This window comes from Streptomyces sp. NPDC046716, from assembly GCF_040645755.1.
Lineage (GTDB): Bacteria > Actinomycetota > Actinomycetes > Streptomycetales > Streptomycetaceae > Streptomyces.
Window position 1 is genome coordinate 1 of the sequence record NZ_JBEYYU010000004.1, and the last position, 57271, is coordinate 57271.

General features: G+C 72.1%; 51 protein-coding genes, 1 tRNA gene and 1 pseudogene (1 of these 53 cut by a window edge). 39 read left to right on the top strand and 14 right to left on the bottom strand.

Annotated elements, in window-relative coordinates; all coding sequences use genetic code 11:
- The 7 genes and pseudogenes from ABZ930_RS04035 to ABZ930_RS04065 form a co-directional block, all read left to right on the top strand.
- Nucleotides 1–245 (top strand): annotated as a pseudogene (locus ABZ930_RS04035) (alpha-glucosidase); the annotation flags it as partial.
- Nucleotides 246–308: 63 nt separating this feature from the next.
- Nucleotides 309–1121 (top strand): MerR family transcriptional regulator, encoded by an 813-nt coding sequence (locus tag ABZ930_RS04040; protein WP_361541031.1) that lies wholly within the window; start codon nt 309–311, stop codon nt 1119–1121.
- A gap of 77 nt (nt 1122–1198) precedes the next feature.
- Nucleotides 1199–1657 (top strand): MarR family transcriptional regulator, encoded by a 459-nt coding sequence (locus ABZ930_RS04045; RefSeq protein ID WP_361541034.1) that lies wholly within the window; start codon nt 1199–1201, stop codon nt 1655–1657.
- The gene (locus ABZ930_RS04050; protein ID WP_361541037.1) at nt 1654–3042 is read left to right on the top strand and encodes an MFS transporter; all 1389 of its coding nucleotides are present in this window, start codon (nt 1654–1656) and stop codon (nt 3040–3042) included. Before ABZ930_RS04045 ends, ABZ930_RS04050 begins: the two co-directional genes overlap by 4 nt.
- A 55-nt stretch (nt 3043–3097) precedes the next feature.
- A complete protein-coding gene (locus ABZ930_RS04055; RefSeq protein ID WP_361541040.1) occupies nt 3098–3676 on the top strand; it encodes an isochorismatase family protein in 579 nt (192 codons plus the stop codon).
- A gap of 227 nt (nt 3677–3903) precedes the next feature.
- Nucleotides 3904–5346 carry an NCS1 family nucleobase:cation symporter-1 gene (locus tag ABZ930_RS04060; RefSeq protein ID WP_361541043.1) on the top strand — a complete coding sequence of 481 codons (1443 nt, stop codon included), beginning with the start codon at nt 3904–3906 and terminating at the stop codon, nt 5344–5346.
- Nucleotides 5347–5380: 34 nt separating this feature from the next.
- Nucleotides 5381–6109: an aspartate/glutamate racemase family protein gene (locus ABZ930_RS04065; protein WP_361541046.1), complete on the top strand. Its 729-nt coding sequence runs from the start codon at nt 5381–5383 to the stop codon at nt 6107–6109.
- Between the two features lie 7 nt (nt 6110–6116).
- Here ABZ930_RS04065 and ABZ930_RS04070 read toward each other — a convergent pair whose 3' ends face one another.
- Nucleotides 6117–8042, bottom strand: coding sequence for an NAD-binding protein (locus tag ABZ930_RS04070; protein WP_361541049.1), 1926 nt, complete (start codon nt 8040–8042; stop codon nt 6117–6119).
- A 200-nt stretch (nt 8043–8242) separates the two neighbouring features.
- Here ABZ930_RS04070 and ABZ930_RS04075 point away from each other — a divergent pair, with 200 nt between their 5' ends.
- The gene (locus ABZ930_RS04075; RefSeq protein ID WP_361541052.1) at nt 8243–8836 is read left to right on the top strand and encodes a hypothetical protein; all 594 of its coding nucleotides are present in this window, start codon (nt 8243–8245) and stop codon (nt 8834–8836) included.
- Between the two features lie 31 nt (nt 8837–8867).
- Here the strand turns inward: ABZ930_RS04075 and ABZ930_RS04080 are convergent, their stop codons facing one another.
- Entirely contained in the window at nt 8868–10148 is a 1281-nt protein-coding gene (locus ABZ930_RS04080; RefSeq protein WP_361541055.1) for a YeeE/YedE family protein, read from the bottom strand.
- A 263-nt stretch (nt 10149–10411) separates the two neighbouring features.
- Nucleotides 10412–11719, bottom strand: a complete 1308-nt coding sequence (locus tag ABZ930_RS04085) for an amino acid permease (RefSeq protein WP_361541676.1) — start codon at nt 11717–11719, stop codon at nt 10412–10414.
- Between the two features lie 448 nt (nt 11720–12167).
- On the opposite strand from ABZ930_RS04085, the gene ABZ930_RS04090 reads away from it, so the two are divergent.
- The gene (locus ABZ930_RS04090; protein ID WP_361541058.1) at nt 12168–13865 is read left to right on the top strand and encodes a hypothetical protein; all 1698 of its coding nucleotides are present in this window, start codon (nt 12168–12170) and stop codon (nt 13863–13865) included.
- Here the strand turns inward: ABZ930_RS04090 and ABZ930_RS04095 are convergent, their stop codons facing one another.
- On the bottom strand, nt 13866–14360 hold the full coding sequence (locus ABZ930_RS04095) for an FBP domain-containing protein (protein WP_361541061.1): 495 nt from the start codon (nt 14358–14360) through the stop codon (nt 13866–13868). It lies immediately after the preceding gene.
- An 85-nt stretch (nt 14361–14445) separates the two neighbouring features.
- On the opposite strand from ABZ930_RS04095, the gene ABZ930_RS04100 reads away from it, so the two are divergent.
- The 7 genes from ABZ930_RS04100 (at nt 14446) to ABZ930_RS04130 (ending at nt 21149) form a co-directional block, all read left to right on the top strand.
- Nucleotides 14446–15021, top strand: coding sequence for a WHG domain-containing protein (locus ABZ930_RS04100; RefSeq protein ID WP_361541064.1), 576 nt, complete (start codon nt 14446–14448; stop codon nt 15019–15021).
- A complete protein-coding gene (locus ABZ930_RS04105) occupies nt 15018–16187 on the top strand; it encodes a GDSL-type esterase/lipase family protein (protein WP_361541067.1) in 1170 nt (389 codons plus the stop codon). The genes ABZ930_RS04100 and ABZ930_RS04105 overlap by 4 nt, the downstream gene beginning before the upstream one ends.
- A 27-nt stretch (nt 16188–16214) precedes the next feature.
- On the top strand, nt 16215–17660 hold the full coding sequence (locus tag ABZ930_RS04110) for a glyceraldehyde-3-phosphate dehydrogenase (protein WP_361541070.1): 1446 nt from the start codon (nt 16215–16217) through the stop codon (nt 17658–17660).
- Nucleotides 17661–17817: 157 nt separating this feature from the next.
- Nucleotides 17818–18795 (top strand): ABC transporter substrate-binding protein, encoded by a 978-nt coding sequence (locus ABZ930_RS04115; protein ID WP_361541073.1) that lies wholly within the window; start codon nt 17818–17820, stop codon nt 18793–18795.
- The gene (locus ABZ930_RS04120; protein WP_361541076.1) at nt 18792–19583 is read left to right on the top strand and encodes an ABC transporter permease; all 792 of its coding nucleotides are present in this window, start codon (nt 18792–18794) and stop codon (nt 19581–19583) included. The genes ABZ930_RS04115 and ABZ930_RS04120 overlap by 4 nt, the downstream gene beginning before the upstream one ends.
- On the top strand, nt 19580–20371 hold the full coding sequence (locus ABZ930_RS04125) for an ABC transporter permease subunit (RefSeq protein WP_361541079.1): 792 nt from the start codon (nt 19580–19582) through the stop codon (nt 20369–20371). Before ABZ930_RS04120 ends, ABZ930_RS04125 begins: the two co-directional genes overlap by 4 nt.
- Nucleotides 20355–21149, top strand: a complete 795-nt coding sequence (locus tag ABZ930_RS04130) for an ABC transporter ATP-binding protein (protein WP_361541082.1) — start codon at nt 20355–20357, stop codon at nt 21147–21149. Before ABZ930_RS04125 ends, ABZ930_RS04130 begins: the two co-directional genes overlap by 17 nt.
- On the opposite strand, the gene ABZ930_RS04135 is transcribed toward ABZ930_RS04130, so the two are convergent.
- Nucleotides 21122–24187 carry a hypothetical protein gene (locus tag ABZ930_RS04135; protein WP_361541085.1) on the bottom strand — a complete coding sequence of 1022 codons (3066 nt, stop codon included), beginning with the start codon at nt 24185–24187 and terminating at the stop codon, nt 21122–21124. The genes ABZ930_RS04130 and ABZ930_RS04135 overlap by 28 nt on opposite strands.
- Nucleotides 24188–24342: 155 nt before the next feature.
- On the opposite strand from ABZ930_RS04135, the gene ABZ930_RS04140 reads away from it, so the two are divergent.
- The 4 genes from ABZ930_RS04140 to ABZ930_RS04155 all read left to right on the top strand — a co-directional run bounded on the left by ABZ930_RS04140 (nt 24343) and on the right by ABZ930_RS04155 (nt 29812).
- Complete coding sequence (locus ABZ930_RS04140) at nt 24343–26097, top strand: histidine kinase (RefSeq protein ID WP_361541088.1); 1755 nt, start codon at nt 24343–24345, stop codon at nt 26095–26097.
- Nucleotides 26088–26732 (top strand): response regulator transcription factor, encoded by a 645-nt coding sequence (locus tag ABZ930_RS04145; RefSeq protein WP_361541091.1) that lies wholly within the window; start codon nt 26088–26090, stop codon nt 26730–26732. The genes ABZ930_RS04140 and ABZ930_RS04145 overlap by 10 nt, the downstream gene beginning before the upstream one ends.
- A gap of 300 nt (nt 26733–27032) precedes the next feature.
- The gene (locus tag ABZ930_RS04150; protein WP_361541094.1) at nt 27033–28220 is read left to right on the top strand and encodes an acetyl-CoA C-acyltransferase; all 1188 of its coding nucleotides are present in this window, start codon (nt 27033–27035) and stop codon (nt 28218–28220) included.
- Between the two features lie 77 nt (nt 28221–28297).
- Nucleotides 28298–29812, top strand: a complete 1515-nt coding sequence (locus ABZ930_RS04155) for a long-chain fatty acid--CoA ligase (RefSeq protein WP_361541097.1) — start codon at nt 28298–28300, stop codon at nt 29810–29812.
- A 152-nt stretch (nt 29813–29964) separates the two neighbouring features.
- Here ABZ930_RS04155 and argG read toward each other — a convergent pair whose 3' ends face one another.
- On the bottom strand, nt 29965–31392 hold the full coding sequence (gene argG / locus ABZ930_RS04160; protein ID WP_361541100.1) for an argininosuccinate synthase: 1428 nt from the start codon (nt 31390–31392) through the stop codon (nt 29965–29967).
- Between the two features lie 124 nt (nt 31393–31516).
- Here argG and ABZ930_RS04165 point away from each other — a divergent pair, with 124 nt between their 5' ends.
- Nucleotides 31517–32290 (top strand): sulfite exporter TauE/SafE family protein, encoded by a 774-nt coding sequence (locus ABZ930_RS04165; RefSeq protein ID WP_361541103.1) that lies wholly within the window; start codon nt 31517–31519, stop codon nt 32288–32290.
- Nucleotides 32291–32303: 13 nt separating this feature from the next.
- On the opposite strand, the gene ABZ930_RS04170 is transcribed toward ABZ930_RS04165, so the two are convergent.
- Nucleotides 32304–34379 (bottom strand): MDR family MFS transporter, encoded by a 2076-nt coding sequence (locus tag ABZ930_RS04170; RefSeq protein ID WP_361541106.1) that lies wholly within the window; start codon nt 34377–34379, stop codon nt 32304–32306.
- A 67-nt stretch (nt 34380–34446) separates the two neighbouring features.
- Complete coding sequence (locus ABZ930_RS04175) at nt 34447–34935, bottom strand: DUF309 domain-containing protein (protein WP_361541109.1); 489 nt, start codon at nt 34933–34935, stop codon at nt 34447–34449.
- Between the two features lie 129 nt (nt 34936–35064).
- Between ABZ930_RS04175 and ABZ930_RS04180 the strand changes: the two genes are divergently transcribed.
- The 3 genes from ABZ930_RS04180 to ABZ930_RS04190 all read left to right on the top strand — a co-directional run bounded on the left by ABZ930_RS04180 (nt 35065) and on the right by ABZ930_RS04190 (nt 36814).
- Nucleotides 35065–35138 (top strand) — tRNA-Pro (locus ABZ930_RS04180).
- 144 nt (nt 35139–35282) lie between these two features.
- The gene (locus ABZ930_RS04185; RefSeq protein WP_361541112.1) at nt 35283–35732 is read left to right on the top strand and encodes a universal stress protein; all 450 of its coding nucleotides are present in this window, start codon (nt 35283–35285) and stop codon (nt 35730–35732) included.
- Nucleotides 35729–36814 (top strand): adenylate/guanylate cyclase domain-containing protein, encoded by a 1086-nt coding sequence (locus ABZ930_RS04190; protein ID WP_361541115.1) that lies wholly within the window; start codon nt 35729–35731, stop codon nt 36812–36814. The genes ABZ930_RS04185 and ABZ930_RS04190 overlap by 4 nt, the downstream gene beginning before the upstream one ends.
- 15 nt (nt 36815–36829) lie before the next feature.
- On the opposite strand, the gene ABZ930_RS04195 is transcribed toward ABZ930_RS04190, so the two are convergent.
- Nucleotides 36830–37822, bottom strand: coding sequence for an alpha/beta hydrolase (locus ABZ930_RS04195; RefSeq protein WP_361541679.1), 993 nt, complete (start codon nt 37820–37822; stop codon nt 36830–36832).
- Between the two features lie 140 nt (nt 37823–37962).
- On the opposite strand from ABZ930_RS04195, the gene ABZ930_RS04200 reads away from it, so the two are divergent.
- Nucleotides 37963–38553 carry an XRE family transcriptional regulator gene (locus tag ABZ930_RS04200; RefSeq protein WP_361541118.1) on the top strand — a complete coding sequence of 197 codons (591 nt, stop codon included), beginning with the start codon at nt 37963–37965 and terminating at the stop codon, nt 38551–38553.
- 28 nt (nt 38554–38581) lie between these two features.
- Here the strand turns inward: ABZ930_RS04200 and ABZ930_RS04205 are convergent, their stop codons facing one another.
- On the bottom strand, nt 38582–39448 hold the full coding sequence (locus ABZ930_RS04205; RefSeq protein ID WP_361541121.1) for an NmrA/HSCARG family protein: 867 nt from the start codon (nt 39446–39448) through the stop codon (nt 38582–38584).
- Nucleotides 39449–39689: 241 nt separating this feature from the next.
- On the opposite strand from ABZ930_RS04205, the gene ABZ930_RS04210 reads away from it, so the two are divergent.
- On the top strand, nt 39690–40526 hold the full coding sequence (locus tag ABZ930_RS04210; protein ID WP_361541124.1) for an undecaprenyl-diphosphate phosphatase: 837 nt from the start codon (nt 39690–39692) through the stop codon (nt 40524–40526).
- A 4-nt stretch (nt 40527–40530) separates the two neighbouring features.
- Here the strand turns inward: ABZ930_RS04210 and ABZ930_RS04215 are convergent, their stop codons facing one another.
- From ABZ930_RS04215 to ABZ930_RS04225, 3 genes are all read right to left on the bottom strand, one after another.
- Nucleotides 40531–40908 carry a signal peptidase I gene (locus ABZ930_RS04215; protein WP_361541126.1) on the bottom strand — a complete coding sequence of 126 codons (378 nt, stop codon included), beginning with the start codon at nt 40906–40908 and terminating at the stop codon, nt 40531–40533.
- Between the two features lie 189 nt (nt 40909–41097).
- Nucleotides 41098–42264 carry an acyl-CoA dehydrogenase family protein gene (locus ABZ930_RS04220; RefSeq protein WP_361541129.1) on the bottom strand — a complete coding sequence of 389 codons (1167 nt, stop codon included), beginning with the start codon at nt 42262–42264 and terminating at the stop codon, nt 41098–41100.
- 39 nt (nt 42265–42303) lie between these two features.
- A complete protein-coding gene (locus ABZ930_RS04225; protein WP_361541132.1) occupies nt 42304–43509 on the bottom strand; it encodes a CaiB/BaiF CoA-transferase family protein in 1206 nt (401 codons plus the stop codon).
- Between the two features lie 194 nt (nt 43510–43703).
- On the opposite strand from ABZ930_RS04225, the gene ABZ930_RS04230 reads away from it, so the two are divergent.
- From ABZ930_RS04230 to ABZ930_RS04250, 5 genes are all read left to right on the top strand, one after another.
- Nucleotides 43704–44588: a hypothetical protein gene (locus ABZ930_RS04230; protein WP_361541135.1), complete on the top strand. Its 885-nt coding sequence runs from the start codon at nt 43704–43706 to the stop codon at nt 44586–44588.
- Entirely contained in the window at nt 44585–44863 is a 279-nt protein-coding gene (locus tag ABZ930_RS04235) for an aldolase/citrate lyase family protein (RefSeq protein WP_361541138.1), read from the top strand. Before ABZ930_RS04230 ends, ABZ930_RS04235 begins: the two co-directional genes overlap by 4 nt.
- 346 nt (nt 44864–45209) lie before the next feature.
- Nucleotides 45210–46622: a family 2B encapsulin nanocompartment shell protein gene (locus tag ABZ930_RS04240; RefSeq protein WP_361541142.1), complete on the top strand. Its 1413-nt coding sequence runs from the start codon at nt 45210–45212 to the stop codon at nt 46620–46622.
- A gap of 54 nt (nt 46623–46676) precedes the next feature.
- Nucleotides 46677–48047 (top strand): family 2 encapsulin nanocompartment cargo protein terpene cyclase, encoded by a 1371-nt coding sequence (locus tag ABZ930_RS04245; RefSeq protein ID WP_361541145.1) that lies wholly within the window; start codon nt 46677–46679, stop codon nt 48045–48047.
- 16 nt (nt 48048–48063) lie between these two features.
- On the top strand, nt 48064–48951 hold the full coding sequence (locus tag ABZ930_RS04250; protein WP_361541148.1) for a geranyl diphosphate 2-C-methyltransferase: 888 nt from the start codon (nt 48064–48066) through the stop codon (nt 48949–48951).
- A gap of 61 nt (nt 48952–49012) precedes the next feature.
- Here ABZ930_RS04250 and ABZ930_RS04255 read toward each other — a convergent pair whose 3' ends face one another.
- Complete coding sequence (locus tag ABZ930_RS04255) at nt 49013–49675, bottom strand: helix-turn-helix domain-containing protein (RefSeq protein ID WP_361541682.1); 663 nt, start codon at nt 49673–49675, stop codon at nt 49013–49015.
- A gap of 214 nt (nt 49676–49889) precedes the next feature.
- On the opposite strand from ABZ930_RS04255, the gene ABZ930_RS04260 reads away from it, so the two are divergent.
- From ABZ930_RS04260 to fahA, 8 genes are all read left to right on the top strand, one after another.
- On the top strand, nt 49890–50339 hold the full coding sequence (locus ABZ930_RS04260) for a nuclear transport factor 2 family protein (protein WP_361541151.1): 450 nt from the start codon (nt 49890–49892) through the stop codon (nt 50337–50339).
- Between the two features lie 46 nt (nt 50340–50385).
- Nucleotides 50386–51255 carry an SDR family NAD(P)-dependent oxidoreductase gene (locus tag ABZ930_RS04265; protein ID WP_361541154.1) on the top strand — a complete coding sequence of 290 codons (870 nt, stop codon included), beginning with the start codon at nt 50386–50388 and terminating at the stop codon, nt 51253–51255.
- Nucleotides 51248–52060 (top strand): SDR family NAD(P)-dependent oxidoreductase, encoded by an 813-nt coding sequence (locus ABZ930_RS04270; RefSeq protein ID WP_361541157.1) that lies wholly within the window; start codon nt 51248–51250, stop codon nt 52058–52060. Before ABZ930_RS04265 ends, ABZ930_RS04270 begins: the two co-directional genes overlap by 8 nt.
- Nucleotides 52060–53481 (top strand): FAD-dependent oxidoreductase, encoded by a 1422-nt coding sequence (locus ABZ930_RS04275; protein WP_361541160.1) that lies wholly within the window; start codon nt 52060–52062, stop codon nt 53479–53481. The genes ABZ930_RS04270 and ABZ930_RS04275 overlap by 1 nt, the downstream gene beginning before the upstream one ends.
- 40 nt (nt 53482–53521) lie before the next feature.
- Nucleotides 53522–54871, top strand: a complete 1350-nt coding sequence (locus ABZ930_RS04280; RefSeq protein ID WP_361541163.1) for an MFS transporter — start codon at nt 53522–53524, stop codon at nt 54869–54871.
- Nucleotides 54872–54935: 64 nt separating this feature from the next.
- A complete protein-coding gene (locus tag ABZ930_RS04285) occupies nt 54936–56147 on the top strand; it encodes a cupin domain-containing protein (RefSeq protein ID WP_361541166.1) in 1212 nt (403 codons plus the stop codon).
- On the top strand, nt 56144–57010 hold the full coding sequence (locus ABZ930_RS04290) for a hypothetical protein (RefSeq protein WP_361541169.1): 867 nt from the start codon (nt 56144–56146) through the stop codon (nt 57008–57010). Before ABZ930_RS04285 ends, ABZ930_RS04290 begins: the two co-directional genes overlap by 4 nt.
- Nucleotides 57007–57271 carry the 5' portion of a fumarylacetoacetase gene (gene fahA, locus ABZ930_RS04295; protein ID WP_361541172.1) on the top strand. The gene runs 941 nt beyond the window's last position, so 265 of the gene's 1206 nt are visible here — the first part of the coding sequence; its start codon is at nt 57007–57009; the stop codon falls past the right edge of the window. Before ABZ930_RS04290 ends, fahA begins: the two co-directional genes overlap by 4 nt.

Genomic DNA, 57271 nt, shown 5'->3' on the forward strand with positions numbered 1-57271 from the left:
CGCTGGCGGTGCGTCGTGAGCGGGCCGGGCTGGGTGCGGGGGACAGTGTCACCTGGCGCGACGACGTTCCGGCCGGGCTGCTGCACTTCGAGCGCACCGGGTTCGCGTGCACGGTGAACACCACCGGCACCGCGGTGCGCATCCCTGCCCCGGGCGCGGTGCTGCTGGCCTCCAGCCCGGTGACCGTCGTGGACGGCGAGATCGAACTCCCCGCCGACTGCACGGTCTGGTGGAAGACACACTGATCCCACCGGGTCGACCCGCGCCTTGACCCTGACACCGTGTGAGCCCGTGAAGTGGGAGTCATCATGTTCACCATCGGAGACTTCGCCCGCCACGGCCGCGTGTCGGTCCGCATGCTGCGCCACTACGACGCACTGGGACTGCTGCGCCCGGCCCGGGTCGACCCTGCCACCGGCTACCGCCACTACGCCGCCGCCCAACTCGCCCGGCTCAACCGCATCATCGCGCTCAAGGACCTCGGCCTCACCCTTCAGCAGGTCGGGGAGATCCTCGACGAGAAGGTCGACGCCGGGGAACTGCGCGCCATGCTGCGGCTGCGCCGCGCCGACCTGGAGGCGGAGATGGCGGCGGCCGCGGCCCGGCTGACCCAGGTGGAGGCGCGTCTCCGGTCCATCGAGAGCGAGGGACACATGCCCACCGAAGACGTCGTCGTCAAGAAGCTGCCGCGCCTGCGCGTGGCCGAACTCACCGCCGTGGCACCCGACTTCGAGCCGCCCAGCATCAGCGCGGTGATCCAGCCCCTGTACGACGAGCTGTTCCGCCGGCTCGACGCGGCCGGCATCAGGCCGACCGGCCCCGGCGTCGCCCGCTACGAGGACGCACCCGGCGGCGGCATCCTGGTGCACGCGGGCGTCGAGGTGTCCGCCGCGCCCCGCGAGGACGACGACCTGCACATCGTCGACCTGCCGCCCGTGGACCGAGCGGCGACGACCGTGCACCGCGGCGCCATGGAGGCCGTGCTGCCCGCCGTGCAGAACCTCGCCCGCTGGATCGACGCCCACGGCCACCGCTCCGCCGGCTACCCGAGGGAGATCAGCCTGGAGTGCCCGGCCGACCACGACGCGTGGGTGACCGAACTCCAGGAGCCGCTGGTCTGACCCGCTCCCACGCATTTGGCAGCCCAGACTGTGCAGCCTTGGTTGCACAGTCTGGGCTGTCGATTTACGGTGGAGGCATGACCGAGAAGCAAGAACCCTCCGAGGCCGCCGTTCAGGCGGCCGCCGAGGTGTGGGTGGTGGTCGGACGGCTCCGCCGCAAGCTGCAGTCCCTGCTCGGGGGCGTGGACGGGGAGAGCGACCTCTCTCCGGCACAGGCCTCCGTCCTCGCCCGCCTCGACAAGACGGGCCCCGCCTCCGCGAGCGAACTCGCCACCGTCGAGGGCGTGCGGCCGCAGTCCATGGCCAAGACCGTGATCGCCCTGGAGGAGGCCGGACTCGTCGAGCGGCACCCCGACCCCGGCGACGGGCGCCGTCAGCTCGTCACGCTCACCGGGCCGGGCCTGGAGCGGCGCCAGGACGACCGGGAGGCCCGCCGGGTCTGGCTCGCCCGCGCCCTGGACGAGCACGGCACCGAGGAGCAGGTGCGCGCGGTCATCACCGCCATGCAGCTGCTCGACGAAGTGGCGCAGGCGTGACCGGCATAGCCGAGCGCCTCCACCGGGCCAGGACCGGCGACCCCGGCGGCTTCGACCGCCGCCTCGTCGCGCCGATGATCCTCGGCACGATCCTGAACCCGATCAACTCCTCGATGCTCGCCGTTGCGCTGGTCCCGATCGGCCACGCTTTCGGTGTTCCGCCGTCGCAGACCGCCTGGCTCGTGTCGGGCCTCTACCTGGCCACGGCCGTCGGCCAGCCGGTCATCGGCCGCCTCGTCGACGCGTTCGGCCCGCGCCCGCTCTACCTGATCGGCACCGCCCTCGTCGGAGCCGCCGGACTGCTCGGCGTCCTCGCGCCGAGCCTGTGGGTGCTCGTCCTGTCCCGGATCCTGCTCGGCTTCGGCACGTCCGCCGCGTACCCGGCTTCCATGTCCCTGCTGCGCACCGAGTCCGAGCGCACCGGACTGAAGAGCCCCAGCGGCATCCTCGCGGCGCTGACCGCCTCCGGGCAGGTCATCGCCGTCGTCGGGCCGACGCTCGGCGGTGTCCTGATCGGCCTCGGCGGCTGGCACCTGATCTTCGCCATCAATGTGCCGCTCGCCGTGATCTGCCTGTTCCTGGGGGCCCGCCGACTGCCCAAGGGCGCGCCGAAGGGGGCACCCGGGCGCACGGACGTGCCGGGCATGCTGCTGTTCGCCGCCGCGCTCACCGCGTTCATGCTGTTCCTGATGGAGCCCGGCCTCGCCCACTGGTACCTGCCCGCGCTCGGCCTCGCCGCCGGCGCCTGGTTCGTCCGCCGGGAGCACGGTGTCGCCGAGCCCTTCATCGACCTGCACGTCCTGCGCGGCAACACCCCGCTCCTGGCCACCTACGGCCGCCAGCTCCTCGCGTACACCACGTCGTACGCCTTCCTGTACGGCTACGGGCAGTGGCTCCAGGAAGGGCGCGGGCTGAGCGCCTCGCAGGCCGGACTGCTCCTCCTGCCGATGTCCGCCATGGGCGTCGTCGTCACCCTCCTCACCGGTCGCCGCCGCGAGATCCGCGGCAAGCTCGCCGTCGGGGCGGTCGTCCAACTCGTCGGCTGCGCGGCCCTCCTGCCGCTGGGAGGGGACAGTCCCGTCTGGCTCCTGGCCGTCGTCGGCCTGCTCTTCGGCGTCCCGCAGGGACTCATCGGGCTCGCCAACCAGAACGCCCTCTACGCGCAGGCCGACCCGGCCCGGATGGGCTCGTCGTCCGGACTGCTGCGCACCTTCACCTACCTCGGCGCCCTGCTCGCCTCCGCCGCCAACGCCGCGTTCTTCCGCGACGGCGCCACCAGCGCCGGGCTGCACAGCATGGCCTGGATGCTGATCGGCGTGGCCGCGCTGTGCCTGGTGGCCAGTGTCGCCGACCGCTCGCTCGCCCGAGTGGGCCGCGACGCCTGAAGCCGTCCCGACCGCATCACCGCAACAACCCCCTTGCAAGGAAAGTGAGTTCAGCATGGCCCTCACCACCCTCGACCCCCGCACCGCGCTCGTCGTCGTGGACCTCCAGAACGGAGTCGTCGGCATCCCCGGCGCCCCGCACGCCACGTCCGACGTGGTGGAGCGCAACGTGACGCTCGCCGACGCCTTCCGCGCCGCGGGCCTCCCGGTCGTCCTCGTCCGCGTCTCCTTCGCCACGGACGGCGGCGACGTGGTCCCCGGCCGCACCGAGCGGGAGCCGCGCACCGCGACCCCGCCCGCCGGCTGGGACCGGATCGTCGACGCGCTCGCCGGGCACCCCGAGGACATCACCGTCACCAAGCGGAACTGGTCCGCCTTCTACGGCACCGACCTCGACCTGCACCTGCGCCGCCGCGGCATCACCCAGGTCGTCGTGACCGGCGTCGCGACCAGCATCGGCGTGGACTCCACCGCCCGCGCCGCCCACGAACACGGCTACCACGTCACCCTCGCCACGGACGCCATGACCGACCTCGACCCCGAGGCGCACCGCAACAGCGTCGAGTGGATCTTCCCGCGGCTCGGCGAGACCGGGACGACCGACGACGTACTGAAGCTCCTCGCGGCGCTCTGAGCGCATTAATCCTTGGACGATCACACACGCAAGACCCGTGCAGTATGGCGTTATTCACCAAGTGATCACCGGCCGGAATCTGTTGACCTGCTGAAAACCCCACCCGTAACGTCCACTCCGCAGCAACGGAAGATTCATTTCGTATAGCGGAACGGGAGGGGTCCTCAGTGGCCACTGCTCAGCAAAGGCCCCCATCCCCGGCATCGGAGCCCCTGACGGCGGCAGGCGTGGAGATCAGCCCCCGCCTCTACCACCAGGACCTGGCCCCGACGAAGATCCAGGGCCGCAGCTGGGGCGCGTACAACGTCTTCACCCTCTGGGGCAACGACGTGCACAGCCTCGGCAACTACGCCTTCGCCATCGGGCTCTTCGCACTCGGCATGAGCGTGTGGGACATCCTCATCGCGTTCGCCATCGCCTCGGTGCTGCTGTTCGCCCTGCTCACCCTCTCCGGACGGATGGGACACCGCACCGGTGTCCCGTTCCCGGTCATGAGCCGGATCGCCTTCGGAGTGCGCGGCTCCCAACTGCCCGCCGTGGTCAGGGGATCCGTCGCCATCGCCTGGTTCGGCATCCAGACCTACCTCGCCTCCCAGGTGCTGCGCACCCTCCTGAAGGCGCTGTGGCCCGGCGTGGCCCAGTACGACACCAACTCCTTCCTCGGCCTGTCCACGCTCGGCTGGATCTCCTTCCTGTTCCTGTGGCTGGTGCAGGTCCTCATCGTCAGTTTCGGGATGCAGGTCATCCGCCGCTACATGGCCATCGCCGCGCCCACCGTCCTCGTCACGGTGCTGGCGCTCGCCGTCTGGATGTTCGTCAAGGCCGACGGGTCGATCGCGCTCAGCGGCGACACCCACTTCACCGGCGGCGCCCAGTGGCTGCACATCTTCGAGGCCGCCGCGCTGTGGGTCGTCGTCTACGGCACGTTCGTCCTCAACTTCTGCGACTTCACCCGCTCCGCGACCTCCCAGCGGGCCATCGTGCGCGGCAACCTCATCGGCATCCCCGTGAACATGCTGTTCTTCGCGGCCATCGCCGCCGTGCTCAGCGGCGCCCAGTTCCGCCTCGACGGCGAGGTCATCACCAGCCCCACCGACATCGTGCGGACCATCCCCAGCACGACCCTGCTTGCCCTGGCCTGCCTCGCCCTGCTGATGCTGACCGTCGCGGTGAACCTCCTCGCCAACTTCGTCGCGCCCGTCTACATGCTGGTCAACCTGTTCCCGCGGCGGCTGAACTTCCGCAGCGCGGGCATCCTCAGCGCCGTCGTCGGACTCGTCATCCTGCCGTGGAACCTGTACGACAGCCCGGTCGCCGTCACCTACTTCCTCGGCGGACTCGGCGCCCTGCTCGGCCCCGTCTTCGGCGTCGTCATGGCCGACTACTGGCTGCTGCGCAAGGCCCAGATCAACGTCCCGCACCTCTACACCGAGGACCCGGCCGGCACCTACCACTACCGGCGCGGCGTCAACCCGAAGGCCATCGGCGCCTTCGTCCCGGCCGCCGGGTGCGCGGTGATCGTCGCCCTCGTCCCCTACTTCTCCGGCATCTCGGGCTTCTCCTGGTTCATCGGCGCGCTGCTCGCCGCCGGGCTCTACTGGCTCCTGAGCGACCGCACGCAGACCTACGACCACGTCGACGGCGAACCGATCGCCGTCGACGCCGAGTGACCGCCGTTTCCCGGCGACCTTCTGGAGAACCCGCATGCGCATCCTCGTAGTGAACGTCAACACCACCGCAACGATGACGGAGAGCATCGCCCGGCAGGCCGAGGCCGTCGCCGCGCCGGGCACCGAAATAGTGCCGCTCACCCCGGACTTCGGCGCCGAGTCCTGCGAGGGGAACTACGAGAGCTACCTCGCCGCCGTCGCCGTCATGGAGAAGGTGCGCGCCTACCGGGAGCCCTACGACGCCGTCATCCAGGCCGGATACGGCGAGCACGGCCGCGAGGGCCTCCAGGAACTCCTCGACGTGCCCGTCGTCGACATCACCGAGGCCGCCGCCAGCACCGCCCAGTTCCTCGGCCACAAGTACTCCGTCGTCACCACCCTCGACCGGGCCGTCCCGCTCATCGAGGACCGGCTCAAGCTGGCCGGCCTCACCGACCGGCTCGCCTCGGTGCGCGCCAGCGGGCTGCCCGTGCTCGCCCTGGAGGCGGACCCGGACGCCGCCGTCGCCGCGATCGTCGAACAGGCCGTCGCCGCGGTCGAGTCGGACCGCGCCGAGGTCATCTGCCTGGGCTGCGGTGGCATGGCGGGGCTGACGGAACAGGTCGTCGCCCGCACGGGCGTCCCCGTCGTCGACGGGGTGGCCGCGGCCGTCACCATCGCCGAGTCCCTGGTCCGCCTCGGCCTCACCACGTCGAAGGTGCGCACCTACGCGCCGCCGCGCCCCAAGCAGATCCGCAACTGGCCGCCGCGCGTGAGTTCATGACGTTTGGTCACACCTGATCCGTCCGGTCCGCCGCCCGGCGCGGCGCGGGGCCGCGCCCGAGGAGCTCGGCCAGGCCCTGCCGGGTCGCGGCGAGGACGACCCGGTCCTGCGGGTGCAGCACATGGCCGGGGTGCAGGTTCCACACCAGGCCCGTGGGGCGGGGCGCGCTCTCGTCGTCCTCGGGGCCCGCGGACAGATCGGGGCGGCGCTCCGCCGGCTCCGTGGCATCCAGCGCGACGACCCGCCAGTGCCCAGGGCGGAACGATTCGGCGATGGTCCGCCCCGCCAACTGCGGATGCCCCGCCACCTCCAGGGCAGCGAAGAGCAGCACACTGCGCTCGACCGGGATGGCACCCAGGATCTGCCGACCCATCATCGCGGTCGCGAAGGCGGGCGCCGCCAGGGTGGACACGCTGCGGCTGCGGGTCAGGGCGCGCGGGTGCGCGGCGCGCAGCGTGCGGTAGACGGCGGCGGCGAACGCGTCGTCGTACAGGCGCAGCACCACCCGCAGATCGGGCTTGAGCGCGCGGGCGGACAGCGCCGCCTCCAGATTGGTGGTGTCCACACTGGTCAGGGCCAGCAGCGCGTGCGCGCGATGGATCTTCGCGGCCTCCAGGACCCCGTCCGACGCCGCGTCGCCGATGACCGTGGGCACCCGCATGCTGCGGGCCAGCGGAACCCCGCGCGCCTCCGGGTCCGCCTCCACGCACACCACGGGGATGTCGAGTTCACCGAGCCGGGACAGCACCCGGGTGCCGATCTTGCCCAGGCCGAGCAGCACGATGTGCCCGGACAGACCGCGCGGCGGACGGCGCAGCGCGGCGGAGGTACGGAACGTGCCGAGCGCCTCCAGCACGGCGGCCAGCAGCACCGGCAGCAGCAGCAACCCGGCGAGCCCGGTGAGGAGTTGCAGCACCTTGCGGGCCGTCGGCTCGCCGATGGCCGGGTCGTCGATCGCGAACAGGTCGAGCAGGGTGAGATAGCCGGCGTGCAGCGGATGCATGTCACCGGTGGCCCAGGTGGCGATCGCCAGGCCGAGCACACTGGCCGTCAGGCCGAACAGCGACCAGCGCAGCCGCCGGGAGAAGAACGAGCCGAACGGCATCCCGCGGGTCGCCGACGACCAGCCGTTCGTGGTGCGTTCGGCGGGCGCGATCGTCTCCAGGACCACGGTGCCGCGCCCGGTCGCCGCCGCCACCGTGGCGTCGTCGGGCAGCAGCAGCGGACCGTCCCGGCCGTCGTCGGCGTCCGAACCCTCCGAACCCGCAGGGTCGTTGGTGGTCGCCGACAGCAGGGCGAGGGTGGCGAGCCCCGGATCGGACACCTGGCCCCGGCCCGGCGGATTGCGTTCGACGGCGCGCAGCAGCAGCCCGTCGGCCTGGACGATCTTGCTGGTTCCCGCGACGGCGGTGGCCGCCAGCGCCGGTGCGGCCGTGTCGGCGTCGGACAGCACCGTGGTCGAGTTGTCCACCGCCGTGGGCGCGACGCCGGGCGTGGACAGCGTCGCCGCCTGGTCGAGCAGATCGGCGAGATGGCGGCCCAGGCTGCGGTTGTAGAGCCGGATCACCAGGCGCAGGTGCGGGTTGAGCCGGCGGGCGACCAGTGCGGCCCGGATGTTGATCTCGTCGTCGTCGTGCACGAGCGCCAGCGCCCGGGCCTCCGTCACCCCGGCGTCCGCGAAGGCCTGTTCGTCGAGCACGGCCGCCTGCTGGACGCGCGGCGGCCCCGCGGGACCGCTCTGCTCGGGCGCCCGGCCGAGCACCGACTGCATCCGCGCGAGCAGTGCGGAGGCGCGGGCCCGGGCCGCCGGCGCGACCCGCCCGACGCCGTCGCCCGGAGCGCCCGGGACGACCACGGTGACCTGCTCCCCGTACAACGCGCGCAATTCGGCGGCGAGCCGCTCGGCCAGTGCGTCGTCACCGCACACGATCATGTGCCCCCGGGACTGCGGGGCCGGAGGATCCTGCGGTGACTGTGCGTTCTGTGCGGAGGGTGGGGGAGAGGGGGGCTGGTGGGGCACCGTGTTCATGGGATCAGTCAACCCGCTGGACGGACGGGGCGGCTACGTTTCCGAGGAGGACGCGCTGCCCGAACTCTTCCCTGAGCACGCCCGATCGGTCACGATGATCTCCCATGACGATGATCCCGAGAGCCGCCGACCAGGTCGCCGCCGCACTGCCCGGCCGCACCCGCTGGGGGTTCGCGCTGGTCGCCCTCGACGGCATGGGGGGCTCGGGCAAGTCCACCCTCGCCGCCGCCCTCGCCGAGCGGTGCGACGCCGCCGTCGTCCACGGAGACGACTTCTACCGGCCGATGGACCAGGCGGAACGTGCCGCGCTCACCCCGGCGGAGGGCTGCGACCGCTACTTCGACTGGCAGCGGCTGCGCGACGAGGTACTGCTGCCGCTCGCCTCGGGCCAGGCCGCCCGGTACGGACGCTACGACTGGGAGAGCGGCGCGCTCGCGCCCGGCGAGACGCACACCGTTGACCGAACGGGCATCGTCGTGGTCGAGGGCGTCTACACGGCACGCCCCGAACTCGCCGGTTTCTACGACCTCCTGGTGTACGTCGACACCCCGCCCGAGGAGTCCATGCGGCGGCTGCGCGAGCGCGGCCACGACCACGGGCCCCTCGACTGGGAGGCCCGCTGGCGGGCGGCCGAGGAGCACTACGCGGCCACCACCCGCCCGCGCGAGCGCGCCGATCTCGTCGTCCCCGGGTACTGAACCCGCGGACCCGTACGGGGGCTTCCCCGCGTCAGCAGACGCTGTCGGTCGGCCTGGGGTTGCCGAGACCGAAGAGGGGGCGCAGGCGCAGGCCGGCCCAGGTGCCGCCGAGGGCGATGGCGCCCCAGAGCCAGCCGTGCAGGGAGCCGGACGCGATGCCGGCCAGGTAGGCGCCGATGTTGCAGCCGCCCGCCAGGCGCGCGCCGATGCCCATGAGGACACCGCCGACGACCGCCGCGAGCGCCGTACGGGCGGGGATGCCGCGGTGCAGCTTCCACACCCCGCCGGCCGCCGCGGCGACGGCGGCGCCGACCATGATGCCGATGTCGGTGAGGCTGTTCTTGTCGGCGAGCACCGGCCCGGCCAACTGCGCCGAGCTGCCGGGCTGCTGCCAGAACGCCCAGGTCTCCGGGGCGGCGCCGAACACACCGGCCAGCTTGGAACCCCACAGCGCGAACGCGCTGGTGATGCCCCAGGCGCCGCCCGAGACGAGGAGCACTCCGGCGCCGAGCACGGCGAGCACGACGGCGCCGACGGCCAGCGGCCAGGAGCCCCGCACCGTACGGGCGAGCGCACCGCGCGCCGACGGCGGAGTGCCCATCGGCGGGGGATTGCGGCGGGCCTGCACGGCACGCGCGACGAACCAGACCACGGCCAGCGCCACGATCGTCACGGCCCAGGAGCCGAGCCAGCCGACGTGGTCGGACAGCACGTACGGGTCGAACGCCGGAAGATCGCTCCAGAGCCCGAACTGCCAGGCGGCCAGGGTCGATCCGGTGATGAAGCCGAAGAGCGTGAGCACGATCGTGCTCTGTCCCGAGCCGACGGCGAACAGCGTGCCGGAGGCGCAGGCGCCGCCCAGCTGCATGCCGACCGCGAAGAGGAACGCGCCGATCAGCAGACCGACGCCGATCGGGCCCGCGCTGGGCGCGGGCACCGAGCCGAACAGTCCGCTGCCGGTGCCGATGATCAGGGCGAAGAGGGTCGCGGTGGTGCCGAGGAGGAGGGTGTGGGCGCGCAGTCCCGCGCCGTTGCCGACGGCCACCAGCTGCCGCCAGGCGGAGGTGAACCCGAACCGGGAGTGGAACAGGGCGAAGCCGAGCCCGGTGCCGAGCAGCAGCAGGACGCCCGGCTTGGCGCCGTGCCGGGCGAAGACGTACGCGACGAGCGCGGCGCCGACGACACCGGCCACGGCGAGCGGCACCCGCCGCACCGGCGGGGCGGCCTCGGCGTCCGGCGCCGGAGCGGAGGTGGGAGCGGGGGAGAGCAGGCCGGCGCGGGGCGGCGCCCCGGCCGCGGGGGCGGTGGTCAAGGGGAGACTCCGGGGAGTGCGGGAGGAGAGGTCGGACCGGAAGAGGGCCGCGCGCCCGGCGCGCGGCGGGGGCGTCAGCGGCGACAGAGCGCGTCGTCGACGCTCCACGGCGTTGCCGCGAAGAGCGCGAGAGCCAGCTGACGGGCGGGTCCGAACATGTGCGCCACTCTAAGGACCGGAGCGGAAAGTGAGAATCCCGTCTCACATGACGGTCAGGGGCGGCCCGGCCGGTGGGACGCCCCTGACGCTGTGCACGGAGTGGGTCAGGCGGCCGCGCGCCGGTCCTTGCGCTGCTTGAGGTAGCCGCCGAGGGCCAGCGCGCCGACCAGGATCGCGGAGACGTACAACTGGTCGCGGCCGCTCGCGGTGGTGGCCATCGCGACGAACACGCCGACGATCGCGAGCAGGGCGACCCAGGTCAGGTACGGGAAGCCCCACATGGGAACGGTCAGCAGCTCGGGCGACTCGCGCTCCAGGCGGCGGCGCATCCGCAGCTGGGTGAGGCAGATGAAGACCCAGCCGACGAGGACGGCGACGCCGGTGGTGTTCATCAGCCAGGTGAAGACGGTGTCCGGCCACCAGATGCCGGCGAACACCGCGAAGAAGCCGAAGGCGCAGGAGGCGAGGACCGCGGCCATCGGGACACCGCGGGTCACCTTGCCGATGAAGCGCGGGCCGAGGCCCCGGCTCACCAGCGAGTACGCCATGCGCGACGAGCCGTAGATGTTGGCGTTCATCGCGGACAGCAGGGCGACCAGGATGACGACCTGCATGATCGTGCCCGCCGCCGGGATCCCGAGCTGGTCCAGGACGGTGACGTACGGGCCGTCGGTGGCGACGGACGGCTTGTCCCAGGGGACCAGGACGACGACCAGGGCCATGGAGCCGACGTAGAAGAGGGCGATGCGCCAGACGGCGGTGCGCACGGCACGGGCCACGTTCTCGCGCGGCTTGTCGGACTCCGCGGCGGCGATGGTGACGGTCTCCAGACCGCCGTACGCGAAGACGGCCGTCAGCAGACCGGCGATCAGCCCGGCGGTGCCGGTGGGGAAGAAGCCGCCGTCGCCGGTGAGGTTCGAGGTGCCGGGGGCGTCGCCGAAGACACCGCAGATGCCGAGCACGCCGAGTACCAGGAAGGCGCAGATCGCGGTGACCTTGAGCGCGGAGAAGACGAACTCGAACTCGCCGAAGTTCCGCACGGCGAGCAGGTTGCTCGCGCAGAAGAACGCCATGAAGACGGCGACCCAGCCGTACGCGGGCAGGAACGGCACCCAGCCGTGCATGATCTGCCCGGCCGCCGTGGCCTCCGCCGCGACGCCGCAGCAGAGCATCGTCCAGTACGTCCACCCGGAGGTGGCCCCGGCCCAGGCGCCCAGCTCCTTCTCCGCGTGCACCGAGAAGGAGCCGGTGGCCGGGCGGGCCGCCGACATCTCGCCGAGCATCCGCATGATCAGCATGACGACCGCGCCGGCGGCGGCGAACAGCAGCACGACGGCCGGTCCCGCGGCGGCGATGCCCGCGCCGGAGCCGACGAAGAGTCCGGCGCCGATCACCCCGCCGAGGGCGATCATCGAGAGGTGGCGCTGCTTGAGCCCGTGCGAGAGCCCGGTCTCCGCCTCCTGTTCGGGAGCCTGCGAAGCGTCCGGGCGCCGGTCGGCGACGGAGGTGGGGGAGCTGGTCAAGGTCGTACCCGTTCTGCGCTTACCGGGCCGGATGGTCCGCTGACGCGGTCCGTGGGGCGGCCCGTGGCTGGTCTGCTGGTCCGTCATGTGAGACGAGGTCGGCCCAGTATGCGGGCACCGTCCGATGATCAAAATGCCATGTTCGATATGCGGACACCCTGGTCACCGGCTGTGCCGGGACGATCTCAGTGGTGCCTGCTACCCGCGCGCGCCGGGCTCATGCGCCGGTCGGTCTCACCGTCCGCGAGGCCGTGCGGCGGGCTGGCCTCCGCCCCCGCGGTCCCGGTAGGACAGAGCCATGGGCGACAGGCCCCGACCGTGACGAGGAGCGCCGCACATGGACCCCCAGGACTACTTCGACCTCGGCCACCACACCCGTCCCGTGACCACGACGTCCACCGCGGCGCAGACCTGGTTCGACCGCGGCCTGAACTGGACGTACGCCTTCAACCACGAGGAGGCCGTCCGCTACTTCGAGGCGGCCGCGGCGGCCGACCCCGAGTGCGCCATGGCGGAGTGGGGCGTGGCCTACGCCCTCGGCCCCAACTACAACAAGCCCTGGGAGTTCTTCGACGCCCAGGAGCTGGCCGAGACCGTCGAGCGGACGCACGCCGCCGTGCAGCGCGCCCTCGCCAAGGCGGGGAACACCGACGTCGGCCCGGTCGAGCGGGAGCTGATCGACGCGCTGCGGGCCCGCTATCCGCAGGCCGTCGCCGCCTCCGCCGAGGAGTGCGCCGTCTGGAACGCGGCGTACGCCGACCGCATGCGCGCCGTGCACCGGCTCGCCCCCGACGACCTCGACGTGGCCGCCCTGTACGCCGACGCGCTCATGAACCTCACGCCCTGGCAGCTGTGGGACATCCGCTCCGGGCAGCCCGCGCCCGGCGCCCGCACCGTCGAGGCGCGCGAGGTCCTCGAGCGGGCCATGACCGGCGCCGTCGGCGCGTACCACCCGGGGCTGCTGCACGCGTACATCCACCTGATGGAGATGTCCCCGACCCCCGAACTGGCCCTGCCGGCCGGTGACCGGCTGCGCGGACTCGTGCCCGACGCGGGACATCTGGAACACATGCCCTCGCACCTGGAAGTGCTCTGCGGCGACTACCGCCGGGTGCTCACCGACAACACGGCGGCGATCGCGGCCGACGAGAAGTACCGGGCCAGGGCGGGGGAGCTGAACTTCTACACCCTCTACCGGTGCCACAATCTCCACTTCAAGCTCTACGGCGCGATGTTCCTCGGCCGCGTGCAGGACGCCATGGACACGGTGCGGCAGCTCGAAGAGGCCGTCCCCGAGGAGCTGTTGCGCGTACAGAGCCCGCCCATGGCGGACTGGCTCGAAGGGTTCGTCGCGATGCGGGTGCACGCCCTCGTCCGCTTCGGGCGCTGGACCGAACTGCTCGAACTGCCGCTGCCCGGCGACCCGAAGCTGTACTGCGTGACCACCGCCATGCTGCACTACGCGCGCGGCGTCTCCCTCGCGGCCACCGGCCACGTCGACCGGGCCGCGACCGAGCGGGACCTCTTCCGCGCCGCACTCGCCCAGGTCCCCGACACCCGCATGCTGTTCAACAACACCTGCGCCGACATCCTGGCGATCGCCGAGCAGATGCTCGACGGCGAACTCGCCTACCGCAGAGGGGATGTCGAGGAGGCGTTCGCGGCCCTGCGCCGCTCGGTGGAGCTGGACGACACGCTGCCCTACGACGAACCCTGGGGCTGGATGCAGCCGGCCCGGCACGCGCTCGGAGCGCTCCTGCTCGAACAGGACCGGGTCGCGGAGGCCGAGGCCGTCTACCGCGCCGACCTGGGACTCGACGACCGTGTGCCGCGCGCCCGGCAGCACCCCGGCAACGTCTGGGCGCTGCACGGCTTCCACGAGTGCCTGGTGCGGCTCGGCCGGGAGGGCGAAGCGCGCATCGTCGCGCAGCAGTTGACCCTCGCGGCCGCATTGGCCGACGTACCCGTGGCCGCGTCGTGCTTCTGCCGCACGACCGCGGTGGCCGACTGCTGTTCGGGGCCGGGGGAGGGCTGATCAGGCGGTGACCTTCGCGATGAACGCCGCGGCGTTCGCCACGGTCCGCTCGATCTTCTCCTCCACCGTCAGCGTCTCGTGCATACGGGAGCCCGCGCCCGCGTCCTTCAGGCCGCGCACGTACAGGGAACAGGCCAGATCGCTGCAGATGTAGGCGCCCACCGAGTCGCCCTGCTTCCCGGCCTTGCCCGCCTTCGGCGCGACCAGCAGCGCGACCCCGCCGGTGTGCGTGGTGACGCACAGCGAGCACATGCTGCGCCGCGTCTGCCAGGACATGGCCGACTGCGCGCCCCGCAGGGTGATGCCCCGCGGGCGCCCGTCGATCTCCGCCACCAGATAGGCGCGGTCCGGCGCCTGCGGGTCGAGCCAGCCGAGGAAGTCGAGGTCCTCCCACGGCCGCTCCGCCAGATCGCGCGGCACGGACAGGCGCTTCGCCTCGCCCTTGCTGCAGTTCACGAAGGCGCCGCGGATCTCTGTCTCGGTCAATGGCTTCATAAACCTGAGGCTAAGTTGCCTAAAGGTTTTAGGCAAATGCATAATGTTCATGGTCGAAGGTGGGAACGGTTTCGGAAGGATGGCCATGGTGCGTGCGGGGCTCAACGCGGAACGGCTGGCGCGGGCCGGGGCCGAGCTGGCCGACGAGGTCGGCTTCGAGCAGGTGACCGTGTCGGCGCTCGCCCGGCGCTTCGACGTCAAGGTGGCGAGCCTCTACTCGCACGTGAAGAACTCCCACGACCTCAAGACCCGGATCGCGCTGATCGCGCTCCAGGAGATGGCCGACCGGGCGGCCGACGCCCTCGCGGGCCGGTCGGGCAAGGACGCCCTGACCGCGCTGGCGAACGTGTACCGGGACTACGCCCGCGAGCACCCCGGCCGCTACACCGCCTCACAGTTCCGCCTCGACCCCGAGACCGCCCTCGCCAGCGCCGGAGTGCGGCACTCGCAGATGACCCGCGCCCTGCTGCGCGGCTACGACCTGACGGAAGCCGACCAGACGCACGCGGTGCGCCTGCTCGGCAGCGTCTTCCACGGGTACGTGAGCCTGGAGATGAGCGGCGGCTTCAGCCACAGCGCCCCCGGCTCCGACGTGAGCTGGACCCGGACCCTGGACGCGCTCGACGCGCTGCTGCGCAACTGGCCCGAGGAGAAGAAATGACTGCCCCCTTGACCGCCGTCCCGCTCACCGCCGAGCTGCTGCGCGGCGCCCTCGACGTCGAGCGCACCCCGCTCGGCCTCCTGCCGCACCGGCTCCCCGCGCGGGCGCGCGCCCAGAACACCGACGGGCAGCTCGCCATGGCCGAGGCCCAGCCCGCCGGCGTCCGGCTGGCCTTCCGCACCCGCGCCACGACCCTCGAACTGGACACGCTGCCGACCAAGCGCGTCTACGTGGGCGCCCCGCCGCGCCCCGAGGGCCTGTACGACCTCGTCGTCGACGGCCGGCTCACCGGGCAGGACAGTGTGCGCGGCGGCCACACGCTCACCATCGACATGACCGACGGCACCTTCGAGCACACGCCCGGGACGCCCGGCACGCTCCGCTTCACCGACCTCCCCGCCACCCCGAAGGACGTCGAGATCTGGCTGCCGCACAACGAGACGACCGAACTCGTCGCCCTGCGCGCCGACGCCCCCGTCGAGCCCGCACCCGTGCCGGACCGTCCCGTCTGGCTGCACCACGGCAGCTCCATCAGCCACGGCTCCGACGCCGCGAGCCCCACCCGCACCTGGCCCGCGCTCGCCGCGTCCCGGGCCGGCGTCGAGCTGATCAACCTCGGCTTCGGCGGCGGCGCGCTGCTCGACCCGTTCACCGCGCGCGCCCTGCGCGACACCCCGGCCGACCTGATCAGCGTCAAGATCGGCATCAACATCGTCAACGCCGACGCGATGCGCATGCGCGTCTTCGCCCCCGCCGTGCACGGCTTCCTCGACACGATCCGCGAGGGGCACCCGACGGCCCCGCTGCTCGTCGTCTCCCCGATCCTCTGCCCGGCCCACGAGGACACCCCGGGGCCCAGCGCCCCCGACTTCGGCGGCGCCGACGGCCGGTTCACGTTCAAGGCGATGGGTGACCCCGCCGAGGTCGCCCTGGGCAAGCTCACCCTGCGCACCATCCGCGACGAGCTGGCGCGGATCGTGAAGCAGCGCGCGGCCGACGACCCGAACCTTCACTACGTGGACGGTCTCGACCTCTACGGCGAGGCCGACCACGCGGAACTGCCGCTTCCGGACGACATCCACCCCGACGCGGCCGCCCACCGGCGCATCGGCGAGCGCTTCGCCGACCTGGGGCTCAACCCTCTGAGCGGGCGGGTTAGCATATGAGCGCCATCTAGCTCGAAAGAGATGATCGTGACTGTCAACGACGACTCGTTCACCAATTGGAAGCACCGCGAGGAAACCGCGGAGGCGATGATCCCGATCATCGGGAAGCTGCACCGCGAGCGGGACGTGAACGTCCTGCTGCACAGCCGCTCCTTGGTGAACAAGTCGGTGGTGAGCATTCTCAAGACCCACCGATTCGCCCGGCAGATAGCCGGCGCAGAGCTCTCGGTCACCGAGACGATGCCGTTCCTGCGGGCCCTGGCCGCCCTCGATCTGGGGCCCTCCCAGATCGACCTCGGCATGCTCGCCGCCACCTACAAGAGCGACGAGCGGGGCCTGAGCGTCGAGGAGTTCACCGCCCAGGCCGTCGCCGGTGCCATCGGCACCGGCTCCATCGAGCCGGGCGCGGGCCGCGACGTCGTCCTCTACGGCTTCGGCCGCATCGGCCGCCTCGTCGCCCGCCTGCTCATCGAGAAGGCCGGCTCGGGCAACGGCCTGCGGCTGCGCGCCGTCGTCGTCCGCGGCGGCGGCGAGTCCGACCTGGTCAAGCGGGCCTCGCTGCTGCGCCGCGACTCCATCCACGGCCCGTTCCAGGGCACGATCACCGTCGACGAGGCGAACAGCACCATCGTCGCCAACGGCAACGCGATCAAGGTGATCTACGCGAACGACCCCTCCGAGATCGACTACACCGCGTACGGCATCAACAACGCGATCCTCATCGACAACACCGGCAAGTGGCGCGACCGCGAGGGCCTGTCCACGCACCTGCGCCCCGGCATCGACAAGGTCGTCCTCACCGCCCCCGGCAAGGGCGACGTCCCGAACATCGTGCACGGCGTCAACCACGACACGATCAAGCCGGACGAGCAGATCCTGTCCTGCGCGTCCTGCACGACCAACGCGATCGTGCCGCCGCTGAAGGCGATGGCCGACGAGTACGGGGTGCTGCGCGGCCACGTCGAGACGGTCCACTCCTTCACCAACGACCAGAACCTGCTGGACAACTACCACAAGGCCGACCGCCGCGGCCGCTCCGCGCCGCTCAACATGGTCATCACCGAGACCGGCGCCGCCTCCGCCGTCGCCAAGGCGCTGCCCGACCTGAAGGCCCCCATCACCGGCAGCTCCATCCGCGTCCCCGTCCCGGACGTCTCGATCGCCATCCTCAGCCTGCGCCTGGGCCGCGAGACGACCCGCGAGGACGTCCTCGAGTACCTGCGCGACGTCTCCCTGACCTCGCCGCTCAAGCGGCAGATCGACTTCACCGACTCGCCCGACGCGGTCTCCAGCGACTTCATCGGCTCGCGCCACGCGTCGATCGTCGACGCCGGCGCCACCAAGGTCGACGGCGACAACGCGATCCTCTACCTCTGGTACGACAACGAGTTCGGCTACTCGTGCCAGGTGATCCGCGTCGTGCAGCACGTGTCCGGTGTCGAGTACCCGACGTTCCCGGCCCCCGTCGCCTGACGGACCGGTGCGAGGCGACGCGTCGCGCACACTGTGATTGCGCTGTGAGAATCCTCAACTACCTTGCCCGGCAAGGGGATTGACCCTTTAGGGTGCGGGCTCTACGTTCCGCTGAACATCAGGCATCAGTGGGACGGCTGAGCACCCGGGGGTACTCATGCGCTGTACGCACCGCACGTTCACCGCACTGGCCGCCGTGGTCCTGCTCGCCGCCACGGCGGCCTGCGGCTCGGACTCCGGCGGCTCGGGCTCCTCCGCGTCCGGCGGCGGGGGACTCACCAAGGTCGAGGTCGGCGTCATCCCCATCGTGGACGTGGCGCCGCTCTACCTCGGCCGGCGGGAGGGCTTCTTCAAGAAGCAGGGCCTCGAACTGTCGATGACCACGGCCCAGGGCGGCGCGGCCATCGTGCCCGGAGTCGTCAGCGGCCAGTTCCAGTTCGGGTTCTCGAACTCGACATCGCTGATGATCGCCCGGTCGACGGGCGTCCCCATCGAAGTGGTCGCGAACGGGGTCGGCTCCACCGGCAAGGACGGAGCCGACTTCGGGGCCGTCGTCGTCAAGAAGGGCAGCGCCCTCAAGTCGGCGAAGGACCTGGCGGGCAAGAAGGTCGCCGTCAACACCCTCAAGAACATCAACGACACCACCGTGCGGGAAGCGGTCCGCAAGGACGGCGGTGACCCCTCCACGGTGAACTTCGTCGAGCTGGCCTTCGACCAGATGCCCGCCGCGCTCGCCAAGGGGCAGGTCGACGCGGCCCAGGTCGTGGAGCCCGCCCTCGCCACGGTCAAGGCCCAGGGCGGCACGGTCATCGCCTCCAACTACGTCGACACGGCACCGAAACTCACCGTGGCCATGTACTTCGCGTCCACCCGGTACGCGCAAGAGCACCCGGACATCGTGAAGAAGTTCCAGGCGGCCACCGCCGAGTCGCTGAAGTACGCGAGCAGCCACCCCGACGACGTCCGCGAGATCCTCACCACGTACACGAAGATCCCGCAGACGACCCTCGACAAGATCGTCCTGCCCGACTGGCCCGCCGCCCCCGACCGCGCCTCCCTCGACACACTCGCCCAACTCGGCCAGAAGGACGGCCTGTTCAAGAAGAACCCGGACCTGGACGCGCTCCTCCCATGAGAGCCCGGACGAAGACCGCACTGCGAGCGGTCGCCCCCGGCACCGCCGGGCTGCTGCTCTGCGCGGCACTGTGGGAGGCGGTGCCGCGCCTCGGCCTGGTGGAGTCCGCCTACCTCCCCCCGTTCACGACGACACTGCACGCCCTCGGCGGCGAACTGGGCGACGCCGCCTTCTGGTCGGCGCTCGGCGACACCCTCACCGGCTGGGCCCTCGGCCTCGCCCTCGCCACGGCCGGCGGCGTACTGGCGGGCCTCCTCATCGCCACCGTCCCCTACCTGCGTGAACTCACCACGTCCACCGTCGAGTTCCTGCGCCCCATCCCGTCCGTCGCCCTCATCCCGCTCGCCGTCCTCCTCTACGGCACGGAACTGCGCTCGGTCCTCCTCCTGGTCGTCTACGCGGCCTTCTGGCAGGTCCTCGTGCAGGTCCTGTACGGAGTCCAGGACGTCGACCCGGTCGCCGAGGACACCGCCCGCGCCTTCGGCCTCGGCCCCTGGGCCCGGATCCGGCACGTGGTCTGGCCGACGGCGCTCCCGTACGTCATGACGGGCGTACGCCTCGCGGCCGCGGTCGCCCTCATCCTCGCCGTCACCGTCGAACTCGTCATCGGCGCACCCGGCCTCGGCCACGAGATCAACATCGCCCAGACCTCCCAGGCCGTCCCCGACATGTACGCCCTGATCCTCGTCGCGGGCGGTCTCGGCGTGGCCGTCAACCTCCTCGCGCGGGCCGTCGAACGCCGCGTCCTGTCCTGGCACCAGTCGGTCCGCGCGGAGGTCCCCGTATGAAGCGGGCCCTGCGCGCCACCGCCTTCGCCCTCGCACTGCCGTGCGTCCTGGTCGCCGTCTGGTGGCTGGCCTCGGACCACAGCACCAGCTTCTACGCCCCGCCGCTGCGCACGATCCTCGGCCGCTTCGACGACACCTGGACCCCGGACCGGCTGCGCGACGACGTGGCTCCGAGCGTGGCCCGGCTGGCGGCCGGCTACGCGGCGGCCGGGGTCGTCGGCGTCGCGGTGGGCGTCGCCCTCGGCACCTCCCGGCGGGCCCGCGCCCTGTGCGAACCGGCCCTGGAGTTCCTGCGCGCGGTACCACCGCCGGTCCTGGTCCCCGTCATCATGCTCTTCGCGGGCATCGGCGACACGATGAAGATCGCCGTGATCGCGTCCGGCTGCGTGTGGCCGGTGCTCCTGAACACGGCGGCGGGGGTGCGCTCCGTGGACCAGGTCGCCTCCGAGACCGCCCGCTCCTACGGCGTCACGGGCGCGGCCCGGCTGCGGCACCTGGTCCTGCCCGCGGCGAGCCCGCAGATCTTCGCGGGCCTGCGCCAGGCCCTGTCCATCGGCGTCATCCTCATGGTCATCAGCGAGATGTACGCGTCCAGCAGCGGCCTCGGATTCGCGGTCGTGGAGTTCCAGCGCTCCTTCGCCGTACCGGAGATGTGGACGGGCATCCTCGTCCTCGGCCTGCTGGGGGTGCTCCTGTCGGTCCTGTTCCGGCTCGTCGAACGGCGGGTCCTCGGCTGGTACCACGGTTCGCGCGGCGCACGACGGAAGGCGGGTGGCGGCGGTGCTTGAGGTCAAGGGCCTGCGCAAGGTCTACGAGAGTTCCGGCAGACAGGTGGAGGCGCTGCGCGACCTGACGTTCCGGGTCGGGCCGGGGGAACTGGTCTGTGTCGTCGGCCCGTCGGGCTGCGGAAAGACGACGCTCCTGAAGTGCGTGGCGGGACTGCTGCGGCCCACGGGCGGCACCGTGGCGCTGGACGGCGTACCCGTGACGGGCCCGCGGCCCGGCCTCGCCGTCGTCTTCCAGGAGTACGGACGCAGTCTGTTCCCCTGGAAGCGGGTGACGGAGAACGTCGAACTCCCGCTGCGACAGCGCAGGATGACGGCATCCGAGCGCCGCGCCCGCGTCGCCGACGCACTGGCGGCGGTGGGCCTCGCGGACGCCGGCCGCGCCTACCCGTGGGAGCTCTCGGGCGGCATGCAGCAGCGGGTCGCGATCGCCCGGGCGCTGGCCTACGAGCCCGAAGTCCTGCTGATGGACGAGCCGTTCGCCGCCGTGGACGCGCAGACCCGGGCCGATCTGGAGGATCTGGTGCGGCGGCTGTGGCGGGAGCGGGGGATGACGGTGCTCTTCGTGACGCACGACATCGACGAGGCCGTGTATCTGGGGGAGCGGGTCCTGGTGCTGAGTGCGTCGCCGACGGTCGTGAGGGAAGAGGTCGTCGTGGAACTCCCGATGGACAGGGACCAGTTGGGGACGCGCGCGGATGCGCGGTTCACGGGGTTGCGGAGTCGGGTGCTGGGGTTGATCCGGGGGGACGGTCAGGGGGTGTCGAAGCGTCCGGGGTAGTGGCGCTGGAGCACGCGGCGCAGAGAGTCCATCGGGTTCGCCACGACCGAGCTCTCGAGGCCCCGTATCAAGGTGTCGAACAGGTCGTTCGTCTCGAGCCGGATACGGGCGTGGTCCCGCTCGCGCGCCGTGAGGAGCACGTCCAGGATTCTCGCGAACTGCGGAGTGCCCGCTGACAGGAATGCCAGACCGGCGTGCACACGCGTGTAGAGGTTGTTCAGCTCCGCGTCGGACATCGCCGTGACGTCGTCGAGGAGCAGGCGGAGCAGACTGTGCGCGACGGATGTCGCGGACTCTCCGGAGCGAGGAGTGAACGTCGTGACCGCCACTCCCAGATTGGCGAACACCGGGTCCATCGTGTGCCGGACGATCGAATCGGTGGTGGTGCCGCCCACGGACACCTTGTGCCAGATCTCGTCCCAGTAGGCGCGCTGCCACGTCTGCCCGCCGGCCCCTTCGGAGAACCCGAACATCCAGTTCGCGTCGAGAGGGAGGGGATACACCGGGCCCCGGTCGTCCCTCAAGGCGATCTCCAGCGCCCGCGTCCCGTCCTCGCCCCAGTAGCGCCGCGTCGTGAAGCTCAGGGCGAAGTCCGTCCACTGCGCCTCGTCCATCGCGGAGCGCCACAGCAGACAGTGCCGCCCCCACAGGTGCACGGCCGCCTGCACGTCGGGGAACAGCTCGGCGGCGGTCGTCCGGCCGCGCAGCACCAGGACCATCAGGACGAGATTCGACTCGTACAGGCCGTGCCGGGCCGCCGTCCGCAGATCGTCCGGCCGGTAGGCCGCGTACGCCTCCGACGTACGGGTCCGATGATGACCCCGCAGCACCCTGATCAACTGCTGTGCGAGCCGGTCGCGTTCGGCCTGCGGGATCCGTCCCGCCAGCTCCCGCAGGAACCGCAGCATCTGCCGGGACGCCAGCGGGGTGTAGGAGAGCAGCGCGTACGCCAGATCGTCGTCGATGCGGCCCTCGCCCAGCGACAGGCCGGGCCGCTGCGCCAGCAGATCCCTGAGCAGCCGAACCGCGAGCCGGACCGCCAGATACTCGCCGAACGTCGCGTGCAGGAACTCGTAGGTCGACAGGATCTGGCCGCTGCGGACCGACTGGGACCGCTGCACGAAGAAGAACCGGCCGAGCGCGATCTCGGCGGCTCCGAGCGGAGCGCGGAAACCGCTGGCCGCCACGGCGTGCTTGCCGAACAGCGCGGTGAGGTCCTCGTCCAGCTCGGCGGCCGACACCCACTGCCGGTGGCGGTTGAGCAGGGCGAAGGCGACGAGCGACAGACGCTGCAGCTCCCGCTCGACGCGGTCCTCGGTCTCCGCGTCCGGCACCGCGTCCCGGGTGGACTTGCTCACCTCGCGGCGCGCGAACGAGGACAGCAGCTCCTCGTACAGTTCGGTGACGGCGAGCGGCGCCCCGTCCCGGTTCAGGCCGCCGTCCGTGGCGTCGTAGAGCGCCAGCATCGTCAACAGCAGTGGCTGCGAGACGAGTTCGACGTGCTGGGCGACCGCGTCCCAGGTGAGCGGGGTGAGGATCTGTGCGTTGGCCTCGTTCCAGAGGCTCAGCCAGTGCTGGATCTGCGCGGGCCGGAACGGCTCCAGACGCAGCGCCACCAGCCCCTCCGGATAGCGGGCGCGGTCGGCGACGCTGGTCCGGCTGGTCACCAGGGCCAGCACGGGACGGCCCTGCTCGGCCTCGCGCTGCTGGAAGCGGGCGACACGGATCAGGAAGTCGTTGTGGTGGACGCCCGTGGTCTGGAGGAGCTCGTCGAAGCCGTCGAGGAGCAGCACCGGCGTCGAGCCGCCCGCGGACCTGACCAGCTCGGGCCAGGTCGTGCGCTCACCCGTCGTGGCCCGCACGGCCAGCTCGATCTGGTCCTGGAGTTCGTCCTCGGCGCGTATGTCCCGCAGCGGGACCCGGACCGGCAGGAACCCGGCCTCCGGCAGCCGCGCGGCGAGCACCCGGGTCAGCACGGACTTGCCCGCGCCGGGCTGGCCGAGGACGAGGAGCGGGGCGTGGGCGAGAGCCGGATTGGTGAGCGCGCCCGCGAGATACCGCGTCAGGTCCTGGCGCACCTCGAACCGCTGCCACCAGGACTCGTCGGCCGGCCCCGACTGCCCCTGCGGCTGCGCCACCCGGAAGTCGGGGTCGAGATACATCTCCCGCAGCGAGGGGACGCGGATGCCCTCGGGCGCCGTGGTGGCGTCGAGCACCGGCCGCCCGAGAGTGGCGGTGTGCGCCCGGGCCAGCGCGGCGGCGACATCGCCGGGCGGGGTGAGACCCGCGGCGGAGTCGGCCAGCAGGGTCCGTACGCCGTCGAGGGCCCGGCGGACCTCCGCACGGGTCGCCCGGTGCTCGTTCTGAGTGATCCAGAAATTGAACTCAGGCGCAGCGAGGGCGAGTTGAGCATAGAGGTCGGTGTACTTGCCCGCGGCGTCGTCGACGAGTGCGGTGTCCAAGGCCGTCATGGTCTCGAACTGGCCCTGTTCCCGCAGCCGTTCCCAGACCCGCAGTCCTGTGAGGAAGTGCCGGAAGCGGTCGCCCAGCGTCGTGTAGAACGACCGCAGGTCGACGGTCAGGAACTCCGGCGGATGGTGCGGGGCGGGGAACAGTACGTCGGCGGAGAGCAGTTCACGCACCAGATCGTCCCCCGCGACCCCGTCCGCCCCCACCATCCGCAACTGCTCTCCCCGAGTCAGCTCCACGTCGTCGAGCGAGAACGGCAGCCGCGCCTCGTCCAGCGCCTCGAACCACGCCACCACCACGATCACCGTGTGCGCCGCCCGCAGCACCTCGGTCCGCTCGGCCCGCCGTCCGGCCCGCCCCAGCCGGTCCGCCACCCCGCGCACCGCGTCGCGCCCCGCCCCGATGATCCGGCCGCGCCCCGACACCATCCCCAACAGCGTGCCGCTCGCCCCGCCGGTCGCCAGATTCAGCGCACCGCCAACTGCCCTGTCCAGCCTGGTCATCGCCGCCGAATCCACCCCCAGCAGCGCCAGCGCGTCCGCGAACGACAGCACACCACGTGACGCCACCACACCACCCCCGTGGTCCAGCCCGGCCCGGCCGCCGGCACTCTCCCCGCAACTCTAGGGAGAGGAGGCACCACACGTGCGCCAATGCTCAGGAAGATGCAGTACGTACCTCACCTGTTTACGCTCCGTGGCCCCTATGCCTTACGGTGTGGCGCGTGGACAGTCAGGGTGAGCGCAGACTGCGGCTGCGCCTGACCGGGGCCGCGGCCCTCGCCGCCGTATCGGCGGCCGCCGGAACATGGGCGTACGGCCGCAGCGGCGCGTCCGCGTCGGACCTCGTGCGCGACCTCGCGGTCGGCGGCGCCTACGTGATCGCGGGCCTCGTCGCCTGGCGGCGCAGGCCCGCCAACCACACCGGCCCGCTGATGACGGCCGAGGGCATCACGTGGTTCTTCGGCAATCTGCAAGGCACCGCCGTACCGGTCCTGTTCAGCTTCGGCGCCTGGTGGGAGGCGCTGAACATGGCGGTGCTGCTGCACCTCGTGCTGTCCTTCCCCGAAGGCCGCCTCACCACCGTCCTCACCCGCCGCCTCGTCCAGAGCGCGTACGCGCTCGTCGCCGTCGGCGGTCTGATCCGCACCCTCCTGTTCGACCCCGCGCGCAACACCGGCGCGACCTACCTCGACTGCGCCGACTGCGGCCCGAACCTCATCGCCGTCCCCGCCTGGAACGGCGCCTTCGACGCCTTCGACGCCGCCTACCACGCGGCGGGCTGGGTCCTCTCCGCCGTCGCGGCCGTCGCGATCGTGCAGCGCTGGCGGCACGCGTCGGCGGCCCGCCGCCGCGCGCTGCTGCCCGCATGGGTGGGCATCGGCGTCGCCGTCGTCTTCCTGATGTGGGACATGCTGTTCTACGTCGTGCCGTGGTTCGGCGAGGTCGGCTCCCTCGCCGAGCAGGCCGTCTACCTGATGTCGGACCTCGCGCAGGTCGCCGTCCCCTTCGCGTTCCTCGCCGGTCTGCTCCGCATGCACCTCCAGCGCGCCGAGGTCAGCGGCCTGGTCATCGACGTGGGCACCGACCCCGATCCGGCGCGGGTGCGCGACGCCCTCGTCCGCGTCCTCGGCGACGCGACGCTCCGCCTCGGCCTGTGGCGCGAGGAGAAGAGGGCCTACGTCGACGGGGCCGGCCGCGAGGTCGGCGCCGACGGCCCCGGACGCACCCCGGTGCGCGCCGCCGACGGACGCCCGCTCGCCCTGCTCCACCACGACCCGGCCCTCGCGGACGACCCGGAACTGCTCGAATCCGTCGCCGCGGCGCTCCGCCTCGCCCTGGAGAACGTCTGGCTGCGCACCCGCGCCAAGGACGTCGCCAGCCGGATCGTGCAGGCCGCCGACGCCGAGCGCGGCCGCCTGGAGCGCGACCTGCACGACGGGGCACAGGCCCGCCTGGTCTTCGCCCTCATGTCGGTGCGGCGGGTACGGCGCGGCCTGGCCGACCACCCCGACCAGGCACTGCGCGCCGCCGCCGACGAGGCCGAGACGAGCCTGCGCCTGGCCATCGAGGAACTGCGCGGCATCGCCCAGGGCATCCACCCCGCCGTCCTCACCCGCGAAGGTCTGGCCCCGGCCCTGAACGCCCTCGCGAAGGAGGCCGCGCTGCCCGTCGTCGTCGCCGCCGAACCACGCCGTTACGACCCCGTCGTCGAGACCACCGCCTACTTCACCGTCTGCGAAGCCCTGTCGAACGCGGCCAAGCACGCGGGTGCCCGCGCCGTCAGCGTCTCGGCCCGGCAGGAGGGCGACCGGCTCGTCGTCGAGACCGTCGACGACGGCGTCGGAGGCGTCGACACCGCGCACGGCACCGGCCTGCGCGGCCTCGCCGACCGGCTCGCGGCCGTCGACGGCGTCCTGCACATCGAAAGCCCCGCCGGCGGCGGGACCAGAATCAGGGCGGAGCTGCCGTGCGGGTGATCGTGGCCGAGGACTCGGCTCTCCTGCGGCAGGGCATCGTACGGCTCCTCACCGACGAGGGGATCGAGGTGGCCGCGGCCTGCGGCGACACCGCACCGCTGCTCGCGCTCGTCGCCGAGCACACCCCCGACGCCGTGCTCCTCGACATCCGGATGCCGCCCACCCACACCGATGAGGGCCTGCTCGCCGCGGCCGCGATCCGCGCCACGCACCCCGGCACCGGCGTGCTCCTGCTCTCCCAGTACGTGGAGACCACCTCGACCGTGCAGGCGCTGGCCCGGAACCCCGAGGGCTTCGGCTATCTGCTGAAGGAACGGGTCGCCGACATCGACGAGCTGAGCGGCGCCCTCAAGCGGGTCGCGGCGGGGGAGACCGTCCTGGACCCGCTGGTCGTGGCCCGGCTGATGGAGGCGCCCCGGCTGCCGGGGCCGCTCGACGACCTCACCGGACGCGAGCGCGACGTGCTGGCCCTCATGGCCGAGGGCCGCTCGAACGAGGCCATCGCGCAGAAGCTGGTCATCGGCGGCAAGACGGTCGAGACGCACGTCCGCAACATCTTCGGCAAACTGCGCCTCGAACCCGACCTGCTGGAGCACCGCCGGGTCATGGCGGTGCTCACCTACCTGCGCGGCTGACGCCGCGGCGTCGCTCAAGAGATCCCGGCTGCCCGCTCCGGAGACGACGCCCGTTCCCCCGTGTCCCCCGTGCTCCCCCGTACGTCGTCCGCGGAGCGGTGCCGGACCTCCAATGTAGGCAACCGCGCGGCGGGGGACATCAGGGTCAGCCCTGAGATGTGGAACCCCACTTACCTCTTTGATCACGGCATGCCCCTGTTTGGTCACCCAGGACCTCTTCCCAGTGGACTCGGCGCGGGTCTATAGTCCAAAACTAGCAGTGCTAATTAACCGCGTTCCGGCTGTTCACTGGAGTTGACTGTGCGCCTCGTACACTTCGCCGCCGCCCGCCGCACCCCGATCGGGAAGCTCCGCGGCGCACTGTCCTCCGTACGGCCCGACGACCTCGCGGCGACGGTCGTCAGGGCGCTCATCGCGGACGCGCCCGCGCTCGACCCGGCCCGCATCGACGACGTCTACTGGGGCGCGGCGAACCAGGCGGGCGAGGACAACCGGAACGTCGCGCGGATGGCCGCCCTGCTCGCGGGCCTGCCCGAGACGGTGCCGGGCGCGACGGTGAACCGCCTGTGCGCCTCGGGCATGGAGGCCGTCACCACCGCCGCCCGCACCATCGCGGCGGGCGAGGCCGACGTGGTGCTCGCGGGCGGCTCCGAGTCGATGAGCCGCGCGCCGTTCGTGCTGCCCCGACCCGACGAGGCGCTGCCGCACGCGATGCAGACGTACGACACCCGGCTCGGCTGGCGTCTGACCAACCCGCGGATGAAGGAGCTGCACGGGGTCCTCACGATGGGGGAGACCGCGGAAGAGGTCGCCGACCGGCACGGCATCTCGCGCGAGCGCCAGGACGCGTTCGCGCTGCGCAGCCACCAAAAGGCGGCCGCCGCCCGCAAGGACGGCCTGTTCGACGCCGAGATCCTGCCCGTCACGCGCCCCGACGGCGTGGTCGTCGACGCCGACGAGTGCATCCGCCCCGACACGTCGCTGGAGAAGCTCGGCGGCCTCAAGCCCGTGTTCCGCAAGGGCGGTTCGGTGACGGCGGGCAACGCGTCGCCGATGAACGACGGAGCCGCGGGCCTGCTCCTGGTCAGTGAGGAGGCCCTGGAGGAGTTCGGGCTCGTCTCGCTCGGCCGCTATGTCGCCGGCGCCTCGGCGGGCGTCCACCCCGACGTCATGGGCGTCGGCCCGGTGCCCGCCACGCAGAAGGCGCTGAAGCGCGTCGGCTGGTCCCTCGCGGACATCGAGGAGGCGGAGTTCAACGAGGCGTTCGCCGCCCAGGCCCTCGCCTGCGTCGACGGCCTCGGCATCGACCCCGACCTGGTCAACCCGACCGGCGGTGCCATCGCCCTCGGCCATCCGCTCGGCTGCTCCGGCGCCCGCATCCTCACCACACTGCTGCACCGGCTGCGCCGCACCGGCGCCACCCGCGGCCTCGCCACCATGTGCGTCGGCGTCGGCCAGGGCAGCGCCGTCCTCGTCGAACGCGCCTGACGCCCGCACCCTCAAGGGCCCACCGACCTGGTTCACCGAAGCACCAGAGTTCAGTACGAAACGGAGCACCACCCGTCATGGCAACCCTCTCCCTCGCCGCGATCCTCGCCGAGAACGCCCGCCGCCGCCCCGCCAAGGTCGGTCTCGTCGAGGGCGGACTCCGCCTCACCTTCGAGGAGTTGTGGCTCCAGGCCCGCAAGCAGGCAGCGGCCCTCACCGGCCTCGGCGTCCGCCCGGGGGACCGGGTCGCCCTGATGGCGCCCAACACCGCCGAGTTCCCGCGCGCCTACTACGCGGCGCTCGCGGCCGGCGCGGTCGTCGTCCCCGTCCATCTGCTGCTGTCCGCCGGAGAGGTCGAGCACGTCCTCAAGGACAGCGGCGCGACACTGCTCCTGTGCCACCCCGCGCAGGCGACGGTCGGCGCGGCGGCCGCGGAGGCGACCGGCGTGCGGATGCTGACGCTGGGCGCGAGCGGCGACCTGGAGCAACTGACCGCGGCCGCCGAGCCGTTGGGTACGTACGTCACCCGCGAGGCCGACGACCCCGCCGTCATCTTCTACACGAGCGGCACCACCGGCGTCCCCAAGGGCGCCGAGCTGAGCCACTTCAACCTCGTCATGAACGCCACGGTCTCCGCCTTCGACGCCCACGACGTCGCCCCCGACGACATCGCGCTCGGCGCGCTGCCGCTGTTCCACGCCTTCGGGCAGACCGTGTCGATGAACGCGACCTGGCGGGCGGGCGCCACCCTCGTCCTGCTGCCGCGCTTCGACGCGGCGCGCGCCGTCGACCTGATGGTGACCGAGAACGTGAACACGTTCCACGGCGTTCCCACGATGTACGTGAACCTGCTGGCGGCGGCACCCGCCGCGGAGAAGCTCCCCGACCTCAAGATCTGCGTCTCGGGCGGAGCCTCGCTCCCGGTGGCCGTCCTCGAAGGCTTCGAGAAGGCGTTCGGCGCCACGATCTTCGAGGGCTACGGCCTGTCGGAGACGTCTCCCGCGGCCGCCGCCAACCAGCCCGTCTTCGGCGCCCGCCCCGGCACGATCGGCCACCCCCTGTGGGGCGTCGACGTGGAGATCGCCCGCGCGGAGGTGGAGGACCGGGTGGAACTGCTGGCCACCGGCGAACTCGGCGAGGTCGTCGTCCGCGGCCACTGCGTCTTCACCGGCTACCTGGGCCGCCCCGAGGCCACCGCGGAGGCCCTCGTCGACGGCTGGTTCCGCACCGGCGACCTCGGCACCAAGGACGCCGACGGCTATCTGCGCATCGTCGACCGCAAGAAGGACATCATCATCCGCGGCGGCTACAACGTGTACCCGCGCGAGGTCGAGGAGGTCCTGATGCGCCACCCCGGCATCGGCCACGCCGCCGTGATCGGCCTGCCCGACGCCGTCCACGGCGAGGAGATCTGCGCCGTGATCGTCCCGAAGCCGGAGACGACGCTCGATGCCGCGGAGCTCACCGACTGGTCCAAGCAGCACCTGGGCAAGCACAAGTACCCCCGCCGCATCGAGTTCACGACCGAGCTCCCCCTGGGCCCCAGCATGAAGATCCTGAAGCGAGAACTGAGGTCTGTGTACGGCAAGTAGAGCGCCCCGTCAGGGGCGCGGGGAACTGCGCGACCAGCCACACGCGACCCGCACCCGCCAACGCACCCGCTGAATCCACCCCGTAGGCACAAAAGAGGACCGGCCCGGCGCCTCCCAGCGCCGACCCGGTCCTCCCCGCACAACCGACGGAGTCAGTCGGTGCCGAACTCCATCGCGGCCCGGTCCAGAGCCTCGTCCTCCCCGGACACCTCACCGCGGGAGGCGATGGCCTGCGCCCCGCCCTCCGGCAGGGCGCCGATGAGCCCGGCGCCGAGCGCCGAGTCACCGGAACCGAGCAGGCCGAGACCCGCGTACTGCTCCAGCTTCGCGCGCGAGTCGGCGATGTCCAGGTTGCGCATGGTGAGCTGGCCGATCCGGTCGACAGGGCCGAACGCCGAGTCCTCGGTCCGCTCCATGGAGAGCTTGTCCGGGTGGTAGCTGAACGCCGGGCCCGTCGTGTCGAGGATCGAGTAGTCCTCGCCGCGCCGCAGCCGCAGCGTGACCTCACCGGTGACCGCGGCGCCGACCCAGCGCTGCAGCGACTCGCGGATCATCAGGGCCTGCGGGTCCAGCCAGCGGCCCTCGTACATCAGACGGCCCAGACGCCGGCCCTCGGAGTGGTACTGGGCGAGGGTGTCCTCGTTGTGGATCGCGTTCACCAGGCGCTCGTACGCGGCGTGCAGCAGCGCCATGCCCGGCGCCTCGTAGATGCCGCGGCTCTTGGCCTCGATGATCCGGTTCTCGATCTGGTCGGACATGCCCATGCCGTGCCGGCCGCCGATGGCGTTGGCCTCCATCACCAGGTCGACGGCGGAGGCGAACTCCTTGCCGTTGATCGTGACCGGGCGCCCCTCCTTGAAGCCGACGGTGACGTCCTCGGTGGGGATCTCCACCGACGGGTCCCAGAACTTCACGCCCATGATCGGCTCGACCGTCTCCACACCCGTGTCCAGGTGCTCGAGGATCTTCGCCTCGTGCGTGGCACCCCAGATGTTGGCGTCGGTGGAGTACGCCTTCTCGGCGGAGTCCCGGTAGGGCAGCCCGTGCTCGACCAGCCACTCCGACATCTCCTGGCGGCCGCCCAGCTCGGCCACGAAGCCCGCGTCGAGCCACGGCTTGTAGATCCGCAGGTTCGGGTTGGCCAGCAGGCCGTAGCGGTAGAACCGCTCGATGTCGTTGCCCTTGTACGTCGATCCGTCGCCCCAGATCTGCACGTTGTCCTCGAGCATCGCCCGCACCAGGAGCGTGCCGGTGACCGCGCGGCCCAGCGGCGTCGTGTTGAAGTACGCGCGACCGCCCGAGCGGATGTGGAACGCGCCGCAGGTCAGCGCGGCCAGGCCCTCCTCGACCAGCGCCTCGCGGCAGTCGACCAGGCGGGCGATCTCGGCGCCGTAGGCCTGGGCGCGACCGGGCACCGAGTCGATGTCGGGCTCGTCGTACTGGCCGATGTTCGCGGTGTAGGTGCACGGGACGGCGCCCTTGTCGCGCATCCACGCGACCGCGACGGACGTGTCGAGGCCGCCCGAGAAGGCGATGCCGACGCGCTCGCCGGCGGGAAGGGAAGTGAGGACCTTGGACATAGGAAGAGTATGCATCACCGCTCATGGTTATGCAAAGCCCCGTCGGGTCTCCTTCTGCGCCGAACACGTGTAGTGCGAAAGTGTCCCGGGGTGCGCGGCAGGCGGGAACCCCGGACACGCGGAGATGGAGCACATGCACGAGATATTCGGCGTCACCCCCTGGGGATTCGCGGCCCTGGCCGCCGCGGCCCTCCTGGTGGGCTTCTCCAAGACCGCCGTCAGCGGGGCCAACACCGTCAGCCTCGCGATCTTCGCCGCGATCCTGCCCGCCCGTGCCTCCACCGGCGTGCTGCTGCCGATCCTCATCTGCGGCGACATCCTCGCGGTGCTGACCTACCGCCGGCACGCCCACTGGCCGACCCTGTGGCGGCTCTTCCCGGCCGTGGCCGGCGGCGTGGTGGTCGGCACCGTCTTCCTCGCGTTCGCGGGGGACGGTCTGGTCCGCGGCTCCATCGGCCTCATCCTGCTGGTGATGGCCGCCGTCACCGTCTGGCGGCGCAGGCGCGCCGAGGCGCCCAAGGCGGAGGAGAACCCGACGCGCGCGGCCCGCGTCAAGGCGGGCTCGTACGGGGTGCTCGGCGGCTTCACCACGATGGTCGCCAACGCGGGCGGCCCGGTGATGTCGATGTACCTGCTGTCCGCCGGATTCAAGAAGCTGGGCTTCCTCGGCACCTCCGCGTGGTTCTTCCTCATCGTGAACACCGCGAAGGTGCCGTTCAGCGTGGGCCTCGGTCTCATCGACGGCCGCTCCCTGCTGCTGGACGCGGCCCTCGTCGCCTTCGTCGTGCCGGGTGCACTCATCGGCAAGGCGGCCGTGAACCGCATCAACCAGCGGCTCTTCGAACAGCTGGTGATCGCGGCGACGGTGCTCGGCGGTCTGCAGTTGCTGCTGCGCTGAGCCGGGAGGCGACTCAGGAAGCCGCCACGGGGCGGTCGGCCGAGGACTGCTGCGGCAGCCCCTGCGCGAGGTCCTCGGCCAGCAGCCGCTTGGCGATCGAGTCGACCGCGGCGCGCAGGTCCTCGCCCGGCGGCCGGCCGAGGTCGGCCTCCACCTGCTTGCTCAGCCACTCGCCCCACGCCCGGTTGAGCACGTCCGCCTCCCGCTGCCCCGCGGCGGTGTGCGAGAAGTACGACCCCGTACGCGTCAGATATCCCTCGTCGACCATCCGCTGGAACACCGGCACCAGCACCTCCGGCGGCACCCTGCGCCGTGCCGCGATCATGCCGAGGGAGGCGTGTCCGACCATCCGCGTATAGAACTCCACCTGCATCACGGCCCACGAGCCCGCGATGTCCAGACGGCTGTCGGAGGCGTCGAGGATCCGGCGCGCGGTCTCCAGGTTCGAGGACTTCACGATGTTGCCCACCGCCCGCTCCAGCAGGTGCGCCGGATCACCGGTCGAGGGCTGCGCGAAGCCCTCGCCCATGTCCGTCGAGCCCATCCGCGCCGTGTCGCGCAGCTGCACCTGCTTGAGGAAGAGCGCCACGACGAACCCGACGACCGCCACCGGCACCGTCCACAGGAACACGGTGTGCAGCGAGTCCGCGTACGCCTGCACGATGGGCTCGCGCGCTCCGGCCGGCAGCGCGTGCAGCCCCTCCGGGCTCTGCGCGGCCTTGGTGAGCGCCGCCGGATCGACGCCGGTGCCGGCCCGCGCGGCCTGCTCGACGCCGTCGGTCAGATTCGGCTTCAGGGTGTTGGCGTAGATCGTGCCGAACACCGCGGTGCCGAAGGCGCTGCCGAGCGTACGGAAGAAGGTCACCCCGGACGTGGCCGTGCCCAGATCCGCGTACTCGACGGTGTTCTGCACGGCGATGGTGAGCACCTGCATGGACAGCCCGATCCCGAGGCCGAGCACGAACATGTACAGCGATTCCAGCCAGGCCGAGGACGACGTCCCCATCAGGGACAGGAGGTACAGGCCGACGCCCATGACGAGCGAGCCGACGATCGGGAAGATCCGGTACTTGCCGGTCTTGCTGACGACGTTGCCGGAGAACACCGACGCGATCAGCAGACCGATCACCATCGGCAGTGTGCGCACGCCCGAGATCGTGGCCGAGTCCCCGTCCACGTACTGCAGATAGGTCGGCAGGAACGTCAGCGCGCCCAGCATCGCGAAGCCCACGATGAAGCTGAGGATCGAGCAGACCGTGAAGACCGGATTCGCGAACAGCCGCATCGGCAGCATCGGTTCCGCCGCCCGGGTCTCCGCCCAGCAGAACAGGCCGAGCGCCACGAGGCCGCCCGCGAACAGGCCGATGATGACGCCGGAGCCCCACGCGTACTCGTTGCCGCCCCAACTCGTCGCCAGGATCAGGGCGCTCGCCCCGACCGCGACGAGCGCGATGCCGAGATAGTCGATGACCGGCCGCGCCACCGACTTCACCACCGGGATGGTGCGGGCCGCCGCGACGACCACCACGATCGCGATCGGCACGTTGACGTAGAAGGCCCAGCGCCAGGTCAGATGGTCCGTGAACAGACCGCCGAGCAGCGGGCCGATGACCGTCGACACACCGAACACGGCACCGATCGCACCCTGGTACTTGCCGCGCTCGCGCAGCGGGATGACGTCCGCGATCAGCGCCATCGCCGTGACCATCAGGCCGCCGGCGCCGATGCCCTGCATCGCCCGCCAGACGATGAGCAACGTCATGTTCGTGGCGAGGCCGCACAGGAACGAGCCCGTGATGAAGACGATCGCCGAGACCTGGAAGACCACCTTGCGGCCGAACAGGTCGCCGAACTTGCCGACCAGGACCGTGGCGACCGTCTCCGCGAGGAGGTACGACGTGACCACCCACGACATGTGCGCCGCGCCGCCCAGATCCGAGACGATCGTCGGCAGGGCCGTACCCACGATCGTCTGGTCCAGGGCCGCGAGCAGCATGCCGAGCATGATCGTCACGAAGATGACGTTCCGGCGGCGCTTGTCCAGTACCGGTGGGGCCGGGGCGGCGGCTTCAGCCGTGGTGGTGGTCACCTTCGCAGGGTCACATCGGGGGAGGGGGGCCGCATGCGGGTGGGGGCCGGACCGGTGACGCGCGTCGCTAGGTCAGCCGGGGCGCGCAGGAAGCCGCGTCCACGGGCCGGCCCTCCCGCTCCACCCGGTCGGCCAGGGACCGCGCCCAGGCCAGCACCGCCGACACATCGAGACCGGCCGGCGCGTCCCCCGGCCAGGCGTCCACCGCGTCCGCGCCCCTGCGCAGCAGCCGGGCCCCGCCCGTCACGTTGCCGCGCGCCGCGTGCGTCAGCCCCACGGCCGCCTGGGCCAGCCCGCGCCACAGCTCACGCTGCTCCTCGGGCGCCGACTTCCACGCGTCCTCGAAGACCTCGTGCGCGTGGAAGGGCTGCCCCGCGTCGAGCAGCGCCTGCGCCTCGGCGACGGTCTCCTCGGCCGTGCGCACGACACCCTCCGGCTGCCGGGCGACACCAGCGGAGCCGTAGGGGAGCGGGCGCCCCAGGCCGTCGCGGGGCCGGGCGTTGCGGGCGCGGCCCTCGTCGTCGCGGTCCCGGCCTGCGCTGCGATCGGTGCTCATCGTCCGATTCTCGCCCACCTCGCGCGGAGCCCGCGCAACCGGTTTCAAACCACCCCTGAGCTTGGGGTAATGTTCTTCCTGTCGCCGCCGGAAAGGCCCGGAAACAGCGGGTCGGAAGGCGATCGACATCGGGACGTGGCGCAGCTTGGTAGCGCACTTGACTGGGGGTCAAGGGGTCGCAGGTTCAAATCCTGTCGTCCCGACTGGAGACAGTCGCAGTTCAGGGCCGGTTACGGAGAAATCCGTCACCGGCCCTGAGGCGTTTTTGGGGCCGGGCCCTTGCCCCTCCGTGGATCAGCGCTCTATTTTACTCCAAAGTAAGTTTACTTATGAGTAAGGAGCTTGCTGTGGGGGCCTACCGCACGGTCATGGTCGGAACGGACGGCTCGGAGTCGTCCTACGCCGCGGTCGAAGGGGCGGCCAGGCTGGCTGCCGTCTGTGACGCGGAACTTCTCGTCGTCTGCGCCTACTTGCCCATGCAGGGCAGCGAACTCGCGAGGGCGCAGGATCAGTTGGGGGCCGAGGGGTATCAGGTGGTCGGCTCGGCGCCCGCCGAGGAGACCCTGCGGACGGCCCGGGAGCGGGCCCGAGCGAGCGGTGCCGCCGACGTGCGGTCCCTCGCCGTGGAGGGAGAGCCCGTCGCCGTCCTCGTGCACGTCGCCCAGGAGAACGCAGCCGACCTCCTGGTGGTCGGCAACCGGGGCCTGCGCTCCCTCGCCGGGCGCCTTCTCGGCTCCGTACCCGCGGACATCGCCCGCAAGGCCGGCCTGGACGTGCTGATCGTGCACACCACATGAGCACCCCCGGGGAACCGGTCCCGCCGAGCGGCGCCGAGGCGCTGCGGCGGACCATCGAGGAGGTGCTGCTCGGCGGCGGCCGCCACTGGACGCGGCACGACGTCGTGGAGCGGACCGGGGTGGGGCCGGAGCGCACCGCGCAGATCTGGCGGGCGCTCGGCTTCCCGCTGGCCGAGGACGACGTACGGGTGTTCACCGACGGCGACGTCGACGCGCTGCGCGCCGGGGAGCGGCTGATCGCGGCGGGGATCATCACCGAGGACAGCGAGGCGATGATGGCCCGCGCTCTCGGCCACCACCTCTCCCGGCTCGCCGAATGGCAGGTCCACACGCTGTGGGCCTGGCTGAACCGGGGCCGGGACACGCCCCTGACGAACGAGGAACTGGCGAGCAAGGCCACGGTTCTGCTGTCCGAGATGGAACTCCTCCAACGGCACGTCTGGAGGCGGCACTTCGCGGCCTGCACCGGCCAGGTGATCGCGACCGCGCAGGCGGACGCGGCACGCAAGGAGGCCCCGGGAGCCGCATCCTCGGACGACGATACGGTGCCGCCGGGCGAGGGGCTGCACGTACAGGACCTGGCCGTCGGGTTCACCGACATGGTCGGCTACACGCGGATGACACGCGGTCTCGACAGCACCGAACTCGTCAAGGTCCTCGACCGGTTCGAGAGCCTGACCGGGGACGTGGTCGCCGAGGGGCGGGGCCGGGTGGTGAAGACCATCGGCGACGAGGTCCTCTTCGTGTGCGAGTCGGCGTCCACGGCGGCGGACATCGCCCTGGAGCTCACCGCCCGGGCGGAGGGGGAGCAGCGCCTCCCGCACGTACGCACCGGCCTGGCCCACGGCCCCGTCCTCGGCAGGTTCGGCGACGTCTACGGAGCCGCGGTCAACATCGCGGCCCGGCTGACCGCGGTGGCCCGCCCCGACACGGTGCTCGTGAACACCGCGCTGGCCGGGGAACTGTCCGGCCGGGCCGGGTACGAACTGAAGGTCCTGCGCCCGGTGTCGGTACGCGGCTACAGCCGCCTCCGCCCGGTCCTGCTCCGCGCGGCCGGTGCTCCGGGCGGCCGGGGCCGCTGACCGCGTTCAGCCGGTTCAGGCCCGCAGGGTGGCGAGCCAGTCGGTCAGCAGGCGGTTGACCTCGGTGGGGCGTTCCTGCTGGATCCAGTGGCCGCAGTTCTCGAGGAGATGGGAGGCGGACAGGCCGGGCAGCGTGGTGGGGTAGGCGTCGATGGCGTCGGACATCCAGGTCGTGGAGGCGTCCAGGGCGCCGCCGACGAACAGGGACGGCTGCTCGATCGGGGCCCCGCGGTAGGGGGCGAGGTCCTCCCAGTCGCGGTCCATGCAGCGATAGCGGTTGAGCGCGCCGGTCAGCCCGGTGCGCTCGAACTCCCCGGCGTAGACGTCGAGATCGTCCTCGGTCAGCCAGGCCGGCAGCGTCGCCGCGGGGAACCGGTCGCGCAGCCGGCCGCCATCGCCTCGCGTCACGAAGTGCGGGTCGGGCTCGCCCGGAGAGGGCATGGTGTCGGCGGACAGCGCCGCGTAGAAGCCGGCGAGCCAGCCCCGGACATCGGGCTCGATCTCCGACTCGGCGCGCCCCGGCTCCTGGAAGTAGGAGACGTAGAACTCCTGCTCCGGGCCGCCGATCCGGCCGAAGACGTCGGTGGGGCGGGGGCCGCCCGGCGGAGCGTAGGGCACGCTCAGCAGGCCGACCGCGCGGAAGACCTCGGGGTGGAGCAGGGCCGAGGTCGCGGCGATGGTGGAGCCCCAGTCGTGCCCGACGATCACCGCGTGCTCCTCGCCCAGGGCCCGTACGACGGCGACGTTGTCCGCCACCAGGTCGACCATCCGGTAGGCGTCGACGTCCGCGGGCCCGGAGGAACGGCCGTAGCCGCGCACGTCGACCGCCACCGCCCGGTAACCGGCCGCGGCGAGGGCCGGGAGCTGGCGGCGCCACGAGTACCAGGACTCCGGGAAGCCGTGCACGAGCAGGACCAGGGGGCCACTGCCCTGCTCGACCAGGTGCAGGCGCCCCGCCGGGGCGTCGACGGTGCGGTGGCGGAGCGCGGCGGACGGCTCGGGCTGCATGGGCTTCTCCTCGGTGCGGCGGCGGTGCGACGACTCACCGATCATGCGGCGCGGCACCCGCCCTAGGCGATCCACGTTGACAATCTGGCAAACTCGCAGGACAGGGCGGGGGAGCGGCACGGCCGGAAGGAGCGCGCACAGTGGCGGTCGACGAGGTGCACGGCACGCTCGCGGCGATCGGGCCCCGGCTGCGGGCCGCGCGCGAGCGGCACGGCGCCACGCTCACCGCGGTCGGCCGGGCGACCGGCATCGCGCCGAGCACGCTGTCGCGGATCGAGACCGGCCGGCGTACGCCCACCCTGGAGACGGTGCTGCGCCTGGCGAAGGAGTACGTCGTCTCCCTGGACGAACTGGTCGAACCGCCCGGGACCGCGTCCGGCCCGCGGGCCCCGAGGCCGCTGACCCTCGGCGACGACAAGGCGGTGCTGCCGCTCACCCGGTACGTGGGCGGTCTGCACGCCCACAAGCACGTCCTGCCCGCCGTCGACGAGCCGCCCGCGCGGCCCCGGCAGGTCTCCCACGAGGGCCACGAGTGGCTGTGCGTCCTCTACGGACGGCTGTGGCTCGCGCTCGGCGACCGGACCCTCGTCCTGACCGCCGGGGACGTCGCCGAGTTCGACACCCGCACCCCGCACGGGGTGGCGAACGCCGGTCCCGGCGGGCCCGTCGAGTACCTCGTCATGTTCGGCCCGCAGGGCGAGCGGCCACGGCTGCGCACCCCGGCCGGGTGAGCGCACGGCCACACCCGTGCCGGGCGCGTCAGCGGAGGGCGTCCGGACGCGGCGTGGGCCAGGACTGTGCGGCCGCCCAGACCGCGAAGGAGGTCCACGGCACGCGGGGGAACGCGGCGTGCAGCGCCGGAAGGTCCACCTGGTAGCCGACGCGCGTGAGGTAGTCGTACATCGCGCCCATGCCGGGGCTGGAGCGCAGCACCTCTTCCAGCGGGACCTGCTCGTAGACGACCGGTCCGCCGGCCGCACGGCCGATGGCCCGGGCCATCGGGGCGGGGGTCGGATCGTCCCCGGCCACCTCGACGCGCGCGCCGAGCCAGCGCGCGGGATCGTCCAGGATCGCGGCGACGACGAGCCCGAGATCACGACGGGCCACCTGCTGCAGCGGGGTGTCGGGCGGCAGCGCCATCTTCATCTGCCCCTCCGCGACCTCCTGCAGCTCGCCCAGGGCGTTGTCGTAGAAGTAGGTCGGGGCGACCACGGTGGCGGGCAGGCCCGATGCGGCGAGCACCTGCTCGATGCGGGCCTTCGTCTCGAAGTGCGGGATGCCGGTGTGCCGGTCGGCGCCGGCCACGGAGGCCATCACCAGGTGGGGCAGGGACGCACGGGCCGCGGCCTCCACGATGGCGGCCCCCTGCTGCTCCTCCGCCGCCAGGCCGGCCTCGAAGGGCGTGGTGACCGCGAAGGCCCCGGCGACCCCCTCGAAGGCCGCGCCGAGCGCGTCGGCGTCGGTGAGATCGGCGGCCACCAGCTCGGCCCCGGCGGGGGCCAGCGCCTGCGCCCGGGGCGCCGCCGGGTCGCGGACCACGGCACGCACCGGCCTGCCCGCCTCCCGCAGCGCGGTCAGCACGGCCCCGCCCTGGCCTCCGGTGGCTCCCAGCACGGCGATCCTCATACCGGTCCTCCCATGGCCCTGCCGATCGCGTCCGGACACCCGGCCCGCGTCCGTCGGCCCCACCCTCGGCCACGCGCACCCGGGCGGCCAGCGGGGCGCGTCCGACCGGGCGGGCCGCACCCCGGCGCGCGCCCGGTCGATTCTTCCCCGATTCCCACCCTGAAGACCTGGCCGCTGCGCGAGTATCTACCGGTGCGGTCCCGCCGGGCGCACCGGACATCTCCCTTTAAGGAAAACTGAGTTGAGCACCATCGGAATCGGGCAGGCCGTCGTTCTCGGTGTGGTCGAGGGGGTGACCGAGTTCCTGCCCGTGTCCTCCACCGGCCATCTGAAGATCGCCGAAGGGCTGATGGATATCCCGGTCGACGACAAGGCCGTCGTCGCCTTCACCGCGGTCATCCAGGTCGGCGCCATCGCCGCCGTCCTCGTCTACTTCTTCCGTGACATCCTGCGCTTCGTCACCGCCTGGGGCCGTGGACTGGCCGACAGCTCCCAGCGCACCAGCCACGACTACAAGTTCACCTGGTGGGTCATCTACGCGACGATTCCCATCGTCGTCGTCGGCCTGGCCGCGAAGCCCCTCATCGAAGGGCCGCTCGCGTCGCTGTGGGTCGTGGCGGGTTCGCTGATCGTCGGCAGCGGTGTGATGTGGGCCGCCGACCGGCTGGGCCGCCACCAGCGCGGCGAGGCCGACACCACCTTCAAGGACGCGATGCTGGTCGGCTCCTCGCAGATCCTGGCCCTGCTCTTTCCCGGCTTCTCCCGCTCCGGGGCGACCATGTCGACGGCGCTGATGCTCGACCTGGACCGGGTCGCCGCCACCCGGCTCTCCTTCTTCCTCGGCCTGCCGGCCCTGACCGGCGCGGGCCTGTACGAGCTCAAGGACGCGGTGGGCGGCGGGGTGGACGCCGCGCCGCTGGTCGTCGGCACCCTGGTGTCCTTCGTCGTCGCCTACGCGTCCATCGCCTGGCTGCTCAAGTTCGTGGCCAAGCACTCGTTCAACGCGTTCGTCATCTACCGGATCGCGGTCGGAGCCCTGGTGTTCGCGCTGCTCGGCGCGGGCGTGCTCCCCGCCTGACCGCTCACTGCGCGCCCTCGTCCGGCACCGCGTAGCCGGGCACCGAGGGCCATCGGACGGTCAGCACCACCGATTCCTCCTCCGCGATCCACGAGTGGTCGACTCCGTGGCCCCACACGACGTAGTCACCCTGCTCCTCCAGCAGCACGCTGCGACCGGGGAGTTCGACGCGGAAACGGCCGCTGACGAGGACGAGGAGAGCGGTGCGCTCCTCGCCCCGCACCCATTGCCGCCGCTCGTCGCCGGGCGGGTGGACGCCCCATTTGATCTCCACGTCCTCGCTGTGGCGCGGATCGCCGGCATCCTTGAAGTGCCCGAGGAGCCAGCCCCGGTCGAGTGCCGCGTCCTTGCCCGCGTTTCCCACGTACACGCTGTCGCTCACGAGCCCGGACGCTAGCAGCTCCCGAGGGCGGCACCGAAGAAGCAGAGCCACCGCACGGGGTCACGGCGCGGCGGCTCTCCCGTCGATCCTGGTGGATCACCGGGCCGGACGCAGGCGCTTCCCCGGCCCGGTTGCGCCCAGCGGCTGACGGCCTCGCTCCGTGGACATCGGAGGCACCGGCGCCGCTCCTCAGGCGTCGAATCCGCCCCGCTCGACCAACTGGCGCGCGATCACGTTCCGCTGGATCTCGTTCGTGCCCTCGCCGACGATCATCAGCGGGGCGTCCCGGAAGTAGCGCTCGACGTCGAACTCGGTGGAGTAGCCGTAACCACCGTGGATGCGGACGGCGTTGAGCGCGATCTGCATCGCCGTCTCGGAGGCGAACAACTTCGCCATCCCTGCCTCCATGTCCACGCGGCGCCCGGCGTCGTACTCGCGGGCCGCGTGCAGCGTCAGCTGGCGGGCGGCCATCAGCGACGTGGCCATGTCCGCCAGATAGTTGCCGACCGACTGGTGCTTCCAGATGGGCTTCCCGAAGGACTCCCGCTCCTGCGCGTAGGCGAGGGAGTCCTCCAGCGCGGCCCGCCCGACGCCCAGGGCGCGGGACGCCACCTGGAGCCGGCCGGTCTCCAGGCCCTTCATCATCTGTGCGAAGCCCCTGCCCTCCGCGCCGCCGAGGACGGCGCCGGCCGGGACCCGGTGGTCCTCGAACGACAGCTCGCAGCTCTCGACGCCCTTGTAGCCCAGCTTGGGCAGGTCGCGGGAGACCGTCAGGCCCGGGCCGTGCTCGACCAGCAGGATCGAGATGCCCCGGTGCGCGGGGCTCGCGTCCGGGTCCGTCTTGCACAGCAGCGCGATCAACCGCGAGCGGCGGGAGTTGGTGATCCAGGTCTTCGACCCGTTCACGAGATAGCCGTCGGCGTCCTTGCGCGCGACCGTGCGCATCGCCTGGAGGTCGGAGCCGCCGCCCGGTTCGGTCAGCGCCATCGTGGCCCGGACCTCACCGGTCGCCATCCGGGGCAGATACCGGTCCTTCTGCTCGTCCGTGCCGAACATCAGCAGGAGCTTGGCGACGACCGTGTGGCCGCCCATCGCCCCGGCCAGGCTCATCCAGCCGCGCGCCAGCTCCTCGGTGACCAAGACGTAGCAGGGCATGGAGACGGGGGTGCCGCCGTACTCCTCGGGGACGGCGAGTCCGAAGAGGCCGAGCGCCTTCATCTGCTCGATGAGGGCCTCGGGGTAGGTGTCGGCGTGTTCGAGTTCCCGCGCGACCGGCCTCACCTCCTTGTCCACGAAGTCGTGCACGGTCTTCACGACGAACCGTTCGTCGGACGGCAGGGCGTCCAGGGTGCTCACGGGAATCTCCTCGCTCGGTGCGCGTGCGCGGGGTGGGGGTCAGACGACGCCGTCCGCCCTCAGGCTTGCGATCTCGGCGGGCGTACGGCCCTGGGCGGTCAGGATGTCCTCGGTGTGCGCGCCCAGCGCGGGCACCGGTCCCATACGCGCGTCGAGGCCGGCCAGGTCCGCCGGCGGGCGCAGGGCCCGGACGGTGCCGCCGGGCGTGGCGACGTCCACCCAGCGCTCCCGCTCCGCGAGGACCGGGTGGGCGACGAACTCCGCGACGTCGTTCACCCCCGTGTTGGCGATGCCCGCCTCGTCCAGGGCCTTCGCCACGTCGGCGCCGCCGGAGCGGCTGAACCGCGCGGCGACGATCGCGTTCAGCTCCTCGCGGTGGGCGACCCGGTCCGAACCGGTGGCGAACCGTGGATCGGAGGTCAACTCCGGCTGCTCCAGGAAGTGTTCGCAGAGCGCGGCCCATTCGCGCTCGTTCTGGATGGAGAAGAGCACCTGCTTGCCGTCGGCCGCGGTGTAGGCGCCGTACGGGGCGATGGTGGCGTGCTGCGTGCCGATGCGCGGCGGCTGCGTTCCCCCGTGACGGGTGTAGTACGCGGGCTGGCTCATCCACTCCGCGAGCGCCTCGAACAGGGACACCTCCACGGCCCGCGCCACCCCCGTGGTGGCCCGGGTGAGCAGCGCGGTCAGGATGCCGGTGTAGGCGTACATGCCGGCGGCGATGTCGGCGACCGACACCCCGACCCGGGCGGTGCCGTCCGGTGTGCCGGTCAGCGAGACGAGGCCGGTCTGGCACTGCACCAGCAGGTCGTACGCCTTGCGGTCGGCCCAGGGGCCCGAGGTGCCCCAGCCCGAGACCGTGCAGGCGATCAGCGACGGGTGGCGCCCGGCCAGCGTCCGCGCGTCGAGGCCGAGCCGGTCGGCCGCGCCCGGCCCGAGGTTCTGCACGAAGACGTCCGCGCCGGACAGGAGTTCGTCGAGGATCGCCCGCCCCTCGGCGGACTTCACGTCCAGTGTCAGGGACTCCTTCGAGCGGTTGAGCCACACGAAGTAGCTGGATTCGCCGTTGACCGTCGTGTCGTAGCGCCGGGCGAAGTCGCCGCCGTCCGGGCGCTCGATCTTGATCACGCGGGCGCCCAGGTCGGCCAGTTGGCGGGTGGCGAACGGCGCCGCCACGGCCTGCTCGATGCTGACGACGGTGATGCCCGCGAGCGGCAGCGCGGCGGCGCGGTCGGTCGGTTCGGTCATGCGAGGGCCTCCAGGTCGGTGGGGCGGGCGGCCCGGCCCGGCGGCCGGTCGGGGTGCGTCGTCGGCCGAATCGGCGGAGCCGGTGCAGCTCCAGTTCACCCGGCAGACCCGTGCGACGGCCCGTCACCACACATGATGAGGGCGTCCTCCGCCGCCCGACACCCGTCACCGCGACGAGCGCAATGGAGCCTCCCGTGTCGCACCCCAGCTCACCCGCCCCCGAACCCCTCAGCTCCTACGTCGAGTCCTGGAATCCCGGCCCGGCCCGGGACGAGGACGCTCTGCCCGCCGGTCCGGCCGCCGCCCTGTCGGCCGTCCTCGATCTGCCCGCACCGGCCGCCCGGGCCGGGGACCCGCTGCCGCCGCTCTGGCAGTGGCTGCACTTCCTCGACTGGCCGCCGCACAGCGACCTGGGCCCCGACGGGCACCTGCGCGAGGCCCGGTTCCTGCCGCCGGTCCCCGGCCGGCGCCGCATGTTCGCCGGCGGCCGCATCGAGGTCACCGCGCCGCTGCTGCTCGGCGAGCCCACCGAACGCGTCAGCAGCCTGAAGGCGGTCACCCCCAAGCGGGGCCGCACCGGCGAACTGCTCTTCGTCACCGAGCGCCAGGAGTTCCGGCAGGCCGGACGGACCTGCCTCGTCGAGGAACAGGACATCGTCTACCGCTCCGGGCGCGGCGCGGGGGAGAAGCACCCGACGGACCTCGACACGACGTCCGCGCCGCCGGCCGACGCCCCCTGGACCCTGCGTCTGCGCCCCGACGAGCGCCTGCTCTTCCGGTTCAGCGCCCTCACCGCCAACGCGCACCGCATCCACTACGACGCCCCGTACTGCCGGGCGGAGGAGGGCTACCCCGGTCTCGTCGTGCACGGGCCGCTCCTCGCGCTGCTGATGCTGGAACTCGTCCGCCGAGGCGCCCCCGAACGACGGGTGCGGTCGCTCTCGTACCGGCTGCGGAGCCCCGCGTTCGTCGGCGAACACCTCGTGGCCCGGGGGACGCGCCGTGCGGACGGCGCCCACCTGAGCATCGCGACCGTACGCGAGGAACGGCACGCGACGGCCGAGGTGACCTTCGCTTGAGGCCGGATCCGGCGCCTTCGATCGCCGCCGCCCGCGGCCTGCGCTTCGTCCCCGGCGACCGTCCCGACCGCTTAGCCAAGGCGGCGGCCTCCGGCGCCGATCCGGTCGTCATCGACCTGGGGGACGCGGTCGCCCCCGCGGACGAGGCGGCCGCCCGCGCGCACGCCACGACCTGGCTCGCGGACGGACACGCGGCGGTCGTCCGGATCAACGCTGCGGGCACCGCCTGGTCCGAGAGCGACCTGGCGACGGCTGTAGAGCACGGCGGCCCGTGAGGGTGCCCAAGTCCGAGGATCCCGCGGTCCTTTCGGAACTCGCCGTGCGGACGTCCGGGCGCGGCCCGCTCAACGAAGCCCTGGTACAGGCGCTCGCCCCGCGTCCGGCGTGACGCCGGACGACCTCGGCGAAGCCCTTCACCACTCACGCGCCCCCGGCGCCCGTACGCAGGCAGAGCCGGGCGCAAACATCCAGCGGGCGCGATCATCGGATCGAGTTAATGTCAGCCGGTTCTCCTGGATCCGTGCGCTCGGACGCGCTTACCGTTCACGAGCAATCCGGATCAACCGGCCGTAACTCCCCTCCGCGAGAGGGCACTTACCTCTGAACCTGGAGAGCTCCCCGTTGACAGTTGACTCGATCCCGGAAGCTCGCCCGGAGCCCCCGCGGCCCTCCAGTCTGGGCACGGCGGCCGCCCGCAATCTCTCCACCACGACCAAGTCGTCCCCGCAGATGCAGGAGATCAGCTCCCGCTGGCTGCTGCGGATGCTCCCCTGGGTGGAGACCACGGGCGGAACCTACCGGGTGAACCGCCGTCTGACCTACACCGTCGGCGACGGCAGCGTCGAGTTCGTCCAGGACGGCTCCCGCGTACGCGTCATCCCGCGCGAACTCGGCGAACTGGCCCCGCTGCGGGGCTTCGACGACGTGGACGTCCTCACCGTGCTCGCCGGGCGGTGCGAGCAGCGCGACTTCCGGGCCGGCGAGACGCTGGTCGAGCGCGGCACACCGGCGGACCGGCTGCACCTGATCGCCCACGGACGCGTCGGCCAGCTCGCCGCGGGCGAGTTCGGCACCGACGTCACCCTCGACGTCCTCGCCGACGGCGACCGCTTCGGCGACGAGGCCCTGCTGGACGAGGACGCCCGCTGGGAGCAGACCGCCGTCGCCGAGACCTCCGGCACCCTGCTCACCCTGTCCCGCGCCGACTTCGCCTCCGTACTGGCGGGCGCGCCGAGCCTGCGGGAGCACGTCGACGCGTTCCGGTCGCGGTCGCGGCAGCGGCAGAACCACCGCGGCGAGGCGGAGATCGCGATGTCGGCCGGTCACCGCGGCGAGCACGAACTGCCCGGCGCCTTCGTCGACTACGAGGCACAGCCGCGCGAGTACGAACTCTCGGTCGCCCAGACCATTCTGCGCGTCAACACCCGGGTGGCCGACCTCTACAACGTGCCGATGAACCAGACCGAGGAGCAACTCCGGCTCACCATCGAGGCGCTGCGGGAGCGCCAGGAGCACGAGCTCATCAACAACCGCGAGTTCGGGCTGCTGCACAACGCCGACTTCAAACAGCGCATCCAGACGCATGCCGGACCGCCGACACCGGACGACCTCGACTCGCTGCTCACCCGGCGGCGCGGATCGAAGTTCTACCTCGCCCACCCCCGCACGATCGCGGCGATCGGCCGCGAGTTCAACGCGCGGGGGCTCTACCCGGAGAACACGGAGCTGCACGGCGAGCAGGTCATGACCTGGCGCGGCGTCCCGATCCTGCCCTGCGACAAGATCCCCGTCACCAAGGAACGCACCAGCTCGATCCTCATCATGCGGACCGGCGAGGAGGACCAGGGCGTCATCGGACTGCGGCAGACCGGACTGCCCGACGAGTACGAACCGGGGCTCTCCGTCCGGTTCATGGGCGTCGACGAGAAGGCCATCACCTCCTACCTCGTCAGCACCTACTACTCGGCCGCCATCCTCGTGCCGGACGCGGTCGGCGTCCTGGAGAACGTGCAGATCTCCCGCTGGCCCAGGTAGCGGCGGCACCACGCCTGGTGTTCCGGAACGCAAGGAGATCCCAAGGAGTCATGGATGCCACCGCCTGAGCAGACGCCTTCGCAGTCGAGCCTGCCGGAAGCGGCCGCCCGCCACGGAGCGCAGGTCCTGGCCGACGCCGCCGCCCGCGCGCGCGACATCGGCGCGGCCTTCGGCGCACTGTCGGCACCGAGCGCACCGAGCGCACCCAGCGCACTGTCGGCACCCAGCGCACTGTCGGCACCGAGCATTCCGCCGGCACCGAGCCTTCCGTCGCCACCGGGCGTCCCGTCGTCTCCGGTCATGCCGCCGTCTCCCGACGGACCGTCCGTCGGCGTCGCGCCGCCCGAGATCGATCTCGCGCGGATCCTGCGCGGTCCCAGCGGCATCGGCACGGCCGGTCTGCGCCTGAGCCTGCCGGACGAGGCGCCGGCTCCGGCCGCCGCGACCGGTAAGCCGATTCCCGGCCTCTACCACCACCCGATCCCCGAGCCCGATCCCGTGCGGGTCGACGAGGTCAGCCGCAGGATCAAGTCCTGGGCGCTGGACGAGGTCTCCCTCTATCCCGACGACTGGGCCGAGGAGTTCGACGGCTTCTCGGTGGGCAGCTACATGGTCGGCTGCCATCCCGACGCGCCCACCGTCGAGCACCTGATGATCGCCACCCGGCTGATGGTCGCGGAGAACGCGGTGGACGACTGCTACTGCGAGGACCACGGCGGCTCGCCCGTGGGACTCGGCGAGCGGCTGCTCCTCGCCCACACCGCGCTCGACCCCCTGTACACGACGCGGGAGTACCAGCCGGACTGGGCGGAGTCCCTGCACTCCGACGCCCCACGCCGCGCGTACCGCTCCGCCATGGAGTACTTCGTCCAGGTGGGCAGCGCCTCCCAGACCGACCGGTACCGGCACGACATGGCCCGGCTGCACCTCGGCTACCTCGCCGAGGCCTCCTGGGCCCAGGAGGACCGGGTGCCGGAGGTGTGGGAGTACCTGGCGATGCGCCAGTTCAACAACTTCCGCCCCTGTCCCACCATCACCGACACCGTCGGCGGCTACGAACTGCCGGCGGACCTGCACGCCCGGCCGGACATGCAGAAGGTCATCGCACTCGCCGGGAACGCGACGACCATCGTCAACGACCTCTACTCCTACATGAAGGAACTCGACGCCCCCGGACGGCACTTGAACCTGCCGGTCGTCATCGCGGAACGGGAAGGCCTCTCCGACCGGGACGCCTACCTGAAGTCGGTCGAGGTCCACAACGACCTCATGCGCGACTTCGAGTCCGCAGCGGCCGACCTGGCCGCCGAACTGCCCCTGCCGGGCGTCCAGCGCTTCCTGCGCGGCGTCGCCGCGTGGGTCGACGGAAACCACCACTGGCACCAGAACAACACCTACCGCTACAGCCTGCCCGACTTCTGGTAAGAGATTGGACCCCTTAGTGCTCAGCACCGAACTCACCGTCCCCTCCAACGGCCGCTCGCTCCACGTCCCCAAGCCGGCCACGCCCTACCAGGGGGACATCGCCCGCTACTGGGACGGCGAGGCCCGTCCCGTGAACCTGCGGCTCGGTGACGTCGACGGTCTCTACCACCACCACTACGGCATCGGCGACGTCGACCACGCCGCCCTCGGCGCCGACGGCGACCCGGCGAGCGAGCAGAAGCTCATCGCCGAACTCCACCGCCTGGAGTCCGCCCAGGCCGACGTCCTCATGAACCACCTCGGCGACATCGGGCCCGACGACACCCTGATGGACGCGGGCTGCGGCCGCGGCGGCTCGATGGTGATGGCCAACCAGCGCTTCGGCTGCTCGGTCGAGGGCGTCACCCTCTCCGCCAAGCAGGCGGACTTCGCCAACGGCCGCGCCGCCGAACTCGGCATCCAGGACCGGGTGCGGGCCCGCGTCTGCAACATGCTCTCCACCCCGTTCGACACCGGGCAGATCGCGGCGTCGTGGAACAACGAGTCGAGCATGTACGTCGACCTGCACGACCTCTTCGCGGAGCACTCCCGCGTCCTCAAGGTCGGCGGACGCTACGTCACCATCACCGGCTGCTGGAACCCGCGCTACGGCCAGCCCTCCAAGTGGGTCTCCCAGATCAACGCCCACTTCGAGTGCAACATCCACTCGCGCCGTGAGTACCTGCGCGCCATGGCCGACAACCGCCTCGTCCCGCAGGCCGTCATCGACCTCACCCCGGACACCCTGCCCTACTGGAAGCTGCGCGCCACCTCGTCGCTGGTGACCGGGATCGAGGAGGCGTTCATCAAGTCCTACGAGGACGGGTCCTTCCAGTACGTCCTGATCGCGGCCGACCGCGTCTGACCCGAACACCCGCACACCGAAGGGCCCGAACGCACCGTTCGGGCCCTTCTCGCGCTCCGGATCAGCCGAGCAGTTCGCCGAGCCGTGCCGCCGTCGCCGCCACGGTCCGGCCCAGCTCCTCGGCGCCGTCGCGCTCGAAGACCGACACGCCGATGCTGGTCGTGGCGTCGCCCCGGCGGGTCGGGACGGCCGCCGACACGCCGATCACCGCCGGGATCACCTCGCCCTCGGTGACCGCGAAGCCCTGGGCCCGGGCCTCGGTGACCTCCGGGCGCTCGCCGTCGCGGGGCGGGCCGGCGGCCAGCAGCGCGAGACCGGCCGAGCCCTGCTCGATCGAGTGCGTCTGGCCGGGCCGGAACGACACGTGCACCCGCGCCCCGCGCGGCTCCACCACCATCAGCGCCCGCATGTCCCGGGTGCCCTCGCGGACCATGAGGTGGACAGTGGCCCGGGTCGCCTCGGCGAGTTCGTCGAGCAGCGGCCTCGCCAGGGTGCGCAGGTCCTGCTCCACCGGCTCGGCGAGGGTCACCAGACCGGTGCCGAGCACGATCCGCCGGCGATGGTCCCTGCGGCACAGCTGATGCGCCTCCAGGGTCCGCACCAGCCGGTGCGCGACCGTCCGGTGCACCCCGATGTGCTCGGCGATGTCCGCCACGGTCAGACCCCCCGGATGCTCCGAGAGGAGCCGCAGGATCAGCAGCCCGTGATGGAGGGTCTTCGACATCCCCGGGTCGAGGACGATCCCGGGCGGAGTCCAGGGCTCACCTGTGTGGTTCACGCGTTCATCCCTTGACGGTTTTCGGCCAGCCTGCCTACGCTCACATTATTCGCACTGCTAGTGCGATTATCGCACAGAGCGCAGTGCCCAGACAACCTCCCCGCCCAGGCCGCTCGGGACAGCGGCCCACCCGGGGAAGGCCGAGCCGAAGGGACGCCGCATGACCCCGCGCGCACCCGCCGAACCCGACAGCGCCGACCTCGCGCGCATCCACCAGCTCTACAGCCGGCAGAGCCATCTCATCGACGGCGGCCGGGCCGCCGCATGGGCGGCGACCTTCACCGCGGACGCCACCTTCGACTCCCCGAGCTACCCCGCCCCCGTCACCGGCACCGCCGCCCTCACCGCGTTCGCCGAACGGTTCACGGCCACCGCCGAGGCCGACGGCGTCGTACGGCGGCACGTCGTCACCAACCTGGTCGCGGAGACCGAAGGACCCGGCGCCCTGCGCGTCCTCGGCTACCTCCAGATCGTCGCCACACCCCGCGGCGGACCGCCCCGCACCGAACGGCTGACCACGCTCACCGACCGCGTGGTCCACGACGGCGGCACCTGGCGGGTCGCGTCCCGCCGGATCCGCCGCGACGACACCGGCGACGGCAGCCGCTGACCCCGCCCGCCCCCGCACCCGTACTTCAACGACGAAGGAACCCCTCATGAGCAGCGCCAGCACGTCAGCCGCCGTCCCCGCCGGAGCGGACGACCACCGCACCGGGCCCGGCCGCGTCGACCCCCGCCGCCCCACCGCGCACTACCCCGAACTGGCGGGCACGGCCGCCGTGGTGACCGGTGCCGCCCGCGGCATGGGCGCCGTCTTCAGCGAGGGTCTCGCCCTGCGCGGAGTCGACGTGATCGCCGCCGACATCGACCTCGACGCCATGAAGCGCACCGCCGAGGCGATCAACGCCGACACCGCCGCGCTGCCCGAGGGCGGCCGGCGCGGCCGGGTCGTGCCCGCCGCCGTCGACGTCACCGACGCCGCGGGACACGAGGAACTGGCCGCGCTCGCCACGGCCGAGTTCGGCCGCCTCGACCACTGGGTGAACAACGCGGGCATCTTCCCGCACGCCTTCGCCCAGGACATCCCGCCGGAGCAGATCGACGCCGTGCTGCGCGTCAACGTCCAGGGCGTGCTGTTCGGTTCGCAGAGCGCGTCCCGGCACCTGCGGCCCGGCGGCGCCATCGTCAACATGTCGTCCGTCTCCGCCGTCCGCGTCCGCAAGGGCCGCGCCGCCTACTGCGCCTCCAAGGCCTCCGTCGCCCACCTCACCGAGTCCCTGGCCGTCGAGTTCGGCGACCTCGGACTGCGCGTCAACTCCATCGCCCCCGGCTACATCGACACCGAGATGACCCGCTGGGTCCAGGAGGACCCCGCCGCCCTCAAGCACGCCCTGGACAGCGTGCCCCTGCACCGCATCGGCTCCCCGCAGGAAGTCCTCGGCGTGCTGCTCTTCCTGCTCTCCGACAGTGCCCGCTACGTCACCGGGCACAGCATCGCCGTGGACGGCGGCTCCCGCCATGTCTGAGCCCGCCACCATGGCCGCCCCCTACGCGGAGCCGGTGCGCTACCCGGCCGCGGTCCTGGTCACCGGGGCCGCGAACGGCATGGGCGCCGAGCACGCCCGCGCGCTGGCCCGCCGCGGCAGCCATGTGCACCTGGCCGACGTGGCCGACTGCGAGCCGCTCGTCCGGGAGATCACCGAGGAGGGCGGCCGGGCCACCGCCCACCGCCTGGACGTCACCGACTCCGCCGCCTGGCGCACCGTCACCGACGCCGTGCGCGCCGCCGACGGCCGCCTGGACGGACTGGTCAACAACGCGGGCGTCTCCCGGCGGCTGCGCTTCATGGACACCACCGAAGAGGTCTGGGACCGCGTCCTCGGCATCAACCTCACCGGCGCCTTCCACGGCATGCAGGCCGTCGCCCCGCTCATGCGGGACTCCGGCGGCGGCGCGATCGTCAACATCTCCTCCATCTCCGGCCAGATCGGCTACTTCTCGCCCTCCTACTCCGCGAGCAAGTGGGGCCTGACCGGCCTGTCGAAGTCCGCCGCCGGGGAGCTGGCCGCCTGGGGCATCCGCGTCAACTCCCTGCACCCCGGCCTGGTCGACACCGGGCTGCTCGCCGGATCCGATGACTTCGTCGACTCCGCCCGCCGCAGCATCCCCGCCGGCCGCCTCGCCACCCCCGCCGAGATCACCGACGCCGTGCTGTTCCTGCTGAGCGACCGCAGCGCCTACATGACCGGCGCCGAGGTCACCCTCGACGGCGGCCTGGTCTCCAACGGCCTCTACCACCGCATCGTCGCCGACGCCGAAGGAGCCCTGTGATGACCGACCTCGACGCTCTCGACGTCATCGTGGTGGGCGGCGGCGGCGCCGGACTCGCCGCCGCCGTGAGCGCCGCCGAACACGGCGCGAACGTCCTCGTGTTCGAGTCCGAGAAGGAACTCGGCGGCTCCACCCAGCTGTCCGCCGGCCTGATCACCGCCGCCGGCACCAGCGTGCAGCGCGCCCTCGGCGTCGACGACAGCGCCGAGCGCCACTTCCAGCACTACATGGACCTCAACCAGTGGCAGCTCAACCCCGGCCTCGTGCACGCCTTCTGCGCCGCCGCCGGGCCGATGCTGGAGTGGATGATCGGCCTCGGCCTCGACGTGCCCGCCGCCCTCTCCTCCGACGCCCACACCCCGGGCCTGTCCCGGGCCGGCGTCGAGGACGTCTGGCGCGGCCACGTACCCCGCGACCAGGGCTACGGACTCGTCCAGGTCCTCGACAAGGCCCGCAAGGCCCACGGTGTCGAGGCCGTCCTCAACACGCGCGTCGAGCGCCTGCTGTACGAGGACGGCCGCGTCGTCGGCGTCGAGGCCGACGGCATCGAGGTGCGCGCCCGCGCCGTCGTCGTCGCCAGCGGCGGCTTCGCCCAGAACCCCGAACTGCTGCGCCGCCACTACCCGGAGGCGCTCGACGCGGGCGACTCCCTGTTCGTCGTCGCCGCCCCCGGCAGCCGCGGCGACCACCTCGCCTTCGCCGAACAGACCGGCGGCGCGGTGACCGGCGACGGCTGGGGGCTGATGCTCCCCACCGCCTACTTCCAGCGCCACCACCACTGGCAGGCCGGATTCCCGCCCGTCTCCCGGATCAACGTGAACGGCGCGGGCCGCCGCTTCATGGACGAGGACGCCTCCTACGCCGTCTCGGGCGGCACCATCCTCGCCCAGGACGGCCCGGTCTGGACCGTCTTCGACGAGCGGGCCCGGGTCGGCCTGCCCACCGGCTACGCCGACTGGACCCCCGACCGCGTCGCCGCCGAAGCGGCCGCCGGCCGGCTGGCGAGCGCCGCCGACCTGCCGACGCTGGCCGCCGCCATCGGCGTACCCGCGGAGGCCCTCACCGCGACCGTCGCCCGCTGGAACGCGGGACTGCCCGCCACCGGCACCGACCCCGAGTTCCGGCGCGAGCAGACCCTCGCCGCCAAGGGCGCGGAGCAGCGCCCCGACCCCCTCGCGCAGGCCCCGTACTACGCGGCCCGCGTCCTGCCCGCCGAACTGGTCTGCACCCACGCCGGGTTGGAGATCGACCCGCGCGCCGCCGTGCTCGACCGCACCGGCACCCCCATACCCGGACTGTTCGCCGCCGGTGAGGCCGGCGGCGGCGTCCTCGGCATGCGCTACGTCGGCGGCGGCAACGCCGTCGCCAACGCACTGACCATGGGCCGCATCGCAGGCGTCAACGCCGCCCGGGCCGCCTAGCCCCTCTTCGGAACTCCTCCCTCATCCCCTTGGAGCCGTCATGGCGAACCTCAACGTCGAGGCCAGCGACCCCGGCACGAGAACCATCCGCAAGGTCACGCTCCGGATCTTCCCGATCGTGGGCCTGCTGTACGTCTTCAACTACATGGACAGGTCAAACATCAGCTATGCCGAACTCGGCATGCGGGACGACCTGGGCATCACCACCGCCACCTTCGGCGCCGTCGCCTCCGTCTTCTTCCTGGCGTACGTCGTGCTGGAGATCCCCAGCAACATGATGCTGAAGAAGGTCGGAGCCCGGCTCTGGCTCGCCCGCATCGCCATCAGCTGGGGCCTGGTCACCGTCGTCACGGGCTTCGTCGACAGCGTCACCCACCTGTACGTCGCCCGGATCGCGCTCGGCATCGCCGAGGCCGGCCTCTTCCCCGGCCTGCTGCTGTACCTGACGTTCTGGTACCGGGGGAAGGAACGCGGACAGGCCATCGCCATGATGGCGCTCGCCCAGCCGATCGCGATGATCCTCGGCAGCATGACCGGCGGCTGGATCCTCGACCACGCCCACTGGCTCGACCTGAGCAGTTGGCGCTGGGTCTTCATCCTCCAGGGTGCGCCCGCCATCCTGATCGGCATCGTCACGCTCGTCTGGCTGCCCGACAAGCCCGCCGACGCCCGCTTCCTGACCCCCGACGAGCGCACCTGGCTCCAGTCGGAGATCGACAAGGAGTACGTCGGCGAGACCCCAGAGAAGGAGACCTTCCGCGGTCAGCTCAGCGCCCTGAAGAACCGCAAGATCCTCTACCTGGCCGCCGCCAACTTCTTCGCCGCCTGCGGTCTGTACGGCTTCACGTTCTTCCTGCCGAAGATCGTCCAGCAGCTCGACCCCTCGTACTCCTCCACGAGCATCGGTCTGCTCGGCGCCATCCCCTTCCTCGTCGGCGCCGTCGGCATGCTCATCGTCGCCCGCACCTCCGACCGCACCGGGGAACGCCGCCTCCACGTCATCGGCCTGATGCTGCTCGCCGCCCTCGGACTGCTCGGCACCATCGTCTTCCGGCACACCCCGGCCATGGCCCTGATCTGCCTGAGCATGGTCGCCGTCGGCGTCCTCGGCTACATGGCGCCGTACTGGGCGCTCGCCGCCCGCGTCCTGCCCCGCAAGGAGACCGCGGTCGGCCTCGCCGGGATCAACTCCATCGCGGCGCTGGGCGGTTTCGTCAGCCCCTACCTCATCGGCAAGAACGCCACCGCCGACGACGTCACCGTCGGCCTGTACTTCCCGATCGGCTGTCTCGTCGTGTGCGCCGTGATGCTCGCCTTCCTCAAGGTGCCCCGCGAGCGCGAGCCCGACGCGGGCACCCCGGCACCGGCGCCCGCCAGGACCGCCGTCTGACGACCGCACGACACGCCCCGGGGCCGCGCGCGGCCCCGGGCCTCCACCGAACCGAGGAACCACCATGCCGCACTACCGCAGCGTCGGCGACGTACCCCCCAAGCGCCACACCCAGCACCGCGACGCGGACGGCCGGCTGCGCTTCGAGGAGCTGATGGGGGAGGAGGGCTTCTCCGCCGACTCCTCCCTCCTTTACCACCGCGAGATCCCCTCCGCGATCACGGACGCCCGCCCCTGGGACCTCACCGGCCAGGACACCGTCGCCAACCACCCCCTCAAGCCCCGCCATCTCACGCTCCACTCGCTGACCCGGGGCGAGGACTGGCGCACCGCCGACGCCGTCACCGGCCGCCGCCTGCTGCTCGGCAACGGCGACGTGAGGATCTCCTACGCGGTGACCGGCGCCCCCTCCCCGTACTACCGCAACGGCATCGGCGACGAGTGCGTGTACGTCGAGAGCGGCACCGCACGCGTCGAGACCGTCTTCGGCGTCCTCGACGTCCGCCCCGGCGACTACGTGGTCCTGCCGCGCGCCACCACCCACCGCTGGCTGCCCACCGGCGACGGACCGCTGCGCCTGTACTGCGTCGAGGCCAACTCGCACATCGCGCCCGCCCGCCGCTACCTCTCCCGCCACGGCCAGCTCCTCGAACACGCGCCGTTCTGCGAACGCGACCTGCACGGCCCCGAGGGCCCGCTGCTCGCCGAGGACGACGGCACCACCGACGTCGACGTGTACGTGAAGCACCGCGGTGCCCGGGGCGAGATCGTCGGCACCGTGCACACCCAGGCCACCCACCCCTTCGACGTCGTCGGCTGGGACGGCTGCCTGTACCCGTACACGTTCAGCATCCACGACTTCGAGCCGATCACCGGCCGCGTCCACCAGCCGCCGCCCGCCCACCAGGTCTTCGAGGGCGACAACTTCGTCATCTGCAACTTCGTGCCCCGCAAGGTCGACTACCACCCGCTCGCCATCCCGGTGCCCTACTACCACTCCAACGTCGACAGCGACGAGGTGATGTTCTACTGCGGCGGCGACTACGAGGCCCGCAAGGGCTCCGGCATCGGCCAGGGCTCCGTGTCCCTGCACCCCGGCGGCCACGCCCACGGCCCGCAGCCCGGCGCCTACGAACGCAGCATCGGCGCCGAGTCCTTCGACGAACTCGCCGTCATGGTCGACACGTTCCGCCCGCTCGAACTCGGCGAGGGCGCCCTCGCCGCCGACGACCCCGGCTATGCCTGGACCTGGGCCGGACGGGGGCCCGCCGCATGACCGGGCTCCTCGACCGGCTCGTCGACGACGCCGGGCTCTTCCCGCCGACGGCGCTCGCACCGCCCGCCGCCGTCCGCCGGCACCGCGCCGACCGGGCCGCCGGGCATCCCCTGCACAGCCACCGACTCCTCGTCCCGGCAAGCCGGTTGGACGAGATCCGCGGCCACCTCCGGCCCGGGGACCGTTTCGCGCTCGGCCTGATCGCCGACGGCGGCCCGGCGGACGACCCGGGCGGCCGCCTCGCGCGGGCCGTCGCCACGATCGCCGCCGATCCCCGGCTCACCCTCGCTCTCGTCGAAGCCCCCGTGACGGTCTTCGGCGCCGAGCCCGCCGACGCCGTGCCCGCCGTCCTCGACGCGCTCCGCGACACCGACGCTCCCGTGTTCCTCGAACCCGCCGCACCCTCGGGAATCCACGCGCTCCTCGCCGCCCTGCCCCGCACGGCGGACCGCACGACGGGAGCGAAACTGCGCTGCGGCGGTGTCCGCGCCGACCTGTTCCCGAGCACCGCCGACGTCGCCCGCTTCCTCGTCGCCTGCGCGGGCGCCCGGGTCCCCTTCAAGGCCACCGCCGGACTCCACCGCGCCGTCCGCCACCACGACCCGGCCACCGGCTTCACCCACCACGGCTACCTCAACCTGCTGCTCGCCACCGCGACCGCCCGCACCACCGGCGACCCGGACGCCGTCCGCGCCGAACTGGAGATCACCGACCCGGCCCGACTGGCCGACTCCGTGAGGCAGTTGGAGCCCGATGTCGTCGTGCGCGACCTGTTCGTCTCCTACGGCTCCTGCTCCACCGCCACCCCGGTGACCGAGGCCGCCACCGTCCTCGACCCCACCCGAAAGGACCTCGCCCGATGACCCCCGACAGCTGGGTACCGATACCCGACGGTTCGCCGTTCCCCCTGCACAACCTGCCGTACGGGGTGTTCGCGCCCGCCGACGGAGTCCGCCGCGTCGGTGTCGCCGTCGGCGACCACGTCCTCGACCTCGCCGCCGCCCTCGGCGACGACACCTTCGCCCGGCCCGCCCTCAACGCGTTCCTCGCCCAGGGCCGGGACCGCTGGCAGCGCGTCCGGGCCGACATCGTCGCCCTGCTCACCGACCCCGCCCGCCGCGCCG

Bases quoted from the DNA above. Each gene is read 5' to 3' on its own strand.
- ABZ930_RS04040 (WP_361541031.1), top strand. From the start codon at position 309: ATGTTCACCATCGGAGACTTCGCCCGCCACGGCCGCGTGTCGGTCCGC.
- ABZ930_RS04045 (WP_361541034.1), top strand. From the start codon at position 1,199: ATGACCGAGAAGCAAGAACCCTCCGAGGCCGCCGTTCAGGCGGCCGCC.
- ABZ930_RS04055 (WP_361541040.1), top strand. From the start codon at position 3,098: ATGGCCCTCACCACCCTCGACCCCCGCACCGCGCTCGTCGTCGTGGAC.
- ABZ930_RS04065 (WP_361541046.1), top strand. From the start codon at position 5,381: ATGCGCATCCTCGTAGTGAACGTCAACACCACCGCAACGATGACGGAG.
- ABZ930_RS04070 (WP_361541049.1), bottom strand. From the start codon at position 8,042: ATGATCGTGTGCGGTGACGACGCACTGGCCGAGCGGCTCGCCGCCGAA.
- ABZ930_RS04075 (WP_361541052.1), top strand. From the start codon at position 8,243: ATGACGATGATCCCGAGAGCCGCCGACCAGGTCGCCGCCGCACTGCCC.
- ABZ930_RS04085 (WP_361541676.1), bottom strand. From the start codon at position 11,719: ATGATCGCCCTCGGCGGGGTGATCGGCGCCGGACTCTTCGTCGGCTCC.
- ABZ930_RS04090 (WP_361541058.1), top strand. From the start codon at position 12,168: ATGGACCCCCAGGACTACTTCGACCTCGGCCACCACACCCGTCCCGTG.
- ABZ930_RS04095 (WP_361541061.1), bottom strand. From the start codon at position 14,360: ATGAAGCCATTGACCGAGACAGAGATCCGCGGCGCCTTCGTGAACTGC.
- ABZ930_RS04100 (WP_361541064.1), top strand. From the start codon at position 14,446: ATGGTGCGTGCGGGGCTCAACGCGGAACGGCTGGCGCGGGCCGGGGCC.
- ABZ930_RS04105 (WP_361541067.1), top strand. From the start codon at position 15,018: ATGACTGCCCCCTTGACCGCCGTCCCGCTCACCGCCGAGCTGCTGCGC.
- ABZ930_RS04115 (WP_361541073.1), top strand. From the start codon at position 17,818: ATGCGCTGTACGCACCGCACGTTCACCGCACTGGCCGCCGTGGTCCTG.
- ABZ930_RS04120 (WP_361541076.1), top strand. From the start codon at position 18,792: ATGAGAGCCCGGACGAAGACCGCACTGCGAGCGGTCGCCCCCGGCACC.
- ABZ930_RS04125 (WP_361541079.1), top strand. From the start codon at position 19,580: ATGAAGCGGGCCCTGCGCGCCACCGCCTTCGCCCTCGCACTGCCGTGC.
- ABZ930_RS04155 (WP_361541097.1), top strand. From the start codon at position 28,298: ATGGCAACCCTCTCCCTCGCCGCGATCCTCGCCGAGAACGCCCGCCGC.
- argG (WP_361541100.1), bottom strand. From the start codon at position 31,392: ATGTCCAAGGTCCTCACTTCCCTTCCCGCCGGCGAGCGCGTCGGCATC.
- ABZ930_RS04165 (WP_361541103.1), top strand. From the start codon at position 31,517: ATGGAGCACATGCACGAGATATTCGGCGTCACCCCCTGGGGATTCGCG.
- ABZ930_RS04175 (WP_361541109.1), bottom strand. From the start codon at position 34,935: ATGAGCACCGATCGCAGCGCAGGCCGGGACCGCGACGACGAGGGCCGC.
- ABZ930_RS04190 (WP_361541115.1), top strand. From the start codon at position 35,729: ATGAGCACCCCCGGGGAACCGGTCCCGCCGAGCGGCGCCGAGGCGCTG.
- ABZ930_RS04195 (WP_361541679.1), bottom strand. From the start codon at position 37,822: ATGCAGCCCGAGCCGTCCGCCGCGCTCCGCCACCGCACCGTCGACGCC.
- ABZ930_RS04205 (WP_361541121.1), bottom strand. From the start codon at position 39,448: ATGAGGATCGCCGTGCTGGGAGCCACCGGAGGCCAGGGCGGGGCCGTG.
- ABZ930_RS04225 (WP_361541132.1), bottom strand. From the start codon at position 43,509: ATGACCGAACCGACCGACCGCGCCGCCGCGCTGCCGCTCGCGGGCATC.
- ABZ930_RS04245 (WP_361541145.1), top strand. From the start codon at position 46,677: ATGCCACCGCCTGAGCAGACGCCTTCGCAGTCGAGCCTGCCGGAAGCG.
- ABZ930_RS04255 (WP_361541682.1), bottom strand. From the start codon at position 49,675: ATGTCGAAGACCCTCCATCACGGGCTGCTGATCCTGCGGCTCCTCTCG.
- ABZ930_RS04260 (WP_361541151.1), top strand. From the start codon at position 49,890: ATGACCCCGCGCGCACCCGCCGAACCCGACAGCGCCGACCTCGCGCGC.
- ABZ930_RS04265 (WP_361541154.1), top strand. From the start codon at position 50,386: ATGAGCAGCGCCAGCACGTCAGCCGCCGTCCCCGCCGGAGCGGACGAC.
- ABZ930_RS04270 (WP_361541157.1), top strand. From the start codon at position 51,248: ATGTCTGAGCCCGCCACCATGGCCGCCCCCTACGCGGAGCCGGTGCGC.
- ABZ930_RS04275 (WP_361541160.1), top strand. From the start codon at position 52,060: ATGACCGACCTCGACGCTCTCGACGTCATCGTGGTGGGCGGCGGCGGC.
- ABZ930_RS04280 (WP_361541163.1), top strand. From the start codon at position 53,522: ATGGCGAACCTCAACGTCGAGGCCAGCGACCCCGGCACGAGAACCATC.
- ABZ930_RS04285 (WP_361541166.1), top strand. From the start codon at position 54,936: ATGCCGCACTACCGCAGCGTCGGCGACGTACCCCCCAAGCGCCACACC.
- ABZ930_RS04290 (WP_361541169.1), top strand. From the start codon at position 56,144: ATGACCGGGCTCCTCGACCGGCTCGTCGACGACGCCGGGCTCTTCCCG.